We start from the raw sequence: 57,382 nt of genomic DNA on the forward strand, positions 1-57,382 counted from the left end.
GCCAGCGCAGCCCAGGCCGACAGCCTCAGCGCACGGCGCTGCCGTTTTGTGCTGGATGACGCCCCCATGGTGGTGTGCGAGGTGTTCCTGCCCGCCCTGCATTACCGGCAACTGGACAGCAGCCATCCGCTGTATCAGGCCAGCGCAGCCCAGGCCGACAGCCTCAGCGCACGGCGCTGCCGTTTTGTGCTGGATGACGCCCCCATGGTGGTGTGCGAGGTGTTCCTGCCCGCCCTGAAAGACTTTGCCCGATGACACTGCACGCCCTGAAAGACCGCTACACCGTTTACAAGCAGCTGATGCGCATGGACAAGCCCATCGGCACCCTGCTGCTGCTGTGGCCTACCCTGTGGGGGCTGTGGATCGCCGGCAACGGCAAGCCGGACCCGCTGGTGGTGCTGATTTTCGTGGTCGGCACCTTCCTGATGCGCTCGGCTGGCTGCGTCATCAACGACTATGCCGACCGCCACTACGATATGCATGTGGAGCGCACCAGCCAGCGCCCGTTTGCCCGTGGTGCGGTGACCGAGCGCGAAGCGCTGCTGCTGGCCCTGGTGCTGGCCATTCTCTCCTTCCTGCTGATCTTGCCGCTTAACCAGCTGACCTGGCTGATGAGTGTGCCAGCGGTTTTCGTGGCCGCCAGTTACCCCTTTACCAAGCGTTTCTTCCCCATGCCGCAGGCCTATCTGGGCATTGCCTTCTCTTTTGGCATTCCCATGGCCTTTGCCGCGCTCAACAATCACGTTCCCGCACTGGCCTGGCTGCTGCTGCTGGCCAATGCCTTCTGGACCGTGGCTTACGACACCGCCTATGCCATGGCCGACAAACCGGATGACCTGAAAATCGGTATCAAGACCTCGGCCATCACTTTTGGCGATCACGACGTCACCGGCATCATGCTGTGCCACGCCGTGTTCATCAGCATGATGACCGGTATCGGCCTGCACCTGAGCCTGGGCTGGCCCTTCTTTGCCGCGCTGATCATCAGCCTGGGCTTGATTGCCAAGCAGTATCTGGAAATCCGCACCCGTGACCGGGGGCTGTGTTTCAAGGCTTTTCTGGACAATAACCGCGTCGGTGCGGTGCTGATGGCAGGTATCGTGCTGAGCTATCTGTTGAAGTGAAGGTGTAGCCGCATGGTGGGCGGTCAAAGTTAAAACAGGTTTTGCATCCGCTTACGCGGATGAGGGTTTTGAGTGCCGCTTCCGCGCGGCGGACGGGAAAGGGATCTTTGCTTGGCCAAAGATCCCCACTACAGGAAAAGTTAGCCGCATCGTATGGCCTGCGGCTGCCCGACAGGACTGCATCGGTGCGGTGGTTCTCTGATCAAGAACACCTGTCGGAGCCACCCCGTCCCGTCAGCGCGAGCCGACACAGATGTGCCGCTCAGGGTCTTAAGCGGTCGGCTGTTCGCAGCGGCGCGACGTTAGCGCGTCGCAAGTTCCGGCCGCGCCCTGAGCGGTGCGGCTGGGGCGGGAATTCGACGCGCTGCGGGTCGCCTTTTCTTTGGGTACTTTCTTTTGGCGAAGCAAAAGCAAAGTACCTCGACGGCGGGGCGAGACCCGCGAAGTTGTTTTTTGTTTTGATCTTGATGGCGATAACCCAGTGTGGGAATCCGCTCACGCGGATGATGATTTAAGTGCCGCTTCCGCACGGCAGACGGGAAGGAGGGCTTGCCTGGCCAAGCCCTCCTTCACCTCCAAGGCCACCCCAACAAGCATGGCCTGCGGCTGCCCTCCGGGACCTGACACTGCTGCGGCACGGCTGGAACTCGCGATTGGCTAACGTCCAATTGCTCAAACAGCCAGCCGCTTAAAACCGCAGCAGCGCCACCCGTCGGCATGCTTGACGGGGCCCGTGGGCGCGTCGGTGCGGTGGTTTTCCAGCTGGGAAAATGGATTTACTCGGGAGGATTTCACGGTGGATCGCCCCTTCGGGGCATCCACCCTACAGGCCACTCCCGTCAACAACCTGCTATTTACCCTCACCTTCAGCCAGTTTCCGCCCTACTCCCCCATCGCTACAGTGTGCCGCTGGTGCTCAACACACCCCCAACACGGCTGCCGCATCCGTTTGTCTTGCGGCATTTTTACGTCCATCGGTTTTGTCATTGTCGGTTTTTGTGGACAATGCGCAGCTTATGGTCGGGTAGCGTGCAGCCATGCAATACCTGGGCAACCGGGAAAAACTGTGGGCCGTGTTGGCGGTGTTGAAGTGCCCGACCACCCTCTCAACAAGGGTGATTTCAACGATCCAACATCAAGGCAAGTACCATGACCCAGCACACCCCTTCACAATCCGAACATCCCCCTCCCCTTTGCTTTTACTACCACGGTAAACCGCTGCATGTGCTGCACCACAACGACCAATGGTGGCTGCACAGCAGCGATGTACTGGCCGTCATCGGACGGCGGCTGGGACGCCGCATCCAGCAATTACTGAGTGCCGACCCCAATACTGGCATCTCCCCGTTTGGCGAAGAACAACCGGAGTGCTGGCTCGCCACCGCCCTGCTGCGCGTCTTGCGTCGTAGCGGCAAGCCGCTGGCGCGGCAACTGCGAAACTGGTTGAACAGCGAGCTGCTGCCCGCACTGGCGCAGTTACCACCCGCAGCCCCACGTTGGGAGCAGGCTCTGGCACTGGCGACGGAGGCCGGGGTCCAGGTGAGCCATGCGGTGTTGCAAGCGGTGCTGAACCAAGGCATGCGTTGGCAGCATTCGCACTGGTTGCTGACGCTGGATTACACGCCTGACCACCCCTTGCGCCATGCGCATGGCCGTTTGCTGGGGCTGAACAGCAAGGTAACGCCCTTGCAGGCGCTGGCGCAGCAGATTGCCACTGCGCAGGGGATTGCCGCGGATAATGGTGAATTGCTGGTGCTGGCGTCAGCGTGTCATCAGCAACTGCGTGGCCGTTTACAGCGGCAGGCCCGGCGGGTGATGCAGGCGGGTTGAGTGGGCATCCGCTGCGCGGATGATGATTTAAGTGCCGCTTCCGCGCGGCGGACAGGCAAGAGATCTTTGCTTGGCCCTCAACAAAAAAGGCCCCGCCCGGAGCCTTTGCGTGCTGAACGATACCGGCGCTACTGCGCCTGGAACGGCAGGCTGTAAGCCTTCTCCCCCAGATGCAGGGTGGCAATCCAGTGACGGCTACCCGTGGCACATACCGGCAAGGTGATGCGGGCTTGCCAGTTGGCGCCATCCGCCACAAAGCGGTAGCGATTGAACCCCATGTCCATGTCTGCCATGGCGAACTCCACGCTGGGTTCGCTGGCAGTCACCCCTTCCAGGCGCATGACAAAAGGCTTGCCATTTTGCGGAGGCGTGACAAAACGCAGGCTGCCACCGTCCGGCAGGCTGCACGCCCCCTGTGTGACATTGCAGGCCAGCGACTCCGGCACAGCGGCTTGTTGCTTGTGCTGGAAATACCACCAGATGAGGCCGCCCTTGAGTGCCGCCAGCAATATCAGGGCAACGCCAATCAACAGCAGTTTTTTCTGCTTGAGATTCATCGTCATTGCCATGCCCCCCGCATCAGCGCCACCCCGTGCGCACCATGCTGGCGGGCTCGTGGCAGATCCTGCTGCTGCAAACCACCCAACGCATACACCGGCAGCGGGATGCCATCTGCCAATACCGCCGTAAAGCCTTGCCAGCCCAGTGGCGTGACGCCGGGGTGGCTGGCCGTGGGCTGGACGTGTCCAAGCAAGGCGTAATCCAGGCCGAGCGCTGCCGCCTGTTGTAATTCCTCAGCCGAATGCACTGAAGCCCCCACCCAGTCAAAATCCGGCCGCAGTGCCAGATGCCGCAGACGGGTGCCATTCAGATGCACACCATCCACCGGCCAGCCGACCAGCCAGTCCGGCTCGGCATTCACCACCACCTTGCCGCCGCGCGCATGTACGATGGCAGCCACGTCGGAGACAAAGGCCTGCAACTGCTGCCGGTTCATGTCCGGTTCACGCACCTGTACCAGCCCGTATGCAGGGCCAGCGGCCAAGGCTTGCAACTGGGCGGCCACGCCAATTTCATGCGCGCAAGTGATGGCATAGACGGCAGGCAGTTGCAGGGATTTGAGGATAGGCCCGTTAGCCGGCAGCATGGGCTCGACACTGGTCTGGTCTGGCGCTTGCCAGGCAAACTGCTGGCCTTCCTGTGGCTGCGGCTCACCCTGCCAGTCCCATACCCGGAAGAAGTGCAAGCGTACCGATGCATGTTCGTAGTGATGCACCCGGGTCAGCCAGGGCGTGGCATGGGTCACCGTGATGGCCATTTCTTCTTGCAGCTCGCGCACCAGCGCCTGCATGGCGCTTTCTCCCGGCTCCACCTTGCCGCCGGGAAACTCCCAGTAACCGGCATAGGGCTTGCCTTCCGGCCGGCTGCCCAGCATGAAGCTGCCATCCGGTCGCATCAGTGCGCCCGCCACCACTTCGATGATTTTCTTGTCGGAATGCATGTTGATTATTGTTTGCCTTAATGTTTCTCGCGGGCCACCACCACGCCGCTGGCGATGATGAGTGCACCGCCCAGCCAGGTGGTGATGCCGGGCATTTCACCAAAAAACAGATAGCCCAGTGCGGCTGCCCATAGCAGGATGCTGTATTCCAGCGGTGCCACCGCCGACAGCTGCACATAGCGCAGTGACAGTGCGTTGACGAAATTGGCCAACCCGCCGCTCAGGCCCAGCAACAGCAGTACCAGCCAGTCGCCCCAGCCGGGCAGCTGCCAGTCGCTGCCGGCAGTCAGCGCACTGACTATCAGCATGATCAGCGTTCCCAGCATGGCAATGGTGGCCGGGCTGTCGGTGGCCGACAGCTGGCGCGTCAGCAGCGAGGCCAGGGCATAAGACAAGGCAGAACCCACCGCCAGCAGGCTGTAGACATTGAACTGCAGGCCGGACCAGCCACACACCACCAGCACACCCAGCAAGCCCAGTACCACCGCCAGCCATTGCCGCCTCCCAACGCGCTCGCCCAGCCACACCAGGCTGAGCAAGAGCATGAACACCGGGTTGGACAGGGTGATCACCGTCACCGTGGCCAGGGGCAGATGGCGCAAGGCAATGAAGAAAGTGACGATGGTGACCAGCACCACCATGCCACGCAGCAAATGCCGCCACGGATGGGCGGTGGCCAGTAGCCTGGCCGGTGCGCTGCTGTGACGCAAGCCCAGCACCAGCAGGATGGGCAGGGCAAACAGCGAGCGGAAGAAGATGATCTCCCCCACCGGATAGCCATGGGTCAGCCATTTGGCGCTGGCATCCATCACCGCCAGCAAAAAGATGGCCAGACTGTACAGCAGGATGCCGCGCGCCTTGTGCTGCGACGGCATGCTGGCGGCGGCCGTCACGCTCACTTGCCCAGCTCCGCCTTGCGTTCCTTGGCGCTACGCCCGGCCCAGTCATTGGCAAACTGCCAGGCTACCCGGCCGGAACGGCTGGCGCGCAGCTGGCTCCATTGCAGGGCAGCGCGTTCGGCTTCGCTGTCCATGGGCAGCTGGAAATGCTCCAGCCAGGTTTTGACCGCGGCGAGGTAAGCGTCCTGATCAAACGGATAAAACGACAGCCACAGGCCGAAGCGGTCCGACAGCGACACTTTTTCTTCGATGGCTTCGCCCGGATGGATTTCGCCATCGCTGACCCAGCCTTCGCGGTTTTCGCTGTGTTTTTCCGGCATCAGGTGACGGCGGTTGGAGGTGGCATACACCAGCATGTTTTCCGCCCGGCGGGCCAGGCCGCCATCCAGTGCGGTTTTCAGTGCCTTGTAGGCGTCATCACCATCTTCAAACGACAGGTCGTCACAGAACAGGATGTAACGCTCCTTGCGACCGGCCACCAGTGCCATGATCTGGGCCAGATCGGACAAATGCTCCTTGTCCACCTCGATGATGCGCAGGCCCTTGTCGGCAAACTCCGGCAGCAAGGCTTTTACCAGTGACGATTTGCCGGTGCCACGCGCACCAGTCAGCAGCACATTGTTGGCCGGTTTGCCCTTGACGAACTGGCGGGTGTTGCGCACCAAGAGCTTGAGCTGATTGTCGATATGGGTCAGCCGTGCCAGCGGCAGGGTGTGCGGCTCGTCGACACTCTCCAGCCAGCCGGCCATGCCCTGACGCCGCCAGCGGTAAGCCGCTGCACTCCAGTCCGGCTCGGGCCGGGCCGGAGGCAACAGGGGTTCGAGACGGGCCAGCAGGGCTTCGGCGCGGGCCAGGAATGCTTGCAGTTGCTCCATATCATCTCTCCATACAAAAACAGTCTGGCCGTAGCCAGACTGTCTGAACTATTGATGCGCTATGTCAGCCACGCAGGCTGATGATCGGCCAGCCCTGCTCCTTGGCATGCTGGCGCAGGGTGTCGTCCGGGTCGACTGCCACCGGGTTGCTGACGATGGACAACAAGGGCAGGTCGTTGTGCGAATCGCTATAGAAGAAGCTGCGGCCATAGCTGGCCAGCATCTGGCCACGTTCAGCCAGCCACATTTCCAGCCGGGTAATCTTGCCGGCCTGGAAGCTGGGTACGCCGGTGTGCTTGCCGGTGTAACGACCATCGGCGGTGCGTTCCAGGTCGATGGCGATCAGGTGTTCGTCATCCACGCCCAGTTCGGCCGCGATGGGACCGGTGATGAAGCGGTTGGTGGCGGTGATGATGAGGATTTCATCGCCCTGCTGGCGATGCAGGTTGAGCAGGTCACGCGCGGCTTGCGGAATGATGGGGCGGATATGTTCATCCATATAAGCCGCATGCAGTGCCGCCAGTTCCTGATTGTCGTAGCGGGTGAGCGGTTCCAGCGCAAATTCCAGGTATTCGCCGATATTCAGCGTGCCGGCCTTGTACTGTTCGTAGAAATGGTTGTTGCGGTGGTCGTAGTAAGCCTGATCCACAATGCCGCGCTTGATCAGGAAGCGCGGCCATTCGAAATCGGAGTCGCCGATCAGCAGGGTGTTGTCCAGGTCAAACAGGGCCAGATTGCGTGCTTGGGTCATGTGTCGGAAGAACTCGCGGTTTGCAAAACGTTTTTCACCAGCGGCACGGTGATGGGACGGCGCAGCGCCAGCGAATAGCGGTCCAGCATGTCCAGCATGCCGATCAGGCTGGACAGGTCGCGCCGCCAGTGGGTAAGCAGGTAACGGAATACATCGTCGGCAATCGCCAGCTGGCGGTTGGCGGCATGAGTGCGCAGGGCGGCCAGCTTGTCGTCGTCGGACAGGGCCTTTACTTCCAGCACCAGTCCCCATCCCAGGCGGGTACGCAGGTCGTCACGCACGGCGGCGGCCATCGGCGGCTTGCGCCCGGCCATCAGCAGGCGGCCTTCGCCGCTCTCCTTCAGGGAGTTATAAAAGGAGAACAGGGTGATCTGGTCGTCCGGTGCCAGGTCGTCGACATGGTCTACGGCGATGAAGCTGGCTTCACGGGCAAAGTCCGGCAAATGCTCTTTCTGGCCATCCAGATAAATGGAAGCACGCCCCAGCCGCTCGGCATGGGCAATCCAGGCTTGCAACAGGTGCGTCTTGCCGCTGCCGGGTTCACCCCACAGATAGATGAAACGCTCGCCATCCTCCGCCGTGAGGGCGGTAATCACCTCGCGGTTGCGCTGGGCCAGGAAATTGTCGAAAGCCGGCAGCGGCGTGGGGGTCAGGTCTAGTACTAGCTGGTCCAAGAGTAAGGTCGTGTGGGCCGATTGAAGTCAGGCTGCAATTTTACGCTGAGATGCCTGCTTGGCGAAACCGCTGCATGGCATTTGTTTAGTGCTTGTTGTTGTATAAAATCGCCAGTCTGCATGCTCCCGCCGCGCCTGCGCACCCTGCCAACTGCCGCTCCCCCAGCCTGCCCGGCACACATCCGGACAACACATTGCAAACTTAGCGCAGCTTTCCCGAGGAAATTCAGTTAAAATACAGTGCTTTCGCATCAGCGAAAGCTTGACGTGAAAATACTTCAAGTTAGCAGAAAGCGAGTTTACCTTGAGCACCCAGTCCCTCAGTTACCGTGATGCAGGCGTGGATATCGACGCCGGCGACGCGCTCGTCGAAAACATCAAGCCCTATGCCAAGCGCACCATGCGCCCGGAAGTTCTCGGCGGTATCGGCGGTTTCGGCGCACTGGTGGAAATTTCCAAAAAGTACAAAGAGCCCGTCCTGGTTTCCGGCACCGATGGCGTGGGCACCAAGCTGAAACTCGCCTTTGACTGGAACCGCCACGACACCGTCGGCATCGATCTGGTCGCCATGAGCGTGAACGACATCCTGGTACAGGGCGCCGAGCCGCTGTTCTTCCTGGATTACTTCGCCTGCGGCAAGCTGGACGTACCGCAAGCCACCGACGTGATCAAGGGCATTGCCGCCGGTTGCGAACAAGCCGGTTGTGCACTGATCGGCGGCGAAACGGCTGAAATGCCGGGCATGTACCCGGTGGGCGAATACGACCTGGCCGGCTTTGCCGTCGGCGTAGTGGAAAAAAGCCAGGTGATCACCGGCCGTACCATCGTACCGGGCGATGTTGTCCTGGGCCTGGGTTCCAACGGTGTGCATTCCAACGGCTACAGCCTGGTTCGCAAGATCATCGACCGCGCCCAGCCGGATCTGGACGCCGCCTTTGATGGCGACAAGAGCCTGCGCGACGCCGTGATTGCGCCGACCCGCATCTACGTGAAACCGCTGCTCAAGCTGATGCAGACCCTGCCGGTAAAAGGCATGGCCCACATCACCGGCGGCGGCATCACCGAAAACACGCCGCGCGTACTGCCGGACAATGTTGTCGCCCAACTGGATGCAAACAGCTGGGAGCTGCCCAAGCTGTTCCAGTGGCTGCAAAAAGAAGGCAATGTGGACAGCCAGGAAATGTACCGCACCTTCAACTGTGGCATCGGCATGGTAGTGATTGTGGCCGAAGAGCACGTGGCTGCTGCCACTGCCCTGCTGCAGCAGGAAGGCGAAACCGTACATCGCCTGGGCACTGTGCGCGCCCGCAATGGTGACGAACACCAGACCCAGATTTCCTGAGTCCGGCAGTGACACCGAACGGCGCCGCTAGCACTGCTGGCGGCGCTTGTTTTTTTACCGGCAGGCATTGTGGCTGCCGCAGACATGTTGACCCATGAAGAATATCGTCATCCTGATTTCCGGCCGTGGCTCCAATATGCAGGCCATTGTCGACGCCAATATCGCCGGCGCATGCATTGCGGCGGTGATATCCAATCGCCCTGATGCCGCTGGCCTCGCCTGGGCCGCCGAGCGTGGCATTGCCACGGCCGTGGTGGACCACAAGGCCTATGCCAGCCGCGAGGACTTCGATGCCGCACTGGCCCAGGTCATTGATGGCTTCCAGCCGCAGCTGGTGGTGCTGGCCGGTTTCATGCGCATTCTGACCGCCGGCTTCACCCGTCGTTACGAAGGCCGCATGCTCAACATCCACCCCTCGCTGCTGCCCGCCTTCCCTGGCCTGCATACCCACGCGCGGGCGCTGGAAATGGGCTGCAAGGTGGCAGGTTGTACCGTGCACTTTGTCACGGCCGAACTGGATCACGGCCCCATCGTGTCGCAAGGCGTGGTCAGCCTGCTGCCGGGCGACACCCCGGACAGCGTGGCCGCGCGGGTATTGCAGCTGGAACACCAGCTCTACCCCGATGCCGTACGACGTTTTGTCGCCGATGAACTGAACATTATTGATGGCCGCGTGGCCTCGCCAGACCAGCCGCCCGGCAGCCTGATGGCCCCGGCGCCGTAATTCCGGCATCAGCATGAAGACACCGCTGCGGGTCTTTGCCCTTGCCTTGCTGCTCTCGGTACTGGTGCATCTGACCATGCTGGGCTCGGGCCTGCTGCCCGATGCCGTCATCGAACTGCCGCCCGATCAGGCGCTGCGCAAGATTGACGTCAAGATGCAGGCTCTGGCGCTGGACACACCGGCGCCACCCGCAGTACCCACTGCCCGGCTGCTGCCTGTCGGCCCGGCGGTCGGCTCAGCCCCGCACCAGCCGTCAGCCAGAAAGCACAAGCGCAAACGCGACGCCTCAGGTGCGCAGGCCAGGGCAGACACCGTAGCGGACAAAGCGGCGGAGCATCCTGCCGAGCTGGCAGATGCCAGCCAGCCGGCCACAGAAAACAGCAAGCGTGCCGAGGCCAGCATGCCGGAGGCAGAACAGCCGGCATCAAAGCCGGAAAAACACGCCAAGGCAGCAGAAGCCAGCGCGCCGGCAACCAGCAACAACGACAGGCCGGCCGGTTATCTGACCCCGGCCAGCGCACTGCACCGCTTCCCGGCACGGGCCAAACTTGGCTACCAGACCTTCTATAATGGTGCGATGGTGGGCAGCGGCGGTCTGGATTGGCAGCAGGATGGCCACCGCTACACGCTGGAAATCCGCTTCAATCCGCTGGTGGGCGGAAATCGGCGCTACCTTTCGCAAGGGCAACTGGGCAAACAAGGCCTGCAACCGGATAGCCTGCAAGCCTGGGTAGGTCAGGATGCCAAGGAGTCCGCCCGCTTTGACTGGTCTGCCGGCATGCTGCATTTTGGCGACCAGGGCGACAAGGAAGTCGCCTTGCGCAGCGGGGCGCAGGATGTATTCAGCCTGGCTTTCCAGCTGGGCCTGAAGGGCGGCCAGCTTGGCACTGCCCCGCTACAGATCACCACCGGGAAAAAGGTCTACGACTATCCGATGACCCCCAGTGGCGAAACCGATTACGACACCGGCTCCGGCAAGATCCGGGTGATAGTGTTCCGCGCCAAGGGCGAGGACGACATCACCGAATTCTGGCTGGCTCCGGATTTCTCCAATCTGCCGGTGCGCATTTCGCGCATCGACAAAAGCAAGCGGGTGGAACTGCGCGCCGTGCTGATCAATGTTGACGGCACCGAGCAATGGCGCCTGCCCGCTCGCCCCATGACCCGGAATAACCGTTAATGAATATCAGCCATAGCCAACTGAAACATATCGAAACCGTCATCGGCCAGATGACCCGCTTCGACCGTCCGGCCGATGCCGTGCTGTCCGCCTACTTCCGCGAAAACGTGAAGCTGGGCTCCAACGACCGTCACCTGATTGCCGAAACCGCTTTTGGCTGCCTGCGCCGCCTGATCCAGTTCCGCGCCCTCATCGCCCCGGAAAAAGCCACGCCGCGCCGCCTGGCCATGGTGGCGCTGATGCGTCTGCAAAAGCTCAATATCAAGGAAATGGCTGACTGCACCAGCGCTGGCGAACGCGAATGGCTCGGTGGCGTCAAGGGCAAGACGCTGGAAGACAGCCTGTCCGTGGCGGCCGAACTGCCGGAATGGGTGATCGAGCGTCTGGCAGAAAAAGACCCGAAAGACGTGCTGGCACTGGGCCTGGGCCTGATGGAACCCGCCCCGCTAGACCTGCGCGTCAACACCCTGAAAATGAAGCGTGATGAAGTCATCGACCGTCTGCGCGCCGACGGCATGCCCTGCGAACCCACTCCGTACTCCCCGCTCGGCATCCGCCTGCAAGGCAAGCCCTCGCTGAGCAAGTACGAGCTGTTCAAGTCCGGTGCCATCGAAGTGCAGGATGAAGGCAGCCAGCTCTTGGGCCTGATTACCGGCGCACGTCGTGGTGAAATGGTGGTGGACTTCTGTGCCGGTGCCGGTGGCAAGACCCTGCTGCTGGGCGCGCAAATGGCTTCCAGCGGCCGCCTGTACGCATTTGACGTGTCGGAAAAGCGTCTGGCCAACCTCAAGCCGCGTCTGGCCCGCTCCGGCCTGTCCAATGTGCATCCGCAACTGCTGGCTCACGAGAACGACAGCAAGGTGAAGCGTCTGGCCGGCAAGGCGGATCGCGTGCTGGTGGATGCCCCCTGCTCCGGCCTTGGCACCCTGCGCCGTAACCCGGACCTGAAATTCCGCCAGAGCCCGGAAAGCGTGGCCGAGCTGAACGCCAAGCAAACCGCCATCCTGGCGTCGGCAGCCCGTCTGGTCAAAGTGGGCGGCCGTCTGGTGTATGCCACCTGCAGCCTGCTGCCGCAGGAAAACCGCGACATCGTGGAAGCCTTCCTGGCCGCACATCCGGACTTCAGCCTGCTGCCGATGGATGCCGCACTGGCCGAACAGAAAATTCCGCTGCAAATCGGTGATTATCTGGAACTGAAACCGCATTTGCATAATTCTGACGGTTTCTTTGCCGCGGTTCTGGTCAGGAAAGCAGATTGACCTTATCATTAGAGTATTAGCAGAATCGAAAATACTGTTCAATCCAGAATGATTTGCGTTTCGGCTCTGCTACTCTCTTGATAAACCGATGGAGTTCCCACCCCCATGTCCGACTCCAGAGTCGCCCGGCGCCTGGGCCAGCACGGCCTGCGCGCCAGCCGCCGCCTGAGATACCTGTATTTGTCCGTGGGATTGTGGCGGCGTCGGGCTCCCATCTGGATTGCTGCCATCCTCATCGGCCTGGTGGCCGCCGTGTTTGCCAATGGCAGCCATCTGTCGCACGAGCTGTTCTACGAGATCTACGATCAATCGCCGTTTTGGGCGCTGTTGATCACCCCCGCCGGGCTGGGTTTGTCCGTCTGGCTGCTGCGCACCTTCTTTGAAGGTGCCGGTGGTGGCGGCATTCCGCAAACCATCATTGCCATGCAGCCGGGCATGCATGCGCTGCGCGCGCGCATCCTGACCATGCGGGCTGCCGTGGGCAAGATGGTGCTGACGCTGATCGGCGTGGGCTGTGGCTCCACCATGGGCTATGAAGGCCCCATCGTGCAGGTGGGTGCTGCCATCAAGTATTCCCTCAACCGCGAAGCCGCCTTGCGCCATGAAGGCGTGGCACGCAGTTTCATTCTGGCCGGTGCCGCCGCCGGGGTAGCCGCCGCGTTCAACACCCCGCTGGCCGGCATCGTGTTTGCCATCGAGGAAATGGGCCGCACCTTCGACCAGCGTGCCAGCTCCACCATCCTGCTGTCGGTGATTCTGGCCGGTATCACCGCCATTGCCGTACTGGGTGACTACAACTACTTCGGCGTGGTATCCGTCGCGCTGGAGTTGCGCTCGGGCTGGATGGCCATTCCGGTATGCGGCATCGTCGGCGGCATCATCGGCGGGCTGACTTCACGTGCCATTCTGGCACTGGCCAACCGCCTGCCCGGCCCCTTGCATGACTGGCGCAGCCATTACCCCATCCTGTTTGCCATTGCCTGCGGCTTGCTGCTGGCCGTCATCGGCATTGGCAGCGATGGCATTACCTTTGGCACCGGCTATTTCCGTGCCAAGGAAATCATTGAAGGTGGCGGCAGCAGCATGCAGGAATACGGCATTCTCAAGCTGCTGTCGTTGATCATCACCTATATCAGCGGCGCACCCGGCGGGATGTTTGCCCCTTCCCTCGCCGTCGGGGCGGGCTTTGGCCTGAACATGTCATTGTTGCTGCCTTTCTTGCCCCAAGCCGCCATGGTGCTGCTGGGCATGGTGGCGTTTTTCTCAGGCATGACGCGCGCACCGATGACCGGCTTTGTCATCGTGATGGAAATGACTTCATCTTCGTCCAGCATGATCATCCCGCTGATGGCGACTGCGCTGGTGGCGGCCAATGTGTCGCGCTTCATGAACCGGCATGCCTTGTATGACGGCCAGGCCGAGATATTCCTGCGCCAGCTTCGCGCACGCCATCAGGCAAATTGACCGGGACGGCCCGCTTACGTACAATAACCCATTGATTCAGTCAAGTATTCAGGGTCAGCCCGGCGCCGGCCCTTTCACAGCAAGGAATTCCCCATGGATACCCAGGAAATCATCAAGCAGACCGTTACCGAAAATCCGGTTGTGTTGTTCATGAAAGGTTCGGCCCAGTTCCCGCAGTGCGGCTTTTCCTCGCGCGCAGTGCAAATCCTGAAAGCCTGTGGCGTCGAAACCATCAAGACCGTCGACGTGCTGCAAGACCCGGAAATCCGCCAGGGCATCAAGGAATTCTCCAACTGGCCGACCATTCCGCAGCTGTACGTGAAGGGTGAATTCATTGGCGGTTCGGACATCATGTACGAGATGTACCAGTCCGGCGAACTGCAACAGGTGCTGGAAGGCCTGTAAGCCACGCATTGCAGTCATCCTGAAAACCCGGCCGTGCCGGGTTTTTTGCGGCATTTTGAAGATGAACATATCCACCCGGAATTCCCTGTCTTACAATTCAGCCATGACAGACAGGCAAGGCAGCGCCCTTTTCGTAGCGGATACCTGACAGACATGACCTCCTCCCAAGCTGACGGCTTCTATGCCGCTCCGGACCAAAGTGCCAGCCCGTTGACTGCCAACGGTGGCACGGCCATGCCGATTGATGAAATCTGGAAAGCGCTGGTCAACGACCAGCTGGTGCCATATTTCCAGCCGATTGTGAACATCCAGACCCGCCGCGTGATCGGTGCCGAGGCGCTGGCGCGCTGGCGTCACCCGGCGCTGGGCGTGCTGTCCCCCATCACCTTTGTGCCGGTGATGGAAGAGCGCGGCATGATTCGCGAGCTGACCGAACTGATTCTGGAAAAGTCCCTGTATGCCTGCCGCGACTGGCTGGATCAGGGCTTCGACCTGAATGTATCGATCAACCTGTCGGCCCAGTTGCTGGCCGACCCGCAACTGACCTCCCACCTTACCCAGAAAACACGTCTGGCCGGCTTGACCCCAACCAACCTGACGCTGGAGTTTTCCGAGAGCACCTTGCGCCAGCACTGGACGGTAGCCGACACCCAGCTGGCAACACTGCGCCAGGCCGGTTTTGGCGTGATGGTGGACGAGTTCGGCATTGGCGTGGGGCTGACCGACAAACTCAAGTCCAGTCACTTCAGCGGCCTGAAAACCGACCGGGCCTTTGTCCACGGTGCAGGGGATAACCAGCACTTGCGTGCCATCCTGCAAGAAGCCCTGGAGCTGGGGCAACGTGAAGGCCTGCAGACCATTGGCATGGGCGTGGAAGACGCCGGAGACCTCTCCGTCCTGACGGAACTAGGGTGTACTGCGGTGCAGGGTTATATCTGCTCGGCGCCATTGCCTGCATCAGGGTTAATCCCGTGGATTTCCAGCTGGGAAAAGCGGTAGAATATCGCCCCATACCTCATTCAAAGACCGGCCGCGGCAACAAGGCCGGTTTCGCATATCTGAAACAAGCTGCCATTGCGGTTCACAAGACCGGCATCGGCAGCTTTTTCGCAGGGTTGGGACCAAAAAAATGAATATCCACGTAGTCAACCATCCGCTGGTGCAACATAAACTGGGTCTGCTGCGCGAAGGCGACATCAGCACCATGAAATTCCGCCAGCTCACCCAGGAACTGGCACGCCTGCTGGCTTATGAAGCCACGCGCGACTTCGAACTGGAAGCCACCACCATCGACGGCTGGTGCGGCAAGATCGACGTACAGCAAATCAAGGGCAAGAAAGTCACTGTCGTTCCCATCCTGCGCGCCGGCATCGGCATGCTGGACGGCGTGCTTGATCTGGTGCCTTCCGCCAAGATCAGCGTGGTGGGCCTGGCCCGCAACGAAGAAACACTGGAGCCGGTGTCCTACTTCGAGAAATTCGTCGACAGCCTGGACGAGCGCATTGCCATCATCATCGACCCGATGCTGGCAACCGGTGGCTCCATGGTAGCCACCATCGAACTGCTCAAGCGCAAAGGCTGCAAGCAGATCAAGGCGGTGGTGATGGTCGCAGCGCCGGAAGGCGTGAAGGTGGTCAACGATGCCCATCCGGACGTGCAACTGTACGCGGCATCGCTGGACAGCCATCTGAATGAAAACGGCTACATCATCCCGGGTCTGGGTGATGCCGGTGACAAGATCTTCGGCACCAAGCACATCTGAGTCCTGCCCATGCCTGCAACACGCCGCTCACCTTCAGCCGAAGTAGCGGCGTTTTTTGCAGGCCTTGCAACTCCAGCCCCATGCACAAGGAAGACCTACCGTGTTGAGTCCGCATCAGGCGATTGATCAGGATTTTTTGCTGCGCTTTCCCGACGGCTTGCAGGACGCGGCATGGCAGGCACTGGCCAGAAAGCACCGCAGCGTGGACAGCGTCATCACGCTGTGCAGCCAGGGACTGGCCGCCACGACCATGCAGCAGGCGCTAAACGACGGCAATCTTGCCGCCATCAGCGAAACCTGTCGCCAGATCATCGGCCGCAGCACCACGGTAAGCACCTTCGAGAAGATGGCCTTTCGCAATTACCTGGGCTTTCGCGATGTGCACCTGCCGTTTGCCCAGGCCTTGTATCGCCTGCTGCACCAGTTTGGTCCGGACAGCTTTGCCGACTTTGTCGAGGTACTGCAGTTGTCCCGCAATGACGGCAATGCCAATCCGGCCAAGTGGCCGGTGGTGACCTGCTTTTTGGCCTACAGTCAGCCGGATGTGCATGTGTGCATCAAGCCCACCACCATCAAGAAGGTGGCGGCGCGGCTGGGCGTGGACATTGCCTATCGCCCGCTACCGAACTTTGATACCTACTCACGGGTACAGGCCATGGTGCGGGACTTCAGGCAGCACAGCGAGCTGGCGCGGGAGCAGAACAACATCATTGCCCAGGCCATCATGTATTGCACGGTCTGAGTCAGCGTCAGACCAAGCCCATTTCAATTTCAACAAAAACAGGGAAATCCCATTATGTTCCAACACGTGAAGGTGGCCATCTCCGGCGCCCAGATCCTGTTCGTCGCTTTTGGCGCACTGGTTCTGGTTCCGCTGCTGACTGGCCTCAACCCGGCCATGGCCTTGCTTGGTGCCGGTATTGGCACCTTGCTGTTCCAGCTGTGTACCGGTCGTCAGGTACCCATTTTCCTGGGCAGCTCCTTTGCCTTTATCGGCCCCATCATCTACTCCATGCATACCTGGGGCCAAGGTGCCACCATGTTCGGCCTGTTTGCCGCCGGTTTCATGTACTTCGTGTTTGCCGCCATCGTGCGCTGGCGCGGCATGGCCATGGTCAACAAGCTGCTGCCGCCGGTGGTGATTGGCCCGGTGATCATGATCATCGGTCTGTCGGTAGCCACCGCTGCATCCGGCATGGCCATGGGCCAGGCTGGCGGCAAGCAGATCATGCCTTATGAAACCTCCATGCTGCTGGCTGCGATTTCGCTGGCCACCACCATCATCGTTTCCATTTACGCGCGTGGCATGTTCAAGCTGGTGCCGATTCTGGCCGGCGTCACCGTGGGCTATATCGCTGCTGCCTTCATGGGCGTGGTGGATTTTGCCAAGCTGGCCAATGCACCGTGGTTTGCCGCACCGGTATTCCACAGCCCCGAGGTCAACTGGTCTGCCGCGCTGTTCATGCTGCCGGTGGCCATTGCCCCGTCCATCGAACACATCGGTGGCGTGATGGCCATTGGCGGCGTGACCGGCAAAGACTTCACCAATACGCCGGGCCTGCATCGCACCCTGATGGGTGATGGCCTGGGCGTGTGCGTGGCTGGCCTGATCGGCGGCCCGCCGGTGACTACCTATGCCGAAGTGACCGGCGCAGTGATGATCACCCGCAACTTCAACCCGGTGACCATGACCTGGGCCGCCGTGTTTGCCATCTGCATGGCGTTCTTCGGCAAGTTCAATGCCCTGCTGCAATCCATCCCGATGCCGGTAATGGGCGGCATCATGGTGCTGCTGTTCGGCACCATCGCCTCCATCGGCCTGAAGACGCTGATTGAAGCCAAGGTGGACCTGATGCAGCCGCGCAATCTGGTCATCATCTCGGTAGTGCTGACTGCCGGTATCGGTGGCCTGACACTGAAGCTGGGCGGGCTGGAACTGGCCGGCGTGGGCCTGTGCTCGATTCTGGCCATGGCGCTGAACCTGATTCTGCCCAAATCCTCGGCCAGCCATGACGGCATTGTCGAAGGGCAGGACATCTAAGTACTTGATCAAGGCGATCGGACACGACTGCCTGAGAAAGACAAAAGCGCGGGCTATCCGCGCTTTTTCTTTATATAAATCAGACAGGTCGCAATATTACCGCTTCATGTCCGGATGATGAACGACAGCTTGCCGGGCAGATTGGATAATGTTGACACTCTGTTGAAGTTTCTTCAGGGCTTGCCGTGCATCAGCAAGCCACTGCCGTCAGGGGCAGACAGCAAACTCCTTTGTTGTGTAATTGAAAACGCCATCTGTCGATGGCGTTATTTTTTTGTCCTGCGTCTAGACCGGTCCATGCAAGGGCATGGGGCGCAGTCTTGCCATTTTCAACACATCTTCATAACGCCCGTTGCGCAAGGCATATGCGCGCAAACAGGCCTCTTCGACAAAACCATACTTGCGGTACAAGCCCAGCGCAGCGGCATTGTCGGTGAAAACCGTCAGTTCCACCCGGTGCAGGCCCAGCCAGTTATCGGCCAGGTCCAGCATGGCCTGCAGCAAGGCAGAACCCACGCCCTGTCCCTGCCATTCGCGCTGCACCGCCATGCCCAGGCTGGCACCATGGGCCAGTCTTGGTGCACATTCCCGCCACAGTGAACCATGGGCAATCACCTGGCCTTCGGCCGTTTCCAGCAACAGCGCATGGTGCAGCGGGTCGCTAGCTGCCAGCCGCTGTTGCCATAGCTGCATGGATGGATAAGGAAGCTGCAGGGTATTGCCGTAACAGAGCGGATCGCTCATCAGGGCGCGCAGTGCCGCGGCATCTGCCGGACCGGGTTTGCGAATGCGAAACTGGCTCATGCCTGACCTCCTGCCGGCCAGTGCAGCCGTGCCATCACCACGCTGTCCACATAGCGTCCGTCTTGCAGGATGTCCTGCCGCACCACGCCTTCATGCTGGAAGCCAAAGCGCTCGTACAGCGCAATGGCGCGCTGGTTGTCCTGCTGGGCCATCAGTTGCAGCCGGATCAGCCCCAGCCAGTTGTCGGACAGCTCCAGCAAGGCCTGCATCAGGGCACGCCCCACGCCCTTGCCCTGCCATTCGTCGCGGACCAGCAGGAACAGGTCGGCCACATGGCGGCAACGCGCCTGCGGCAGGATGGTGAGCCCGGCGCTGGCTATCACTTCGTCGGCAGCATCACAGGCCACCAGCCAGTGACAGGATGGGGACAGCTGCAGCAATTTTTGCTGCCAGTCGGCGGCCGACTGATAGGGCTGCTGTGAAGTATGGCGTACCACGCCGGGGGCGGATTGCAAGCGCGCCATGGCGGCGGCGTCTTCCGGCTCGATGCGGCGGATATGAAAACTCATGCGCGATTGCTCCCTTGCAGCCAGTTACAGACAGTCAATCCGCCATCATGACAAACAGCAGCACGATGTTACAAGCCAGCTGATCAAACAAAAGCCCCGTTCCATGATGGAAACGGGGCTGTCGATTGATGACAGGACTGCAGATCAGCGGCTACGGCAGGCCTTGTCCACCAGATACATCAGGCTTTGATAAGGGATGCCGGAGTTGGCAGACAGGCCAATCTCGCAAGTAATGCTATTGGAGAAGCCGCTGCCGCAGTCCTTCACCTGTGCCTTGAGGCCGGTGAGCGCACTGCTGTTGAGTTCCGGATGGCTGAAGCCCTTGTCACCGGCAAAGCCGCAGCAGGTAATGCCCTGCGGCTCGACCACCTTGCTGGCGCAGCGTTTGGCCAGGGCATTGAGCATGGCCGCCTGGCCGGTCTTGCGCATGGAGCACACCACGTGCAGCGCCACGCTTTCTGGCTGCGGGGTGAAGACCAGATATTCGGCGGCCACTTCCTGCACGAAACGGGTAACGTCATACACTTGCAGACGCTTGTCCTGCAGCCCTTCCAGCATGCTGGCGGTACACACGCCATTGTCGACAATCACCGGCCAGCGGCCATTGTCACTGGCCTGCAGCAAGGCCGCTTCCAGCTCGGACAGCTTGCTGGCGGCGGCATCCACTGCTCCCTTTGACTTGAACGGCGTGCCACAGCACAGGCCATCCATCTGCTGCGGGTAGAGAATCTGGTAACCGGCCTTGCCCAGCACCGAGGCCACCACCTCGTTCAGCGGCCGTTGATCCGGCTGCGCCCTGGCCGGGGCAAAGGTACGCGTCAGGCAGGATGGCAGATACACCACCTTGCGCTCGCCCTGCTTGCCGCCATCCAGCCGCAGCTTGCCGGCAGCGCGGGGGAAGTATGGCGTCCAGTACGGAATACGCCGCCCCACTACCCGGCGCAGGCTGCGCATCAGCACGCCGGTGGCGGCATTGCCGGCCACGCTTTGCACGGTTTGCAGCGCACGCAAGCCAAGGCGTGCACCCGCGGTGGCGGTGTCATAGTGGCTGGCCAGGGTGTTGGCCAGCGCCCAGCCGGTATCGCTCAGATTCTGCTGGCGCAACTGACTGGTGAGCGCGCCGGTGTTGATGCCCACCGGACAGGCGGATTCACACAAGCCACAGGTGGTACAGGTTTCATCCCCGGCAAACTGGTAGCGCTCGCGCAGCTCATCCAGCCGGGACGGGTCCTTGCCGCTTTGCTCCAGCGCAGCCATTTCGCGGTTGGCCACAATGCGCTGGCGCGGCGACAGGGTGATGGCGCGGCTGGGACACATCACTTCGCAGAAGCCGCACTCGATGCACTTGTCGATCAGCGCATTGGCGGTGGGAATCGGCTTCAGGTTGCGGATATGCAGCAGCTTGTCGTGGGTGATGATCACATCCGGGTTCAGGATGCCATCCGGGTCGAACAGGGCTTTGAGTTCCTGCATGATGCGATAAGCCGCCGGGCCCCATTCCATCTCGACAAACGGTGCCATATTGCGGCCGGTGCCGTGCTCGGCCTTGACCGCACCTTCGTATTCCACCGCCACCAGCTTGCACACGTCCTCGATAAAGGCTTCGTAGCGCTTGATTTCGGCTTCGCCGGAGAAATTGGGCGTGAACACGAAGTGCAGGTTACCTTCCAGCGCATGGCCGAAGATGATGGCTTCGTCGTAATGGTACTGGCGGAACAAGGCCTGCAGCTTGAGCGTGCCTTCAGCCAGGTGCTCGATGGGGAACACCACGTCTTCGATGATGACGGTGGTTTCCGCCGCACGCATGGCACCCACACTGGGGAACATGCCCTTGCGGATATTCCACAAGCGGGTGTATTCCTCGGCCACATCGGTAAAGCGGATGCCGGACAGATTGGGAATGGTCGCGATATAGCCGCAAATGGCATCAATCTGTGCGGTCAGTGACACGGCATCACGGGCACGGGTTTCAATCAGGATGGCCGCAGCCTCATCGCCCAGCGTCTTCAGTTCGGCCGGCACCCCGGCCTTGTTTTCCACCGAACGCAGGCTGGCGCGGTCCAGCAGCTCGGCCGAGGACACCACGTCCTTGTGCTGGGCCAGCAACTGGATGGCATCGCAGGCGTCCTTGATGGTGGGGTACAGCACCAACGCCGATGCCTTGCTGGGCAGCTCTTCCACCGTGTGGTAAGTCGCCTCGGACACAAAAGCCAGCGTGCCTTCGCTGCCGACAATCAGATGCAGCAGCATGTCCAGCGGATCGGCAAAATCCACCAGCGCATTCAGGCTGTAGCCGGTGGTGTTCTTCATCTTGTACTTGCGGCGGATACGCGCTTCCAGCTCGCCATCGGCACGGATACGTGCGGCCAGAGCCCCCAGTCCGGCCAGCAGGCCGGCATGGGACTGGCGGAAAGCCGCCACGCTGGCGGCATCGCCGGTATCCAGCACCGTGCCGTCAGCCAGCACCAGCCGCAGGCTCTTGATGGTCTGGTAAGTGTTTTGCGCCGTACCGCAGCACATGCCGCTGGAGTTGTTGCTGACAATGCCGCCTATCATCGCCGAGTTGATGGTGGCCGGGTCCGGACCGATCTTGCGGCCAAACGGCAACAGTGCCGCATTGGCGGCCGCGCCGATCACCCCCGGCTGCAGGCGGATGGCACGTCCTTCATCCAGGACTTGCAGGTCTTTCCAGCCATGATTGGCCACCACCAGAATGGAATCGCTCACCGCCTGGCCGGACAGCGAAGTACCTGCCGCACGGAAGGTGACCGGCAATTTCAATGCCGCAGCCTGTGCCAGCACTGCCTGCACTTCGGCCTCGGAGTGTGTCTGGATGACAAGTTTGGGCACCAGCCGGTAACAGGACGCATCCGTCCCGTAGGCCAGGGTGGACAGCGGGTCGCTAAATACCCGCCTGGGGTCGATCACTTCGACAATGGCTTGGTGAAACAGCCGGTAAGCACCTTGCAGCATGAACTCTCTCCGCGGCGCGGGCAGCTGCTCTGTGTCGGCTTGCCACGCCAGGTTGCGCACGTCACCCGCTTGCAGAACTGCAATGGCAGGTGAACGGTCCCAAGAATGTTGAAGCGGCATAGTGCCACATCTGGCATTTCTGCCCATCAAGGGATTACCCTGTCAGCCGGAAGGCTTACCGATGAAAAAGCACAGAAAGGGGCAGCGACATGTTGATGCAGATTGATCAAGCCACATTGCTGGTAGTGGATATCCAGGACAAGCTGTTACCGGCGGTGGACCAGGCCGACGCCATGCTGGCAGCCAGCCTGTGGCTGGTGGGTGTGGCACACGACACCGGCCTGCCCATTGTGTTTTCCGAACAATATCCACGCGGCCTGGGCCACACCGAAGCCAGCCTGCTGGCACTGGCACCGCAAGCCGCCGTCGTGGAAAAGCTGCATTTTTCCTGCGTCGCCGCCGACTGCCTGCCAGACAGCCTGCTGGCGCGCAAACAGGTGATTGTCTGCGGCATGGAAACGCATGTCTGTGTCTTGCAGACGGTGCTGCAACTGCTGGCACAGGGCAAACAGGTGTTTGTGGTGGCCGATGCCGTGGCCAGCCGCCGCGACAGCGACAAGCAACTGGGCTTGCAACGCATGCAGGCAGCGGGAGCGGTATTGGTCAGTCGGGAAATGGTGTTGTTCGAAATGCTGGGCGTTGCCGGCAGTGAACTGTTCAAGGCCATGAGCCGCAAATATCTGATGGGCGTTCAACCAGGCTGAAGGCGGGTTGGTCGTCTGGCCGAAGAGTGGTCTCTTCGGCCAGACTGGCCGGTGGCGGCTATGCCGCTCTGTTTTCTCCTTTGCAGACTGGCGCAGGACGGTGATTGCAAGGAGGAGGGAGCAATCACCCGTCGCCAGCTACTGCATCACATATAGCAAATGGCGTGCCAGAAATGACAAGCCTTTGATAATATTGAACATGTCAATTTTCAGTGCCGGATATCGTAAGCCCGCCTACCGGGCAGGCACGATATGCGCACCATTTCAGGGCATGAATCGACCAGAATGGCGCAAGCCCCTACCCTCTGGCGACTGGTGCTCTTGTGCTAGCATCAGCTGACTGAACCCGACAACTCTTTATTCCAAGCAGGAAACCCACCGCATGACCACCACCTTCAAGGATATTCTGGAAACCTTGCCAACCACCGATGGCATCGCCGCCATCGTACTGCTGGATGCTGCCGGCGAAACCCTCACCCGTCTGGAAAACAAGCCGGGCACTGCCGGTTCGGTACGGGTTTACCATGCCCTCATCAAGAAACACAGCCATATCAACCGCGCAGCCGCCCTGGAAGGCTTGCAGCTGTATGCGGAACATACTGCCGATGCGCGCCTGTATCCGGGCAAGCATCCGAATATCGACCGCCTGCTGGCCATTGCCGAAGACGGCGCACCTGGCCTGCGTGCCCGCATCGTACTGGAAAACGACTAGCCACCAGCCTGCGCCTGACCGACCCGGCCTGTGCCAGGTCGGTCAAGCCTTGACTGTCCAAGCAGTAGCAGGCGTTTTGGCTTGCTACCAGCTTTCCGGCAGCACCCCAAACAGCGATACCACCGCATAGACTCCGCTGAGGAAGAAGGTGGCGACAATCAGCCACTGCACACTGCGGTGGGCATACCAGCCACAGACGAACTCGCTGCCAACATCGCCCCGACGCCGTGCGGCATTCAGCAGCAGAACCGGGATGATGCCCATCAGCACACCACCAAATGTGCCGGCGAAGTACAGCGCATTGACGAAGCTGGCAATGCCCGAATACGCCAGCAGGAAAGGCGGCAGTGCAACCACGGCCAGCACCAGCAGGCGTTTGCCTTTTTGCTGTTCGCTTCCCAGGCGGAAGTGGTCGAAGATATTGGTGAACAGGCAGCCACCCAGCCCCCAGTAGGAAGTCAGCATGGCCAGCAAGGCGAAGATGTTGGCGGTGTAATAGGCCCATTGCCCCAGCGCCCGGCCCCAGCTTAGTGTGGCCACCTGGGTCAGGTTGTCGCTGCCGACCAGGGCAATCACCGAAGCCGGAATCAGCGCGACAAAGACAAAGGTCAGCGCCATGCCCGCCATGATGAGACCGGGCAGCTTGCGCGGTGCCGTCAGATTACCGCGCACCAGCTCTGGCACCAGAAACTGCGCGCCGAACACAAATACCGCCAGATTGAACACCGGCACCACATACTGCCAGTGACTGAGCCACAGATTGCTCAACCGTGCATCCTGACTGACGATGGACGCCAGAATCAGTGCCAGGATGATGACAATCATGCTGATGCTGATCAGCTTGTTACCCGCCCCCAGCACTTTCAGGCCCAGATACAGCACGGCTACCGACGGCACGATGAACAGGATGCTACCCAGCTCCCTGCTCATGCCATAAGCACCGAGCAAATCCAGCATGATGCTGCCACTGCCTGCCATATAGGCCGTCAACGCGCCAAAGCTGTTGGCGGCCACCGCCAGAAACAACAGCCAGCCGCCCACTCCGCCCAGATAGCGGCGTGCCAGGCCACTGAGCTGATGATTGCCACGGGTACGCAGCGCAACCTCCGTCAGGTAGAGCATGGTGATGGTGCACAGCACACAGGTGAGTGCCAGGCACAGCAACAGCGGGACATAACCGGTCTTGCGCGCGGCAAAAGCCATGCCCAGTACGCCCGCCCCGATATTGGTGCCAAAAATGATGCCTATGGTTTCCAGCCTGCTGATGGGCTGCACCAGCAAGCCAGAGTCTGCATGGGACGGCTCTGCCGCCAGTTCACTTGAATGCATGGAAGCTCCGTGGAAGTGCAAGAATCAGCCGGTCAGCGTGGCAACCACACTGACGCGGCTGGCGACAGGTTTCACTGCGGATGGGAATACAGCTTGAATGCAATACGCCAGCGCCCCTGGCGCTTGAACAGCGAGACGTAATCGGTAAAAACCTTCCCGGCCAAAGGCGTTTGCAGCTCCGCCATGGCGGCATTGCCGCACAGACGGATTTCGCCAATCTGCAGACCATAGGGCTCGCCCTGGGCATGCGGCGAAACACGGGTTTGCAGCAGGTTGCGGTATTGCGTCTGGTCCAGCCGCGATTCGTTACCGTCAACATCGCCAAGCAAGATGGCATCGGGACGGAATGCTTCTTCCAGTTTTTCCGGCCGGCCGTAATACAAGGCGTGGTAATAGGCAGTGAGTGCCTGGCGGATCTGTTCGATATCCGATGAGCAAGACATGCGGTTCTCCAGATGGGTCTAGCGGGATTGGGATTGGGTATTCTTGGTTGGCGACAGGCCGGCGGGAGCCAGCTTGCTCAATTGCTGCATCAGCCAGGACGGCTGACGGTTTTCGTCGGCAGCCAGATCGACCTGCCCCACCGCATGGCGCACCAGACGGCCACCGATATAGCGTATGGGTTCGGGAGGAAAGTCTCGCTGCAGGCCTTGCACCAGGCCACAGCGCCCCCATTCGTTGTCCTGTCCGAGTGCCAGCGCCGCCAGGATGCGGCCGCCCAGCATGGAGGGGCCAACACCATTGCCGGAATAGCCGATGGCATAGAAGACATTGGCTTGCTGCGGCAGCGCTCCGAAATGCGGCAAGCCGTTATGGGTACGGTCGATGGGGCCGGTCCAGTTGCTGACCACATCGGCGGCCTGCACTCCCGGATAGGCACGGCGCAAATGGGCAGACACCGTGTCGGCGATGCCTGATGGCCCGTCCAGCTTGTCGGCCAGCCGGCTGCCGTATACCAGTTGCTCGCTGCCACCACCTTTGCCAAAAACAATGCAACCATCGGGCGTGGTGCGGTAGTAATGCACCAGCATGCGGCTATCGGAGATGGTCATGCCATTGGTCCAGCCGATAGACTCCAGCAAGCCGGGCAAGGGACGCGTCATCACCACATCGCTGGATACCACGACAAAGGCCTTGCGGATGTCGGCAAACTGCGCAGCCCAGGCATTCATGGCCAGAATCACCTTGCCGGCACGCACGCTGCCCTGTGGACATTGCACCCGAGCCGGGGAGCCTGCCTCCAGCCGCTGCATCGGGGTGGACTCATACACCTTGACCCCAAGCTTGCGGGCATGGCGCAGCAGGCCACGCGCCAGCATGGCCGGCTGAATGGAGGCTGACACCGGCTCGAACACGCCATCCAGATGCAGGGCAGAACCAGCAAGCTGCGCCGCCTGTCCCGCAGCCAGACGCAGGAAGGGAGATTGCCCCAGGCGTTCCAGCTGGCTGGCTGTGCCCTCCCAGCTACCTAGCTGGGCGGTGGTGGTGGCCGCCCACAGCCAGCCATCCAGCCGCAGCTGGGCATCAATGCCATGCTGCTGGCAAAAGGCCTCCAGCTCGAAAATGGCCTGTGATGACAGCTGGCACAGGCGCAGGGCTTCGGCCTCGCCGCACATCTTGGCCAGCGACTGGTATTTGGCCCACAGGCTGAGCACAAAGCCGCCATTACGGCCACTGGCACCACTGCCACACATCCGCGCTTCGACAATCACTACCTCGGTTTCCGGGCTGGCTTCCTTGATACGGATGGCACTCCACAGACCGGTAAATCCACCGCCGACAATGCAGACATCGGCATTGACATGCTGCGTCAAGGGCGTGGGAAGGAGCGGATTTTCCTGTGCCAGCGCGGCGCTCAGCCAGCTACTGAACTGACTGCATCGGGTAATGACAGATGACATGCGGCAATGCTCCTCGACTGCAAATACGGGGCCGTAGCGTGCCGCACAGCCAGTGCATGCTCGGCCCGGAGATGGACAGCAGGGAGCTTATTTGAAAAGACCGGTCAAATTGATGGGAAAAAACTGAAACAGCAAATGGAAAGCAGACGGAAGCAAACCTCAGGCTTCTTGATCCTGACAGTGCAGATCGGGCTTGGGATGGCGCAGGGAAAACCGTCAGCCCATGAAAAAAGCCCGCAAGAGCGGGCTTTTTTCGTGCAGCACAATTCCGGGTAAGGGAATCAGGCTTGGCCGACCACAACAACCTTGATCGGAGCAACCACGTCGTGGTGCAGGGCGATTTCGATGTCGTACTCACCGATGGCCTTGAACGGGCCGTTCGGCAGGCGAACTTCGAAACGCTTGATTTCCACGCCGAATGCGGTCACGGCTTCAGCCACGTCCACATTGGTCACGGAACCGAACAGACGGCCATCAACACCGGCTTTTTGCGCGATGGTGATAACAGCTTCAGCCAGCTTTTCAGCACGAACCTTGGCATCGGCCAGGATTTCAGCTTGCTTGGCTTCCAGTTCGGCGCGACGAGCTTCGAACTCTTTCAGGTTGTTTTCGGTAGCGCGCTTGGCTTTGCCTTGCGGGATCAGGAAGTTACGGGCGTAACCGTTCTTAACCTTTACCACGTCACCCAGTTGACCCAGGTTGGCAACTTTTTCGAGCAGAATGATTTGCATCTTAAGTCCTTTCCCGGCTTAGTGTTGATCGGTGTAAGGCAGGAAAGCCAGGAAGCGAGCACGCTTGATAGCAGTGGTCAGCTGACGCTGGTAGCGAGCCTTGGTACCGGTAATGCGAGCCGGGATGATTTTGCCGTTTTCGGCGATGAAGTCTTTCAGGAGATCAACGGATTTGTAGTCGATTTCCTTGATGCCTTCTGCCGTGAAGCGGCAGAACTTCTTGCGCTTGAAGAGTTGACGAGCCATTTTGACTAACCTTTTACAAATTCAACATATTCGATATTGAGTACCAACCGCGGATTCCTCAGACTGCGCTGGGACAGAAAGCCGGTAAGCGTTACCGTGTTTCCTGCCAGTTTGCCGGCAATACGCCGGGCGTCTTCACCAATCAGCACGGCCTGGATTTCACAGGCCACATCCCGTTCGAACCCGCCAGCAGTCTGTCTTGACTGGTGCCGGACCCACATTTCCACTACCGGAATACCGGCAGGGGTGTAACGCAGGTCTTCTTCGCGTTCGACCGTCGCGGTCAATACCAGACGGTTCTGCAAGTCCTTCACTCCTGCCTATCAGGCAGCAGCTTCGGCCTCGGCTGCCGGCTGGGAATCCAGCAGGTTCTTAGCCTTTTCGTCCTTCATCATCGGGGACGCTTCGGTAATGGCGCGGTCCAGTTTGATGGTCAGGTGACGCAGAACAGCGTCGTTGAACTTGAAGGCGTGCTCGATCTCGGCCAGGGTTTCGGACTGGCACTCAACGTTCATCAGAACGTAGTGGGCTTTGTGCAGCTTCTGGATCGGGTAAGCCAGTTGACGACGGCCCCAGTCTTCCAGACGGTGGATCTTGCCTTCAGCGGCCAGAACCATGCCCTTGTAGCGCTCGATCATGGCCGGAACCTGTTCGCTCTGGTCCGGATGGACGATGAACACGATTTCGTAATGACGCATGTTAACTCCTTATGGCTATTTAGCTTTTTGCCATGCGGTTGCAAAAAGCAAGGTAGTGAAACCGCAGCATTCTACGCACTTAATCAGGCCGGGGCAAACTAAATCGGCTGTATGCCTGGGCCGGATGACAAGCCGCGCAGTCAAAGCGCAACAACTACAGGCGCTTGTTGCGGTGAATATCGCTGACGAGGCCCTGATGCAGGGTGATCACCGTGGTATAGGGCAGGTCGATGTCGCCCAGCCAGAACAGCTCGGTATCGCCACTGCCTGCCGGGTCCGGACGGGTGTAGTCGGGCTTGCCCGCCAGTTGCGCCAGCTCGCTGGCCGGCATGCCGCGGTGCAGGCGCATGAATTGTTCGAACGGGAGCGGATCGGCCATCAGCCAGGGAGACAACAGCAGGCCAGCCAGCGCTGGCAGAAGGATTTTCATGGCGGTGGGTTTCCATGGGCAGGTGGGGAAACCCGAGTATTCCACAAGGCGGAGCAATCGTTGATGAAGCCTGCGTTGATTGGGGCGTTCCGCGCCCTAGCGCACCTTTTTCACCACATCGATCAACTCGGTCACCATGCCGGTTGCATCGCCTTGTTGCAATGCGCGGCTGACACAACCCTTCATGTGGTTTTCCAGCAACTGCATGGCCACGGCGTCCAGTGCCGATTTGACTGCCGCCACCTGGGTCAGCACGTCCACGCAGTAACGGTCGGACTCCACCATGCCGCTGATGCCGCGTACCTGCCCTTCAATTCTGGCCAGCCGCTTGAGCAGGGCCGCCTTGTTGGGCTGGGTCACACTCTTGCCACTGGATTCCGGCTGCCCATGGCAGCAGTCGTCGTTTTTGGGGGCAAGGCTCATGCAGACTCCGCATTCTGGATTGAAAACAGGGCTGCCAGTGTAACACCGGCAGCCCTGCGCTGTTGTGCCTGGCTGCTTTATGTCCGGACATCCAGCATGGCCATCATGCCGGCATCCTCATGCTCCAGAATATGGCAGTGGAACATGCGCAGGCCGGGCATGGTCTGCACAAAGCGCAAGCGCACGGTTTCACCGGCCGGAATATTCACCACATCACGCCAGGCCAGGAAGGGTTCGGTTTGCCATACGCCGTCATCGGTGCGGGCTATCACCTGGAACTGGGTGCCGTGGATGTGGAAGGGGTGGTCCATGTGCGCCTGACTGACGATGTCCCATTCTTCGATCTGGCCGACCTTGCCGGTGAAATCCACCCGGTTCATGTCGAATTTCTTGCCGTTGATCAGGAACATCGCCGCCGGATTGCCCATGTTCTCGCTGAAGTTGACCACCCGCTTTACCGCAGGCTCGCCCAGCGCAGTGATATCGCGCAGTTTGTCCGGCAGCGTGGCGGTGGCCTTGCTGCCTGCCTGGCGGATGGTGGCAAGGGTGAGGGTTTCGCCCTGCTCCGGGCTCATGGCCTTGCCGCGGTTGTAAGGCAAAGACTGCAAGGCGGATGGCTGGCCTGTAGCAAAGCGTCCGGTCACGACGATTTCCGCCCGCTCGCCGGGCGACAGCAGCAGGGTATCGATGTGGCGCGGTGCGCCGATCAGGCCGCCATCAGTACCCACCAGCTGTGCTTCGTGTGCGGGCAAGGCCAGCTTGAGGATGCGGGCACTGCTGGCATTCCAGATGCGCCAGCGCTGCCGCTCGCCCTGAGCCAGCGCAATGACCGGCTGCCAGCCGCCATTGACCAGCACGAACTGGCCTTCGCGGCCATCATGCCGGTCGGCAGCGCTGCTATCCGCAATCTGGCCATGGGCATCCAGCTTCAGGTCGGACAGCACCAGCCACTGCTCCGGCAGATGCGCCAGCGGGTCGTTGCGGCTTTTCACCACGAATACGCCGGCCAGCCCCATATAAGCCTGCTGCGCGGTATGGCCATGTGGATGCGGGTGATACCAGTAGCTGGCTGCGCTGCCCGGCGGCAAACGGAAGCGGTAGGCATGCTGCTGCCCCGGCAGAACCGGGTTGTGCGGATTGCCGTCCTGCTCTGCCGGCACCGGCATGCCATGCCAATGAATGGTGCTGGGCTGCTGCAGCTTATTGGCAAAAGCAATGTCCACTTCGTCCCCTTCCCAGGCCACGATGGCCGGGCCGGGAATCTGGCCGTTATACGCCCAGAAAGTAGTGGCGGGCTTGCCCGGCAACAGCGGCAGGCTGACCGGCGCGGCCTGCAACTGGCCGACAAACTGGCCGCTCCCCCCCTGATTGGCCAGCATGGACAGCGCAGGCAGGGGCAGGCCGCGTGGCAGGCCCAGACTCTCCGCGGCAGGCATGCTGGCACTTGCGCCGTGGTCCATGGCTGCGTGATCCATGCCCGGCATGTCGGCCATGCCTTCTGCCCTGCTCTTGCTTGCCAGCACCGGCATCAGCACCAGCGCGCTGCTCCATTGCAGGAAATGTCTTCTGTCCATGTCTTCACTCCGTCAGTGGGGGCTTCAGCGTGGCAGGCATCATCCGGCCAACTCATCACGCATCTCAAATACCCCCCAAGGGTATAAAACCAGTAGAGCAGAGTATAGCCAGCCTAGTTCCGCAAGTGATCCACGCGATGACAAAAAACTGTCCTGCATCAAAAAAACGACATGCCGTGGCATGGGCAGTCGGCTGACAAAGCCATCTGGTGCGATTGCACCGGACACGGCAAAGCAGGGCCCTCCAACTCACTACCTGATTGTGCAGCCTTGCCATCTTTTCCCCCTCACACTTTCATTACCGCATGTGTGAGGGGGCCAATAAACAGAAACCCCATGCCGTGGCATGGGGTTTCCAGGTGAGCTGTCGTGGGATCAGCGGGCTTTTTCGGCGGCCAGCACACGCTGGCGGCGGCTTTCGGCCAGCACCATGCCGGAGGACACCGACACATTGAGGCTTTCCACCGTGCCACACATCGGAATGGACACCAGCACGTCGCAGTGCTCGCGCGTCAGGCGGCGCATGCCCTCGCCTTCCGAGCCCATCACCCAGGCCAGCGGACCAGCGGCATCCACATGGAACAGGTCGGTATCGGCTTCCATGGTGGTGCCGGCAATCCACACCCCGGCGTCTTTCAGGTCGCGCAGGGTGCGAGCCAGATTGGTAACGGTGATGTAAGGAATGACTTCTGCGGCACCGCAGGCCACTTTGGACACGGTGGCATTCAGCCCGGCCGAGCGGTCCTTGGGGGCAATCACCGCATGGGCACCCATGGCGTCGGCCACGCGCAGGCAGGCACCCAGGTTATGCGGGTCGGTCACGCCGTCCAGAATCAGCAGCAGCGGCGGTTCGTTGAGGTTTTCCAGCACGTCGTCCAGGTCGACATGGTTGCGGCTGGCGTCAATCATCGCCACCACGCCCTGATGGCGGGCATTGCCGCTCATGCTGTCCAGCCTGGCCTTGTCGACAATGTGCAGCTTGATGCTTTCTGTTGCGGCCTTGTCCAGCACGGCCTTGGCACGCTCATCGTGGCGGCCGCCAGCCAGCCAGATTTCGATCAGGCTTTTCGGGTTCTGCCACAAGCGGGCGTTGATGGCATGAAAGCCGTGAATGAGTCGCTTGTTGCTCATGCGCTTGAAGCCTTGTAAACGGGAATGGGCGCTATTGTAGCTGCAAAGGGCGGCGCTTGCTGCCAAACCGCTGCCTGTTGCCCATCACAGACCGCCCTGCCAGTCGGCCAGTATGGCCAGACGGGCCGACTTGGCCAGTTGCTCGGCCAGTTGCGGAAACTCCGTCGCCGGAACCGGCTTGCCAAAGTGATAGCCCTGCAACAGGGTGCAGCCTTTCAGCTCCAGGAAGTCCGCCTGGGCGGCATTTTCCACCCCTTCGGCCACCACCTTGAACTTGAGCTTCTTGGCCATGGCCAGGATGGCTTCGGCAATGGCGGCATTGTCTTCGTCGCCCGGCAGGCCATCCACAAAGGAGCGGTCGATTTTCAGCGTATCCAGCGGGAAGCGCTTGAGATGGGACAGCGAGGAATAACCGGTGCCAAAGTCGTCAATCGACAGCCACACGCCCAGTGCTTTCAGTTCGGCCAACTGGTGCACGGCTTCCACCGGGTTCTGCATGATCATGCTTTCGGTGATTTCCAGTTCCAGCCGGCTGGCATCCAGCCCGGTGGTTTGCAAGGCACGCGCCACATTGTCCACCAGCGTGGTCTGTTCGAACTGACGCGCCGACAGGTTGACCGCCACGCGCGGCACAAACAGTCCGGCATCGTCCCAGGCCTTGATCTGGCGGCAGGCTTCCTGCAGCACCCAGTCGCCAATCGGCTTGATCAGGCCGGTTTCTTCGGCCAGCGGAATGAAGCGCAGCGGCGGAATCAGCCCCAGTTGCGGGTGACGCCAGCGGATCAGCACCTCCACCCCGGACATGTCGCGGCTGGCGGCATTGAGTTGCGGCTGGTAGTGCAGTTCAAATTCGCCCCGCTCCAGCGCCTGGCGCATGCCGTTTTCCAGCAGCAGACGCTCGAAGGTCTGGGTATTCATCTCTGCGTCAAAGAACTGGTAGGTGTTCTTGCCTGCGTCCTTGGCGCGGTACATGGCGACATCGGCGTTTTTCAGCAGGCTGCGCGCATCGGTGCCGTCATTGGGGAACACGCTGATGCCGATACTGCCGGTGACAAACACTTCGTGTTCTTCCAGTCGCAAACCACGGCCCAGCACGGTGAGGATGTCCTCGGCCAGCGCCGCCAGTTCGGCCTGATCGGCAAATTCGGTCAGCAGCAGGGTGAATTCGTCGCCACCTTGCCGCGCCAGCAGGCCGCGCTCGCCCACCGAATTGGACAGCCGAATGGCAATTTCGCGCAGCAGTTCATCACCGGACTGGTGACCGAAGGAGTCGTTGATCAGCTTGAAACGGTCCAGGTCGATGAACATCACCGCCAGCGGGGTCGGCTCGCCGCTCATGTCGACAATGGCCTGTTCCAGCCGGCTGATCAGGCTGCTGCGGTTGGGCAGGCGGGTGAGCGGGTCGTGATTGGCCAGAAATTGCAGGCGCTCTTCGGCCTGCTTGCGCACGGTGATGTCGGAAAACACCGCCACATAGTTGCTGAGGAAGCCGCCGTCATCGCGCACCAGTGAAATGGACAGTTCAGCCGGATACCAGTCGCCATTCTTGCGCCGGTCGCGCATTTCGCCCTGCCAGTGGCCGTGCTGCGCCAGCGCCTCCAGCATTTGCTGGCTGACTGCGTCGTCATTTTCACTGAAGATGCGCGACAGCTTGCCCAGCGCCTCGCTCTCCGGGTAGCCGGTAATGCGGGTGAAGGCGTGGTTGACCGCGATGATGCGGGTATCGGCATCCAGAATCAGGATGCCTTCCGCCGAATTTTCGAACACCTTGCCTGCCAGCTTCAGATTGGTATCGGCGGCAATGCGGTCTGAAATGTCCACCACCACGCCAATCAGCGCGGGCTTGCCGTCGTACTCCACCAGACGGCTGTGCACTTCCAGATCCACCAGATGGCCATCGCGACTGATGGCGCGGGTGGTGTAATGCATTACCTGGATGTTGTCGCGCAGCCGGCGCTTGATCTGCAGCCGGATGCGGCTGGCCTCGCTGGGCGGCAGCAGGCTTTCCAGCGGCATGTCCTGCATGTCTTCCGGACGATAGCCGACAATGTCCGCCAGCTTGGGATTGACGTACACCAGCCGCTCGTCCTGCAGGATGTAGATGCCGACCAGGGTTTGTTCCACCAGCGCCCAGTATTTTTCCTCGGCTTCCTTCTTGGCTTTTTGCTCTTCGCGGGTACGGGTGATGTCGGTATCCACGCTGCCTACCCCGGCCGGGCGGCCCTGGCTGTCGAACAGCGGAAACTTGGTCACCAGCATGGTGAAGGTGCTGCCGCCAGTGGTGAAGCTTTCTTCAAACTGGCGCGGCTCCAGGCAATTGAGTACCACTTCGTCCTGCTGCTGGATGCGCCGGGCATCTTCAGGAGCAAAATAATCGCTCACCAGGCGGCCCACCATGGCGTACTCGGTAACACCCAGCATGCGGCTGTAAGCGCGGTTGGCCAGCAGAAAGCGGCCATCCAGCCCCTTGAGCGACATCATGTTGGGGCTGTTGTTGACCAACGACTCCACCCGCGAGCGGAATTCGTTCAGCTCGTCTTCCTTGCGGCGGTGCACATCACTCAGCGTTGCCACCAGCAAGGAAGCCACGATGAAAGTGAGGCACAGCGCCGTTTCGGTCATCAGCTCGGTGCTGCCGGCATACAGGTAAAGACCGGGGAAAAAACCGGGCAGGGACAATAACAGACACAGCAGGGCACCGGACAGGCAGGCACCCAGCAAGCGGCCGCGGAAGGAAGCCCAGATCATCAGGGGAAAAAACAGTACCGGGCGCGGTATGGGCAAATCCTGTGCATTGCTCACCATGGATGCCCACACCACCAGCATCACCAGCAAGATCACCAGCAACTCCAGCAACCGACGCCGGTCGGGCAGGCTGCTCAGTCGCAACAGCGGCAGGCAGGAGGTCATGGCCAGCATGCAGCAGGCACCGGCCTGCGCCATCCATTGCAATACCTCGGGCAAACTGCCATGCCAGAAGCAATAGACACCGAGCAAGGCAATGGGCGGAGCGGTGAAATAGGCACACACTTCCAGCAGGTTCAGCAACAGGCGGGAGATGGCCGAACCATCGGTTGAAGTGGCCGGTGACGCACGCAACAAATGTGCACCCGGCAACAGCAGCAGCAAGGACAGGCTAAGGGCGGTCGCCCATGGCCATGGCAAATACTGGCCGGTCAGCAGCAGGGCTGCCGGCGGCCAGAACCACACCCGGCGCAAGCCGCGCCATAGCAGGCAGCCGGCAAACAGGCCGTGTGGCAGGAAACCGTACAAAGGAATCTCACCCAGGGCGCTCCTGGGCCATAGCAACAAGCTGGCGGCAAACACGGCAAAAGCCAGCCAGCCGGCAAACATCCCCTTAGTTTTCACTCTCCCAATCCTTTACAGCCACAGTCCGTCCATGCCCGGCAATGCCGGGCGGTGATTATTGGTATGAGGTACGGATATGTGGCGGGTCGCGGGCCTTGTGGCCTCTTGTAAATGGATGGCAAACACACCCATGGCGTGAAATGCCCGCTGGTATAATACTCGCAGATCCACGAATGTGAAGAAGAATGTTGGACACACTGCCTCGCATTGCCCCTGCCGGTCAGAAGACCCGCTGCCCTGCCCTGCCCGATGGCCTGGATGCTGCCGTACTGGCCGGCCTGGCCAAGGCCGGCCACACCCTGCTGGTGCTGACTGCCGATGCCCAGTCCGCGCAACGGCTGAAAGCCGAGTTGCCCTGGTTTGCCCCCGACATCAAGGCGGCCTTGCTACCCGACTGGGAGACGCTGCCTTACGACCATTTCTCGCCGCACGGCGAGCTGGTGAGCGAGCGGCTGGCCACCTTGTGGCAAATCCACCGCGGCGAATGCCAGGTGGTGATTGCACCGGTCAGCACCGCCATGACACGGCTCTCGCCGGTCAGCTACCTGCTGGGCCGCACCTTCTTGTTGCAAAGCAAGCAACAACTGGATGTGGAGCAACTGCGCGCCGACATGGTGATGGCAGGCTACAGCCACGTCACGCAGGTGATGGCACCGGGCGAGTTTTCCATTCGTGGCGGCCTGGTGGACCTGTTCCCCATGGGCAGCACCCTGCCCTACCGTATCGACCTGTTCGACAAGGAAATCGACAGCCTGCGCACCTTCGACCCGGACAGCCAGCGCACGCTGTACCCGGTGCCGGAAATCCGCATGCTACCGGCGCGCGAATATCCGGCGGACGAAAGCGGTGTCACCGCCTTCCGCCAGCATTACCGCGAGCGGGTCGAGGGCGATCCTTCCAAGAGTCGCATCTATAAAGACGTCTCGGCCAATCTGTTCCCTGCCGGTATCGAGTACTACCTGCCGCTGTTCTTCGACGAAACCGCCACCCTGTTCGACTACGTGGGCGAATCCGCCCTGGTGGTGCTGCACCGCGACGTGGCCGGTGCCGCCGACACCTTCTGGAAGGACGTACAGAACCGCTACCACATGGCACAGGGCGACCCGGAACGCCCGGTACTGCCGCCGGCTGATGTGTTCTTGCGTCAGGACGAATTCCTCGGTCGCATCAAGCCTTATTCGCGCATTGAAATCCCGGCTGCTGGCGAAGCGGATGCCACCAGCCTCACCCTGCCCGACCTCGCGGTGGAGCGCCGCGCCGACAACCCGCTGCACAAGCTGGCGCATTATCTGCAGACCAGCGGCCAGCGCGTGCTGCTGACGGCAGAAAGCCTGGGGCGGCGCGAAACCATGGTGCAGTTCCTGCAGGAACATGGCATCAAGCCACAGCTGATCGACAACTGGCAGGAGTTTGCCAACGGCAACATGCCGCTGGCGCTGGTGGTGGCCCCGCTGTATTCCGGCTTTGCCCAGCAGCAACCGCCGCTGTCCATCATCACCGAGAGCGAGCTGTACCAGCACATCGCGCGCAGCCACACCCGCCGCCGCCATGTGAAGATGAGCTCGGACTCCATGCTGCGCGATCTGGCCGAGGTGAAATCCGGCGACCCGGTGGTGCACGAGCAGCACGGCATCGGCCGCTATATCGGCCTGGTGTCAATGGACCTGGGCGAAGGCGAAACCGAGCTGATGCAGCTGGAGTACGCCGACAACGCCACGCTATACGTGCCGGTCAGCCAGCTGCACCTGATTTCGCGCTATGCCGGTGGCCCGTCCGAACAGGCCCCGCTGCACAAGCTGGGCAACCCGGCCTGGGAAAAGGCCAAGAAGAAAGCCGCCGAAAAGGCGCGCGATACCGCCGCCGAGCTGCTTAACCTCTACGCCCAGCGCGCCGCGCGCGAAGGCCACAGTTTCACCCTGTCCCACCACGATTACGACGCCTTTGCCGCCGGTTTCGGTTTTGAAGAAACCATAGACCAGGCCAATGCCATCGAAGCCGTGATCCACGATATGTGCAGCGGCAAGCCGATGGACCGTCTGGTGTGCGGCGATGTGGGCTTCGGCAAGACCGAAGTCGCGCTGCGTGCCGCTTTTGTCGCGGTGATGGGCGGCAAGCAGGTGGCGCTGCTGGTGCCCACCACCTTGCTGGCCGAGCAGCATTTCCAGAACTTCTCCGACCGCTTCAACGACTGGCCGGTGAAGATTGCCGAGCTGTCGCGCTTTCGCAGCGCCAAGGAAAGCAAGGCCGCGCTGGCGGGCCTGGCCGAGGGCACGGTGGACATTGTCATCGGCACCCACAAGCTGGTGCAGCCGGATGTACAGTTCAAGAACCTGGGGCTGGTGATCATCGACGAAGAGCACCGCTTTGGCGTGCGCCAGAAAGAACAGCTCAAGCGCCTGCGCGCCAATGTGGACGTGCTTACCCTCACCGCCACACCGATTCCGCGCACGCTGTCGATGGCGCTGGAAGGACTGCGCGACTTCTCGGTCATCGCCACTGCGCCCAACCGCCGCCTGGCAGTGAAAACCTTCATCAGCCCGGCCAGCAATGGCGTGATCCGCGAGGGCATCCTGCGTGAACTCAAGCGTGGCGGTCAGGTGTTCTTCCTGCACAACGAAGTGGACACCATTGCCAACATGCAGGAAAAACTGGCCGAACTGGTGCCGGAAGCCCGCATCGGCGTGGCCCACGGCCAGTTGCGCGAACGCGAGCTGGAACAGGTAATGCGTGACTTCCTGCAGCAGCGCTTCAACGTGCTGCTGTGCTCCACCATCATCGAAACCGGCATCGACATTCCCAATGCCAACACCATCCTGATCAACCGTGCCGACAAGTTCGGCCTGGCCCAGCTGCACCAGCTGCGTGGCCGGGTGGGCCGCAGCCATCATCAGGCCTATGCCTATCTGCTGACCCCGGACGGCATGACCAAGGACGCCGGCAAGCGGCTGGAAGCCATCCAGCTATCCGGCGAGCTGGGTGCCGGTTTCTATCTGGCGATGCACGATATGGAAATCCGTGGCGCGGGTGAGGTACTGGGCGAAGGCCAGTCGGGCGAAATGCAGGAAGTGGGCTTCTCGCTGTTTACCGAGATGCTCAAACAAGCGGTGCGCGACCTGAAAAAAGGTCGCGAGCCGGACCTGGATGCACCGCTGGGCGTCACCACCGAAATCAATCTGCACAGCCCGGCGCTGCTGCCGGATGCCTACTGCCCGGACGTGCATGAACGGCTGGTGCTGTACAAGCGCCTGGCCACCTGCGAAACCGAGCAGGACATCGATGCCATCCACGAGGAACTGATCGACCGCTTCGGCCTGCCGCCGCAAACGGTGAAGACGCTGATCGAAAGCCACCGCCTGCGCCTGCTGGCCAAGCCGCTGGGCGTGGCCAAGCTGGATGCCAGCGAAGTGGCCATCCAGTTGCAGTTCATCAAGAACCCGCCGATCGACCCGATGAAGATCATCCAGCTGATCCAGAGCAAGAAGAACTACAAGCTGGCCGGGCAGGACAAGCTGCGGGTGGAGTCGAAGATAGAAGAAGTGGGCCTGCGCGTGGTGCGGGTGAAGGAGCTGCTGAAAGAGCTGAGCTAGCACCTGGATCAAAACCACTGAAGTCCGGTCAACGCCGAAACAGTGTTGTGACACTGTTTCGGCGTTTGTCCATCTCAGGCTTGCCAGCCCCCCGTTCGACAGGCCCCGGGGGTCAAAGCAGCCTTGCTGCATTCCGTCTGCTGTTACTGGAGTCATGTCAACATGGCAAGGATACAAAGGTAAGCAACTTCTCATACCGCAAGCCGGACGCACTCACCACCACAGGCTAGCGCCCCTGGTATTGCGGCGTTCGCTTGTCAAAGAAGGCCTGCATGCCTTCCTTCTGGTCCTCCGAGGAAAACAGCATCTGGTAGGCTTTGCGCTCCAGCATCAAGGCCGTTGCCAATGGCGCATCGGCTCCGGCCAAAACCACTTCCTTGATCTGTTGCACCGCCAGCGGCGGCATGGCTGCAATGCTGCGTGCCAGCTCGATGGCGCGTTGCTCAACCGCCTCATCGGCGACCACTTCGCTGACCAAACCCATCGTCAATGCTTGTTGCGCGCCAACCATGCAACCGGTCAGCAGCATCCGCATGGCCTGCGCCTTGCCTACAGCGCGCAGCAGACGTTGCGTGCCTCCAGCCCCAGGCATGATGCCAACCTTGATTTCCGGTTGTGCAAATTGTGCCGACTCCCCCGCCACGATGATGTCGGCATGCATCGCCAATTCGCAGCCGCCACCCAAGGCATAGCCAGACACGGCAGCGATAATCGGTTTCGGGCAATCGGCTACCGCTTGCCATAGTTTGTGTACCTGGCGCTGCATCAGCGCGATGCTGCCGATGTCGGCCAGTTCCTTGAGATCCGCCCCGGCAGCAAAAGCCTGTTCACTACCTGTCAGCACGATGACGCGTATCTCCGGGCGGTCGGACAAGTGTCTGAGTGCATCCGCCAGTGCCTGGCGTAGCGCCATGTTCAGCGCGTTACGGGCTTCAGGGCGGTGCAGGCGCAAACGGGCAATGCCCAGCTCCGGGTAGTCCAGCAGTAATGGTTCGGTCATGGTCACCTCCTTTATATGCGCTCAATCACCATGGCAATGCCCTGGCCGACGCCGATGCACATGGTGCATAGCGCCAGCCGACCGCCGGTGGCCTCCAGCTGCCGTAGCGCGGTCAGCACCAGCCGTGCACCGGAAGCACCAAGCGGGTGCCCCAAGGCAATGGCCCCGCCATTCGGATTCACCTGCGCGGCATCGTCCGGCAGGTTCAATATACGGAGCACCGCCAAACCCTGCGCGGCAAAAGCTTCATTCAGTTCAATCACGTCCAGGTCCTGAATGCGCAGGCCCAGGCGCTGGAGCAGTTTCTGGCTGGCCGGTGCCGGGCCGATGCCCATAATGCGCGGCTCCACTCCCGCGCTCGCCATGCCCAGTATTCTGGCGCGCGGGGTGAGCGCATGACGTGCCACCGCCGCCTGGCTGGCAATCAACAAGGCCACAGCACCATCATTCACACCGGAGGCATTGCCCGCCGTCACCGTGCCGTCGGCGCGCACCACACCGTTCAACCTGGCCAGCATGGCCATGGTGGTATCCGGGCGCGGATGTTCGTCATGCTGGATAAACAAGGTTTCGCCCTTCGGGCGCGGCACCGCTACCGGCACAATTTCGTCCGTGAAAAAGCCATTGGCCAAGGCGGCGGCGTAGCGCTGCTGGCTGCGTAGCGCAAAGGCATCCTGATCGCAGCGATTCACCCGGAAATCAGTAGCGACGTTCTCAGCGGTCTCGGGCATGGAATCGACCCCATACTGTTGCTTCATTATCGGGTTGATGAAGCGCCAGCCTATGGTTGTGTCTTCAACCTTGGCACTGCGCGCAAACGGCTTGTCTGCCTTGCCCAACACAAAGGGTGCGCGCGACATGCTCTCCACGCCACCCGCGATGATCAAGTCGGCCTCGCCCGCCACAATGCTGCGCGCTGCCATACCAATGGCGTCCATGCCGGAACCGCACAGCCGGTTGATGGTCGTGCCGGGCACCGAGACGGGCAGCCGGCCAGCAGGCCGGCCATGCGCGCAATATTGCGGTTGTCCTCCCCTGCCTGATTAGCGCAGCCATAAATCAGTTCGTCGACCAGGCTCCAGTCAAGCGCGGGGTGGCGTTCGCGCAATGCACGAATCGGGATGGTCGCCAAGTCGTCTGTACGAATGGAAGACAGTGCGCCGCCGTAGCGGCCAAAAGGGGTGCGAATGCCATCGCAAATATAAGCGTGGGTCATGATGTTCTCTCGAATGCGCAGTTGGGATTAGCGGTGACGGAAAGCGGGCGGACGTCTTTCGACAAAGGCGTTCATGCCTTCTTTTTGGTCTTGCAGCGCGAAACTGGCGTGAAAGACCCGCCGCTCGAACAGCAGCCCTTCGGACAAGCTGGATTCGAAAGCACGGCCCAGAGATTCCTTGATCATCATCAGCACCGGCAGCGAGTAGCCGGCCATTTGCTGTGCCAGTTCGAAAGCGGTGTCGAGAACGGCTTCGTCGGCCACCACACGGGATACCAGGCCGGCTTTTTCGGCTTCGGCGGCACTATAGAAATTGCCACTCAGGCACCATTCCATCGCCTTGGCTTTGCCGATGGCGCGAGGCAGACGCTGGGTACCGCCCATGCCGGGCAAAGTCCCGATCTTGACTTCGGGCTGGCCGAACTTGGCCGAGACACCAGCCACGACGACATCACACATCATCGCCAGTTCGCAGCCGCCACCAATCGCGTAACCGCAAATCGCGGCGATCAGCGGCTTGCGCAGGGTGCGCGCACTTTCCCAGTGCCGGGTGACATAGTCGGAGAGAAATACATCATGGAAGTCCCATTCGGCCATGCGACCGATGTCGGCACCGGCGGCGAACGCCTTTTCGTTGCCAGACAGGACAATGACACTGATGCCAGGGTCCTGGTCTGCGGCCATCAAGGCCGCCTCCAGCTCCAGCACCAGTTCTTCATTCAGCGCATTGCGCTGGGCGGGACGGTGAATTTCGATATGCGCAACGCGTTCATGCTGCGCCGTCTTCAGGTAGGTGTACTTGCTCATGCGGAGTCTCCTCCTGCCTGGACGGTATATGCGGCAAGCCGGGGCTATACACACCATGCAGGAACATCTGACTGACGATCTCCGCCATTGCTGCTCTATCTATCGGTCCGTCGGCACGAAACCAGGTAAAGGTCCAGTTCATCATGCCGAACAGCGTCATGGCCACCGGCTTGATCTGCACCGCCGTCAACTCCGGACGCAATCTGGCAATCAGCCTGGCAAACCCGTCCACCACCTGGCGCTGCTTCTCGGCCACCTTGCGGTGCGCCTCGTCCTCCAGGAATTTCACGTCCTGCACCAACACGATATGGTAGTGGCGCGACGTGGCATATTCTTCCATGAAACGGACGATAAGCTCGGTCAGGTGCGCTTCGGTATCCAGCCCTTGTCCGGCAACCTCATCCTCAATGGCAACCAGGCGGTCGAGGTAGGTGTCGGCGATATCAAACAAGAGATGCAACTTGTCCCGATAGTAGTGATACAGCAGCGGCTTCGACATGCCACATAACTCAGCCAGTTGGGCTATCGATGCACTGGGGAAACTTTTCTGCGCAAACAAATGCGCAGCATTCTCCAGTATGGAGCTGCGCTGTACTTCGAAATTGGGGGATTTTGTTCTTGCCATATCCGGGGTCTGCTTGATTCGTGGAGCGTCAGACTCGGCTTATGCGAAAACGGCCCCCTTCATTCGGAGTACGGCAGGTCAACGTTCGTCAAAACTGACCACAACGTTTTCGGTAAGCGGATGCGCCTGACAGGTGAGTGCAAAGCCCTGCTCGACTTCAGCCGGTTCGAGGGCGAAATTCTTATCCATGCGCACATGGCCAGCGAGGACCTTGGCACGGCAGGTGCAGCATACCCCACCTTTACACGAATAGGGTAGATCGATCCCGGCGCTGACGGCGGCATCCAGAATGCTTTGTCCTGCCGACAATCCCACCTCACGGGCAAGGCCGTCCATGATGACCGTCACGGTGGCTTGCGCCGCTTCATCGTCCCGCGCCGTACGCGGTGTATCGGCCCCTTGCGGTACGCAAAAGCGCTCGGTATGGATATGCGCGCGCGCCAAACCAGCCTGCTGCAAAGCGCCGATGGCGTCATCGATCATCTCGTTGGGGCCGCACACAAAGGCATCGGAGATGTTGGAGAGCGGCAGCAGGGTGTCGAATATCCGCTGCAGGCGCGCGGCGTCCAACCGGCCATTAAACAGTTCCAGCTCCTGCGCCTCACGCGAGAGGAAGTGATAGACGGCGAAGCGGTCCATGAAGCGGGCTTTCAGTGCGGCCAGGGTGTCGGCAAACAGAATGGTGCCGCGCCGCTGGTTGCCATACAGCAAGGTAAAGCGGCTGTTTGGCTCGACCTCCAGCGTGGTCTTGATGATGGACAACAGCGGCGTGATGCCGCTGCCGGCCACAATCGCCAGGTAATGTTTTTTATTGTCGGCGGCCAGCGGTACAAAAAAACGGCCATCCGGCGGTAATACCTCGATACGCTGCCCTGCACGCAATTCCTTGTTGGCATAGGTGGAGAAGATTCCGTTTGCCACTTGCTTGATGGCAATACGCAGTTCTCCATCGCCAATGCCGCTGCAAATCGAATAGGAGCGGCGCTCGTCCGCGCCTCCGATATTGGCACGCAGGTGAGATGCTGGCCCTGGGTAAAGCGATAGGTTCAGCCAGCGCGGGAGGCACTTCAAAGCGGAGCGAAATCGCTTCTTCGCTCTCTTTGCGCACTTCGGCGATGCGCAGCAAATGAAAATTCGTACTCATGGTGGGGGTCCTTGTTCCGCAGAGTCGTCGCGGAATACTTACGCTTAAATTGGTTTGAAGTACTCGAATGGTTCGCGGCAGTCCTGGCAGCGGTACAGCGCCTTGCAGGCGGTAGCGCCAAACTGGCTCAGGCGCTCGCTGTGCTTGCTGCCGCAGTGCGGACAGGCCGGGTGTAATGGCGTGAAGTGCAGAATCTGCCAGCCGTCCTCGGTCGTTTCCGCCCGATGCTCCGGCGGCGCAATACCGTATTCGCGCAATTTGCGCCGCCCCTCCTCACTGATCCAGTCAGTGGTCCAGGCCGGGCTAAGCTGGGTACTCAGCCGCACTGGGCCGGCCCCGGCAGCTGCCAGCGCATCGCGCACCGAGGCCTCAATCACTTCGGTGGCAGGACAGCCGGAGTAAGTTGGCGTGAGCGTCACCTGCAGGTCATCCCCATTACGGCGGATATCGCGCACGATGCCTAAATCGCATAAGGACAGCACAGGTATTTCAGGGTCGGGTACCTGGTGCAGCACGGCCCAGGCTTGGGCTATGGTTAACATCACGCCACCCCTTTACCAGTTGCCGCCGGGATAGGCGCGCTGCAAAAACTGCATCTCCGCTAATAGCGGACCCAGCGCCTCGCTGTGGATGCCATACTTGCCACGACTCAGATAGCCTGCCACGGTCGGTACTTGCAGCGTTGCTGCGGCGAGCACCGGCAGCACAATGCCTTCCCAGGCGCTGCGCAAGCTATCTGAGGAAGGGACCACACCGGCCAGCCGTGCTTCCACCTCGTCACGGTCGAACAGCTCTGCGGTGAAGGACCACATGTATTCCAGTGCCGCCTGCATGCGGCGGTGCGACTCCTCGGTTCCATCACCCAGTCGCACTATCCAATCGGCACCATAGCGCAGGTGATAGCGGCTTTCCTTGAGGCTCTTTTCGGCAATAGCGGCCAGGCGGGCATCGGTGGAGCGCAGCAATACCTGCCACAACACCACCTGATACGCGGCAAACAACAGCATGCGCAGCACCGTGCGGCCAAAATCGCCGCCCTCCAGCTCGGTGAGCGTCAGATTATGGAATTCCAGCTCGTCACGCAGGAAGGCAAGTGCATCCTCGTCACGGCCACTGCCTTCCAGCTCCCCGGCATAGCTCAATAACTGACGCGCCTGACCAATCAGGTCGAGCGCAGTATTGGTCAGTGCGATGTCTTCTTCGATCGCAGGTGCATGGCCGCACCATTCGGCCAGCCGCTGGCCCAGTACCAGTGTGGAGTCGCCCAGGCGCAGCAGATATTCAATCAGGTCTTTGTTATCAATTTCAGCCATGGCTGGGCTCCTTACATATTGTTGACGGCGGCCGGCAGTTGGTAAAAGGTGGGCAAGCGGTAGGTTTTGTCGGCCATTGCATCGAAAAACGGCCCACTCCACTCGGCCTCGCTGGTCAGTACGGATGCAGAAGGCAACACCCACAGACTGCCTGCCGGATATTGTCCAAAGGCTGTTTCGGCACTGCGTAGCGCTGCCGCAGCATCACAGGCGTCGACACTGCCAATGTGCTTGTGATCCAGCCCCGGCTTCAACCGCAAGAAAACTTCAAACTGTCGTGGGGTGTCGCTCCTGCCGGCGGCAGGCTCTGCACCGTTCTGACTGACATCGCTGGCAGCAACTACCCACAGGCTGTTGCCCTCCTGACGGCGGGTGTAGACATCGCGCGCCAACAGCAGTGCATGTTGGCCATCGGTGGCGTGCAGGCTGCTGAAATGCTTGTGCTCAAGACCGTTACGGCTTTTGATGAAAACCTCATACTGCGGCCATTGATCGTGAAATCCTGTCATCGTCGAGTCCTCCGGATTAGTGAGCCTGCCTGGCGGTTTTTTTCTCGGCGTGCACACGGGCAGCTTCTCGCACCCACGCACCGTCTTCATGCGCCTTGATGCGGGCCGCCATGCGTTCGCGATTACATGGTCCATTACCCTTGACCACCTGCCAGAATTCGTTCCAGTCGATGGCGCCGAAATCGTAGTGACCACGTTCAGCATTCCACTTCAGATCTGGATCGGGCAGTGTCACACCGAGTACCTCGGCCTGCGGAACGGTGGCATCGACGAATTTCTGCCGCAGATCGTCATTGGAAAAGCGCTTGATACCCCACTTCATGCTGGTAGCACCGTGTACCGAATCCTGGTCGTGCGGGCCGAACATCATCAGTACCGGCCACCACCAACGGTCCACCGCTTCCTGCACCATCGCGCGTTGGGCCGCACTGCCCTTCATCATGGCCACCAATAGGTCATAGCCTTGGCGCTGGTGGAAGCTTTCCTCTTTGCACACCCGGACCATCGCGCGGGCATAAGGGCCGTAAGAGCAGCGACACAGCGGCACCTGGTTGGTAATGGCTGCACCATCCACCAGCCAGCCAATGACGCCGATATCAGCCCAGGACAGCGTCGGGTAGTTGAAGATGCTCGAATACTTGGCACTGCCATCCAGCAAGGCAGCCACCATGGTGTCGCGGCTGACACCCAATGTTTCGGCCGCGGCATACAGATACAGACCGTGCCCTCCTTCGTCCTGCACCTTGGCCAGCAAGATGGCCTTGCGTTTTAACGTTGGCGCACGAGTGATCCAGTTACCTTCTGGCAGCATGCCAACAATTTCCGAATGGGCATGCTGGGAAATCTGGCGGATCAGCGTCTTGCGATAGGCATCCGGCATCGGGTCTGATGGCTCGATCTTGATATCGGCTGCCAGCTTCTCGTCGAAGCCGACACAGGGCGCTTCTGTCACTGCGCTGTCGGTCGCTTGTACGCCGGGCAAGTCCAAAGCTTGTGTGTACATCTGCACAACTCCTTGTCGATGAATGGGTAAGAATCGTCGTCATTTCATCCTTCGCCACACCATGACTGCGCTTTACTGCCACAAGGGCAAGGCGTTGTTGATGGCTGACGAATTTAATTAACTTAACGGTCGGTAAATTAAAAAGCAAGAAAAAAAGGGACGGTATGAACCTTCATCCAGCGCACTCAGCGCGGACGCTTGTCGATCACACGCCGCACCTTGCCCACCGAGCGCATGATGGTCATCGGCTCGACCACCTCTACCAGGGTACTGACTCCTACATTGCTCTTGATCATCTGCTGCAATTCCTTGGCCATGCGTACTTTGGCTTCATCAGAGGCATAGCCCGCCGGGTCGCGTTCAACAAAAACGGTCAACACGTCCAGATGGCCATCTTTGTCCACTTCCAGGTAAAAATGCGGGGTAAGCGAATTGACCCGCAGAATCAATTCTTCGATCTGGGTTGGAAAAACGTTCACGCCGCGGATGATCAGCATGTCGTCAGAGCGACCGACAATCTTGTCGATACGCCGCATGGAACGCGACGTGGGGGGCAACAGACGGGTCAGGTCACGCGTGCGGTAACGAATCACCGGAAACGCTTCCTTACTCAAGGATGTCAGCACCAGCTCACCTTCCTCGCCATCCGGCAACACCTCACCGGAGACCGGGTCAATGATTTCCGGATAGAAGTGGTCTTCCCAGATAACCGGCCCATCCTTGCTTTCGATGCACTCGCTGGCTACCCCCGGCCCCATCACTTCGGACAAGCCATAGATGTCCACCGCGTCAATTCCGGCGCGCTTTTCGATTTCAAGACGCATCTGCCCGGTCCAGGGTTCTGCACCGAAAATGCCCACCTTGAGCGAAGATTTGGCCGCATCAAGACCCTGCCGCTCCATCTCGTCGAGAATATTAAGCATGTAGGATGGCGTCACCATGATGATGTCGGGCTGAAAATCACGGATCAGTTGCACCTGTTTTTCGGTTTGGCCACCGGACATCGGCACCACGGTACAACCCAGTCGCTCTGCACCATAATGTGCGCCCATGCCACCGGTAAACAGTCCGTAACCGTAGGCGATATGCACGATGTCACCCTTGCGCCCCCCTGCGGCGTACACCGAACGCGCCACGACAGTCGCCCAGGTATTGATATCGTTCTGGGTATAGCCAACCACGGTGGGACGTCCGGTCGTTCCGCTGGAAGCGTGGATACGCACGACATCCTTGCGCGGTGTCGCAAACAAACCAAACGGGTAGTGTTCGCGCAAGTCAGACTTGGTGGTAAACGGAAACAGTTTCAGGTCCTCCAGCGACTTCGCATCAGCCGGATGCACGCCAATTGCTGCACATTTGGCACGAAATGGTGCCACATTGTCGTAAGTGTGCTTGAGCGACCATCTGAGCCGTTGCAGCTGCAAGGCACTCAGCTCGTCGCGGCTGGCAGTTTCGATCGGCTCCAGTTCGTGGGCCTGGGCTACTTTGCTCACCATGGTGTTTCTCCTCTTGTGTGGATCGGGTCACCCCGTGCTGTGTTCTGATTTTCGCGCGCCAGTCCGGCAAGACCGGCAGCACTAGGCGTGCTCCGCCTTGTGTATAAACAGTGATGTCATGCCAGCCTTCTGCCATGCGGCAACATGCAGGCGAGGGCATATTCCGCATGCAGCAGCACATGGGTGTCAGGCATGCAAGCATCTTCCCGCTGCTGCGCGACGACGAATCAAGGGAGAGATGCGGTAGCGGCTCTCGCCATAATGGCTATGCAGTGCTTCAAGTACCTGTGCCAGGCGGGCAGTACCAAAACCATCTGCCCAGGCCAGAGGACCGACCGGGTAATTGGTGCCGTAGCGCATCGCCAAGTCGACATCTGCCGCGCTGGCGATGCCAAACAGCACGGCATCAGCCGCCTCGTTGGCCAGCATCGCCATCGTGCGCATCACCACCATCCCGGCGATGTCATCAATGGGCAGAATCGTGATTCCCGCCACCTGCAGCAAGCCGGCGGCTTGCTCCAATACACCTGTTGCGGCCTGATCTGCGACGCATAAGGCCAAGTGGCTTGTACTTGCGTAGTCCTGGGCCAGATCAAACAGCACCCAGTTCGGGTGTTCGGTTTCCGCAGCGCGCACCGTGGCAGTCCGGCCATCAGTCAATGCCAGTCGCAGATCGCCAGCCAAGGCCAGGTAGCCCATGCCTTGCGCCGCTTGCCGCTCGACCGCAAGCCCGGCCTGCTGCAATCGATGCACCAGTGGCTCGGCAATACCAAGATCGCCAACCACCCGCACCTTGTGCGGTGCGGCTTGTCGCGCCAGTGCTGGCGGCTCGGCTTGTGATGCCTGCTCGCGATAATCGTAGAACCCCCGGCCAGCCTTGCGTCCCAACCAGCCCGCTGCCACACGCTCCTGCTGTTGCAGCGAAGGTTGAAAACGGCCGTCGTGGTACATGGCGGCAAAAACCGAGCTGGTCACAGCAAAATTGACGTCGTTGCCGATCAGGTCCATCAATTCGAATGGTCCCATCGGAAACCCCCCTGCCCTGCGCAGCAAGGTGTCAATCACCTCGGGCGGGGCCGCTGCTTCGGCCATGATTCGCAGCCCCTCAGCGTAGTAAGGACGGGCCACGCGATTGACAATGAAGCCTGGTGTTGACTGCGCCCGCACCGGCAGCTTGCCCCAGGCGCGGACCATGTCACACAGGATGTCGACCACCGCCGGATCCGTCGCCAAACCGCAGATCACCTCGACCAGCTTCATCTTGGTGGCGGGGTTGAAAAAGTGCAGGCCAATGAGTCGTTCAGGGTGAACAAGGCCACGCGCCAGCAGGGTGATTGAAATCGATGAAGTGTTGGAGGCTAGGATGGCTGACTCGGACAACACGGCTTCCAGCGCCCGGAACAAGGCCTGTTTCGGTTCTGCCAGTTCGACGATGGCCTCGATCACCAGTGCGGAATCAGCCAGTTCTGCCAGCGTGGAAACCGGATGTAGGCGCGCACAGGCAGCATCCAGTTCCGCAGCAGTCCATTTGCCACGATCCACCAGCACCTGCCATTCGGCACTGATCAAAGCAGGTGCCGCCAGGGCGGAGGCAGCATCCATATCGAACAGGTAAACCTCATGACCCGCTCTGGCAGCGACCGCGGCAATACCCCGGCCCATGGCACCGGCTCCCACTACGCCGATACGATCCTTGCTTGTCAGTGCCATCTCATTTCCCCACAAATTGCGGTATGCGCTTGGCCATGAAGGCCGCCACACCTGCGCCATAATCAGCGCTGTAGCCAAGTTCGCGCTGAAAAGTACGCTCCAGTTCAAGCTGCTGCTCCAGCGTATTGCGCTCGGCAGCATGCATGGCCTGCTTGATGCGTGCATAAGCCAGCGTCGGCCCCTCGGCCAACAGGCGGGCGGTACTTGCCACTTCGGCAGCAAAATCAGCATCGTCTACGCATCGCCAGATCAGCCCCCATGCAGCGGCCTGCTCGGCGGGTAACTTGTCCGCCAGCAATGCCAGGCCCATGGCACGTGCATTACCCAACAACCGGGGCAGGAAAAAGCTGCCGCCGGAGTCCGGCATCAGGCCGATCTTGCTGAATGCCTGGATAAAACTGGCCGATCGTGCAGCGATGACAATATCGCAGGCCAGCGCGATATTGGCCCCAGCCCCTGCAGCCACGCCATTGACCGCCGCAATCACTGGTTTTGGCATATTTCGCAAGTGGCGCACCAGTGGAGCGTAATAGCGTTCAATCGACTCTCCCAGATCACGCGGGGTATCCGAAGGAGCGACCGTCCGGTCGGATAAGTCCTGCCCGGCACAAAAGCCCCGCCCGCTACCAGTCAGTACCAGTACACGTACCGCTTCGTCCTGGCTGAGCTGCTCCAGTGCCTCTGCCACTTCACCGTGCATGTCGACATTGAAACTATTCAAGCAGTCGGGTCGGCTGAGTGTCAGGGTGGCGACGCCAGCTTCAATATCGAGGCGAATATGCTGAAAAGGGCTGCGCATGTGGTTCTCCGTACAGTTAGCTGCCCGATAAGCCACTCATAGCCAACAAGCAGTTAAGTCAATGTTTTAAATACATATTTCTCATAACAACAGCGCGATAGCTGTGCCTAATGCCGACCCAATCTATCATTGACCGACCGGTAAATCAATATTAGAGTGATCCAGGTCAAGGAAACTTTTCAGCACCTGTTTCCACGACAGAGTTCCGCAAGCATCAGCCCCTGATCAGGCTCGAAAAACACCATTCGGCCTTTGTATTGAAAGGAATGAAGCGATGGCAAATCCGCTATTTGCACGACATGAAGCCACCTTGCACCAGGCCTTGAACGCCATTCGTGAACGTGGTTACTGGACTCCATATCCGGAGACACCGAGCCCGAAAATTTATGGGGAGGCGGCCGCCGATGAAGGCAGGGCAAGGTTCGAGGCCCTGCTTGGCAGCACATTCGATTTTCCCGGCCAGCCGCCAGCCAGCGGTCTTGTCGGTAGCGAACGTTCGCCCTACAGCGGCGCACTCAATATCCGCTACCCGCGCTTTGAAGTTGAGACCCTGATCGCCGCTTCGAGCGCTGCGCTCGACAACTGGCGCCAGGCCGGGCCGGAAGTCTGGGTGGGAGTGTCGTTGGAGATTCTTGCGCGGCTTAACAAGCACAGTTTCGAGATGGCCCATGCGGTGATGCATACCACCGGCCAGGCCTTCATGATGTCGTTTCAGGCAGGTGGCCCACATGCGCAAGACCGTGGACTGGAGGCTGTCGCCTACGCCTGGCGTGAAATGTCGGCCATTCCGGCTGCAAGCAGCTGGAGCAAGCCGCAGGGCAAGAATGAGCCGGTCGTGCTGCAAAAGAACTGGAAAATCGTGCCGCGCGGCATTGGTCTGGTCATTGGCTGCTGCACCTTCCCCACCTGGAATGGCTATCCGGGACTGTTCGCCAGTCTGGCCACCGGCAACACCGTTATCGTCAAGCCACATGCAGGCGCGGTGCTGCCGATGGCCATCACAGTAAAGATTGCTCGCGAAGTGCTGCAGGAAGCCGGCTTCGACCCGAACGTGGTGCTGCTGGCCGCCAACCAGAGTGGTGAACCGCTGGCCACCAAGCTGGCGGAAAACGCATCAGTCAAACTGATTGACTTCACCGGCAGCCGTAAAAACGGTGAGTGGCTGGAGGCCAACTGTCGGCATGCACAGGTTTACACCGAGAAAGCCGGTGTTAACACCATCGTGATCGACTCGACCCACGACTTCAAAGGACTCAGCCGCAACATTGCCCTGTCACTGGCCTTGTACGGCGGACAAATGTGTACTGCGCCGCAGAATATTTTCATTCCGGCTGATGGCATTGACACTGCAGAAGGACATCTGCCTTACGAGGAAGTGGTGGCTGGCATTGTCTCGGCCATCAATGGCCTGACCGCCGACCCGGCCAAGGCAGTGGAGTTCCTGGGTGCCATCCAGAACCCAGGGGTGCTGTCCCGGCTGGAGGCGGCACAGAAGCTAGGTCAACCCTTGCTCGACAGCCATGCCATCGCACACCCGCTCTATCCCGAAGCCGTCGTGCGCACACCGTTGCTGCGCGCCCTGTCGGTACAAGACCAGGCCATCTACCAGGAAGAGCATTTCGGTCCGATCGCCTTCGTGATCAAGACCGGCAGCAGTGCTGAAAGCCTTGCCATTATTGAAGACACGGTACGCAAACACGGTGCGCTGTCGTTCTCGGTGTACAGCACCGATGCCACCGTACAGCAGCAGGCACAAGCAGTTGCCGAACGTGCCTGCATCTCACTGTCCCTCAACCTCACCGGCAGCGTGCTGGTCAACCAGTCGGCTGCATTCAGCGACTTCCACGGCACTGGAGGCAACCCGGCGGCCAATGCCGCGCTGTCGGACAGCGCCTTCGTAGCCAACCGCTTCCGTGTGGTACAAACCCGCCGTTTCGCCTAAGCCACTTGTCGCCCGGTATTTGCCGGGCGTTTTTCATCTTGTTTGCAGAAAGATCGCACCATGCAGTGCTATGCAATTGACGGAGTGATTCCTGTGGTCAGCCCGGACGCCTTCATCCATCCCTCAGCGACATTGATCGGTGACGTTGTGGTTGGCGCAGGCTGCTATATCGGCCCGGGTGCGGTACTGCGCGGGGACTTTGGCCCTATCCGCATTGCCACAGGCAGCAATATTCAGGACAACTGCGTGCTGCATAGCGGGGTAGATACTCCCTTGATCGTCGAAGAAAACGGTCACGTCGGCCACGGTGCCGTCTTGCACGCCTGCCATCTGGAACGCGGGGTGCTGGTCGGCATGAATGCCGTTGTGATGGATGGCGCACGGCTAGGCAGTCAATGCATCGTCGGCGCGATGGCCTTCATCCCGGCGGGCAGGATTTGCGCTCCTCGCCAGTTGCTGCTGGGCCTGCCAGCCAAAGCGGTGCGCACGCTCAGCGAGGCGGAAATCATTGCCAAGCAGCGCGCGACACAGGCTTATCACCATCTGGCCATACGCTGCCGTCGCAGCCTGGTAGCGGTGCAGCCTTTATCCACCCTCGACGCCAAGCGCCCCAAGCTTGATCTATCCGTATTCACGGCAAGCGCAGCCGAAACCCCCGGCACTGACTGAATGACAAGCAGCGCTATACCAGCCCACGCAGCAGGGCAAGCCCGGCCCCCAGGAGAATATGTGATGAACGACACTAAATTGGAATTAATCCTGCAGCATCCTGATTTCCAGCAATTGATCGACAAGAAGACCCGCCTTAGCTGGTCGCTGAGCGCGGTGATGCTGGTGATTTACTACGGTTTCATTCTGCTGCTGGCATTTTCACCAGGCACATTAGCCCGCCCCATCAGCGATGGCGCGATCACCATCGGCATTCCGGTCGGAGTGGCCATCATCCTGCTGACGTTCGTGCTGACCGGTATCTATGTACGGATAGCCAATCGCGATCTCGATCCACTCAACGAAAAAGTGCTCCGGGGGTTCATGGCATGAAGCGCCTGTCTTATCTGCTTACGCTGTTGGTGTTCGGCCTGAGCAGCCAATCCATTTGCGCCGCAGCAAGCAATCCGATATCCGCCAGTCCCAGGCCGCTGAACTGGAACGCCATCACCATGTTTTTGGTTTTCGTCCTTTTTACACTGGCCATTATCAGGTGGGCGGCCAAACGCACCCGCTCCGCTGCCGACTTTTATACCGCTGGTGGCGGCCTGAGCCCCTTGCAGAACGGCCTGGCGATTGCCGGTGACATGGTATCGGCTGCGTCATTTCTGGGCATTTCAGCCATGATGTTCGACAAGGGCTACGATGGTCTCATCTATGCGCTGGGTGTGCTGGCGGGTTGGCCCATCATCCTGTTTCTGATTGCCGAGCGCTTGCGCAACCTGGGCAAGTTCACCTTTGCCGACGTGGTGTCTTACCGGCTGGCGCAAACGCCAGTGCGGATTACCGCCGCGCTAGGCACACTGACAGTGGCCATCATGTACCTGGTAGCGCAGATGGTTGGGGCCGGTAAATTGATCGAACTGCTATTTGGCACCAGTTACCTGTCCGCCGTCATGCTGGTTGGGGTGCTGATGGTGCTGTACGTCACCTTTGGCGGCATGCTTGCCACTACCTGGGTACAAATCATCAAGGCCGTACTGCTGCTGGCCGGCACCACCTTCATGGCCTTCATGGTGCTGTCGCACTTCGGTTTCAGCCCGGAGGCGCTGTTTGCCGGTGCCGCCACGACGCATGCCAACGGCAAAGCCATCCTGGCACCGGGCGGCCTGGTTTCCGACCCTGTTGACGCCATCTCGCTGGGGCTGGGCATGATGTTCGGCACCGCCGGCCTGCCGCATATCCTGATGCGCTTCTTTACCGTTGCCAATGCCAGGCAAGCACGCAAATCGGTGTTTTACGCCACCGGTTTTATCGCTTATTTCTATCTGCTAATCCTGATCGCTGGCTTTGGAGCCATCGTGATGGTGGGTAGCGAACCCGACTTCCACGATGCAGCGGGCAACATCATCGGCGGCAATAACATGATTGCGGTCCACCTGGCTCAAGCTGTCGGCGGCAACCTGTTTCTTGGTTTCATCTCGGCAGTCGCTTTCGCCACCATTCTGGCCGTGGTCGCTGGGCTGGCCCTATCAGGTGCCTCTGCCATTTCGCACGACCTGTACGCCACGGTCCTTTGCAAAGGGAGTGCCAGCGAACAGAGTGAAATCAGGGTGTCCAAAATAGCCACCTTAGCCATTGGCATCCTCGCCATCGTACTGGGCCTACTGTTTGAAAAGCAGAACATCGCCTTTTTATCCGGCCTGGTCTTGGCAATTGCCGCTTCGGTCAATTTCCCGGTTTTGTTTCTGTCCATGTTCTGGAAAGGACTGACTACCCGTGGAGCCGTAGTTGGCAGCCTTGCCGGGCTGCTATCAGCGATTGTCCTGTTGATACTCGGCCCGACAGTGTGGGTGGGTATCCTGCAGCACCAGACCCCACTATTCCCCTATGCCAATCCGGCTTTGTTCTCCATGAGCATTGCCTTTGGCAGTGCCTGGTTATTATCCGTACTCGATGACTCACCGCGCGCGCAGGAGGAACGCCAGCGCTATCTTGCACAGTACATCCGGTCGATGACCGGTATTGGTGCAGCAAGAGCCAGCCAGAAGCATTGAATGGCACCCTGCAAGCAGGCAGATACAGGCAGCTCTCCTGCTTCTGCTTGGCATAAGCTCAAAATCAGCCAGCTACTCACCGTACACCCACCGCCAGACAGCTTCTGGCGGTGATGGAACCAAAGCAGGATGCAGCGAAATGAAACTGGCCGGTGGGACTGCGGAGGGGCTACACTGACAGTGCAACACGCAGTCTTCCTCATCCTTACAACAACAGGAAAATGCGATGACCCACTCCCGCTACCACGCCCCGCTGCAAGACCGCAGCACTGACGACGACGAAGACGACGATGTGAAACTGCCCGCCTTCCGCCGCTATGAATCACAAGGTGTGATCCGCCAGATTTCCTACTATCTGTCCGGCGAAATTGTCGACCCCATCCAGTACACCGACCTGCTGTACACCCTGCGCACCGCCAGCGCCACAGACCTGATCTTCCTGCACCTCAACACCCCCGGCGGCAATTTCGACACCGGCTTGCAGATCATCAACAACATCGCCGCCAGCGAGGCGCACGTCATCACCATTCTGGAAGCCCGCGCCTTTTCCATGGGAGCGCTGATCTTTCTGGCCGGGGACGAGCTGATCGTGCATGACACCTGCCAGCTGATGTTCCACAACTACTCATCCGCCTCGGTGGGCAAGGGTAACGAACAGGCAGCGCAGGTGATGGCCAGCCGCAAATGGTTCGACAAGGTGATGCGCAATGTCTGCCGCCCCTTCCTGAGTGATCAGGAACTGGAACGCATCAGCAAGGGCGAGGACATCTGGCTGGATACCGACGACATCCGCCGCCGCCTGCTGCATCTGCAAAAAGGAGAACCGGCAGTCAAGCCCAAAGGCACGCGGGCCAAGGTGAAACCGGTACCGGTCAGCGCCAGCGAAACCGACGCCGCCAAACCGGCACGCAGCAGCCGCAAGAGCAAGCCTGCCTGAGGCCACAAAATAGGGTAATGCCCCTGTGGCAAGCAGACACCGCACCGCAGGGGTGTGGCGAGCCGCGCTCAATCCACAATGAACAGCCGCGCCCCGGTCCGGGTTGACGAGCGGTGCGGCTCGGCTTCATCGGCCACCTGATAACTCAGGCCGGGAGTCAGCATGAAGCGGCGGCCATCGGCCAGCTCGGTCAGCAACTCACCTTCCAGACACAGCAGGATATGGCCCTTGCGACACCAGTGGTCGGCCACATAGCCGGGGCTGTACTCCACCATGCGCACGCGGATGTTGCCGAACTGACAGGTACGCCACAGCGCCATGCCGCTTTCGCCGGGATGCTCGGTAGGGGCAATGGCCGACCAGTCGGTCACGCCAAACGGGATAGTGTCGATTTGCATGCTGCGCTCCATCTCGGGCTGATCAAGCAGACAGCTTAACCCAGCACACCCGGCATGGCATGCAGCAGGCAGGAAAAAGCCCGGAGCGCGCTCCGGGCCTGCTGGTTGAAACGCAGCGGATTTATACCGCTTTTTGCTTGCCTTTGGACTTGCGCACCACGGCAACATCGCTGGCGGCATCGCGCAAATGCGCTTCGCACCAGGCCCGGCCATAGTAGCTGTCCAGCAGCAGCTGTTTGAGTTCGCTGATCAAGGGGTAGCGCGGATTGGCCCCGGTGCACTGGTCGTCAAACGCGGCTTCGGCCAACTGGTCGACCCGGGCCAGAAAGTCCGCCTCTTCCACGCCGGCAGCCTGAATCGACATGGGGATGTTGAGCATCTGCTTGAGCTCGTCCACCCACTGCACCAGTTTTTCCACCCGTTCGTGATCGCGTTCGCCTTCCAGCCCCAGGTGACGGGCGATTTCGGCATAGCGCGCCACGCTCTTGGGCCGGTCGTACTGGCTGAACGCGGTTTGCTTGGTCGGAATATCAGCCGCGTTGTAGCGGATGACATTGCTGATCAGCAAGGCATTGGCCAGACCATGCGCCAGGCCGAACTCCGCACCCAGCTTGTGCGCCATGGAGTGGCATACACCCAGGAAGGCATTGGCAAAGGCGATGCCGGCAATGCTGGCGGCGTTATGCACTTGCTCGCGCGCTTTCGGGTCGCGTGCGCCGTTCAGATAGGCCGATGGCAGGTAGTCTTTCAGCAGCTTCAGCGCCTG

The 57,382-nt window shown here is 60.4% G+C and carries 54 protein-coding genes and 2 pseudogenes (1 of these 56 cut by a window edge); 21 read left to right on the top strand and 35 right to left on the bottom strand.

Going from position 1 to position 57,382, the window contains the following annotated elements; all coding sequences use genetic code 11:
• The 3 genes and pseudogenes from AWT75_RS21650 to AWT75_RS05895 form a co-directional block, all read left to right on the top strand.
• Positions 1 to 255 (top strand): annotated as a pseudogene (locus tag AWT75_RS21650) (hypothetical protein); the annotation flags it as partial.
• Complete coding sequence (gene ubiA, locus AWT75_RS05890) at positions 252 to 1,124, top strand: 4-hydroxybenzoate octaprenyltransferase (RefSeq protein WP_062788164.1); 873 nt, start codon at positions 252 to 254, stop codon at positions 1,122 to 1,124. The pseudogene AWT75_RS21650 and the gene ubiA, both read left to right, overlap by 4 nt.
• 1,149 nt (positions 1,125 to 2,273) lie before the next feature.
• Positions 2,274 to 2,954, top strand: coding sequence for a BRO-N domain-containing protein (locus tag AWT75_RS05895; protein ID WP_062788166.1), 681 nt, complete (start codon positions 2,274 to 2,276; stop codon positions 2,952 to 2,954).
• 128 nt (positions 2,955 to 3,082) lie between these two features.
• Here the strand turns inward: AWT75_RS05895 and AWT75_RS05900 are convergent, their stop codons facing one another.
• The 6 genes from AWT75_RS05900 to hda form a co-directional block, all read right to left on the bottom strand.
• Positions 3,083 to 3,511 (bottom strand): flagellar basal body-associated FliL family protein, encoded by a 429-nt coding sequence (locus tag AWT75_RS05900; RefSeq protein WP_062788167.1) that lies wholly within the window; start codon positions 3,509 to 3,511, stop codon positions 3,083 to 3,085.
• Positions 3,512 to 3,513: 2 nt separating this feature from the next.
• Entirely contained in the window at positions 3,514 to 4,455 is a 942-nt protein-coding gene (locus AWT75_RS05905) for a Nudix family hydrolase (protein ID WP_062788168.1), read from the bottom strand.
• 17 nt (positions 4,456 to 4,472) lie between these two features.
• Positions 4,473 to 5,354: a DMT family transporter gene (locus AWT75_RS05910; RefSeq protein WP_062788170.1), complete on the bottom strand. Its 882-nt coding sequence runs from the start codon at positions 5,352 to 5,354 to the stop codon at positions 4,473 to 4,475.
• On the bottom strand, positions 5,351 to 6,229 hold the full coding sequence (locus AWT75_RS05915; protein WP_062788172.1) for an ATP-binding protein: 879 nt from the start codon (positions 6,227 to 6,229) through the stop codon (positions 5,351 to 5,353). Before AWT75_RS05915 ends, AWT75_RS05910 begins: the two co-directional genes overlap by 4 nt.
• Positions 6,230 to 6,293: 64 nt before the next feature.
• Positions 6,294 to 6,980: a histidinol-phosphatase gene (locus AWT75_RS05920; RefSeq protein ID WP_062788174.1), complete on the bottom strand. Its 687-nt coding sequence runs from the start codon at positions 6,978 to 6,980 to the stop codon at positions 6,294 to 6,296.
• Positions 6,977 to 7,654: a DnaA regulatory inactivator Hda gene (gene hda / locus AWT75_RS05925; RefSeq protein ID WP_045847287.1), complete on the bottom strand. Its 678-nt coding sequence runs from the start codon at positions 7,652 to 7,654 to the stop codon at positions 6,977 to 6,979. Before hda ends, AWT75_RS05920 begins: the two co-directional genes overlap by 4 nt.
• 304 nt (positions 7,655 to 7,958) lie before the next feature.
• On the opposite strand from hda, the gene purM reads away from it, so the two are divergent.
• The 10 genes from purM to AWT75_RS05975 all read left to right on the top strand — a co-directional run bounded on the left by purM (position 7,959) and on the right by AWT75_RS05975 (position 17,831).
• Positions 7,959 to 8,996, top strand: coding sequence for a phosphoribosylformylglycinamidine cyclo-ligase (gene purM / locus AWT75_RS05930; RefSeq protein ID WP_062788176.1), 1,038 nt, complete (start codon positions 7,959 to 7,961; stop codon positions 8,994 to 8,996).
• Positions 8,997 to 9,090: 94 nt separating this feature from the next.
• On the top strand, positions 9,091 to 9,720 hold the full coding sequence (gene purN / locus AWT75_RS05935; RefSeq protein ID WP_062788179.1) for a phosphoribosylglycinamide formyltransferase: 630 nt from the start codon (positions 9,091 to 9,093) through the stop codon (positions 9,718 to 9,720).
• Positions 9,721 to 9,733: 13 nt separating this feature from the next.
• Positions 9,734 to 10,900 carry a DUF3108 domain-containing protein gene (locus AWT75_RS05940; protein ID WP_062788182.1) on the top strand — a complete coding sequence of 389 codons (1,167 nt, stop codon included), beginning with the start codon at positions 9,734 to 9,736 and terminating at the stop codon, positions 10,898 to 10,900.
• A gap of 5 nt (positions 10,901 to 10,905) precedes the next feature.
• Entirely contained in the window at positions 10,906 to 12,159 is a 1,254-nt protein-coding gene (locus AWT75_RS05945) for an RsmB/NOP family class I SAM-dependent RNA methyltransferase (protein WP_197077194.1), read from the top strand.
• A 105-nt stretch (positions 12,160 to 12,264) separates the two neighbouring features.
• Entirely contained in the window at positions 12,265 to 13,623 is a 1,359-nt protein-coding gene (locus AWT75_RS05950) for a chloride channel protein (protein WP_062788187.1), read from the top strand.
• 93 nt (positions 13,624 to 13,716) lie between these two features.
• The gene (gene grxD / locus AWT75_RS05955) at positions 13,717 to 14,028 is read left to right on the top strand and encodes a Grx4 family monothiol glutaredoxin (protein WP_045847283.1); all 312 of its coding nucleotides are present in this window, start codon (positions 13,717 to 13,719) and stop codon (positions 14,026 to 14,028) included.
• A gap of 153 nt (positions 14,029 to 14,181) precedes the next feature.
• A complete protein-coding gene (locus AWT75_RS05960; protein WP_082695977.1) occupies positions 14,182 to 15,027 on the top strand; it encodes an EAL domain-containing protein in 846 nt (281 codons plus the stop codon).
• Positions 15,028 to 15,157: 130 nt separating this feature from the next.
• Positions 15,158 to 15,790 carry a uracil phosphoribosyltransferase gene (gene upp / locus AWT75_RS05965; protein WP_045847282.1) on the top strand — a complete coding sequence of 211 codons (633 nt, stop codon included), beginning with the start codon at positions 15,158 to 15,160 and terminating at the stop codon, positions 15,788 to 15,790.
• Positions 15,791 to 15,890: 100 nt separating this feature from the next.
• Positions 15,891 to 16,532: a hypothetical protein gene (locus AWT75_RS05970; protein WP_239689480.1), complete on the top strand. Its 642-nt coding sequence runs from the start codon at positions 15,891 to 15,893 to the stop codon at positions 16,530 to 16,532.
• Positions 16,533 to 16,586: 54 nt separating this feature from the next.
• Positions 16,587 to 17,831: a uracil-xanthine permease family protein gene (locus AWT75_RS05975; protein WP_062788192.1), complete on the top strand. Its 1,245-nt coding sequence runs from the start codon at positions 16,587 to 16,589 to the stop codon at positions 17,829 to 17,831.
• Positions 17,832 to 18,116: 285 nt separating this feature from the next.
• On the opposite strand, the gene AWT75_RS05980 is transcribed toward AWT75_RS05975, so the two are convergent.
• The 3 genes from AWT75_RS05980 to AWT75_RS05990 form a co-directional block, all read right to left on the bottom strand.
• Positions 18,117 to 18,635 (bottom strand): GNAT family N-acetyltransferase, encoded by a 519-nt coding sequence (locus AWT75_RS05980; protein WP_062788194.1) that lies wholly within the window; start codon positions 18,633 to 18,635, stop codon positions 18,117 to 18,119.
• Positions 18,632 to 19,144: a GNAT family N-acetyltransferase gene (locus tag AWT75_RS05985; RefSeq protein WP_062788196.1), complete on the bottom strand. Its 513-nt coding sequence runs from the start codon at positions 19,142 to 19,144 to the stop codon at positions 18,632 to 18,634. The genes AWT75_RS05980 and AWT75_RS05985 overlap by 4 nt, the downstream gene beginning before the upstream one ends.
• A gap of 144 nt (positions 19,145 to 19,288) precedes the next feature.
• On the bottom strand, positions 19,289 to 22,117 hold the full coding sequence (locus AWT75_RS05990; protein WP_062788299.1) for an FAD-binding and (Fe-S)-binding domain-containing protein: 2,829 nt from the start codon (positions 22,115 to 22,117) through the stop codon (positions 19,289 to 19,291).
• 209 nt (positions 22,118 to 22,326) lie between these two features.
• Here AWT75_RS05990 and AWT75_RS05995 point away from each other — a divergent pair, with 209 nt between their 5' ends.
• Together AWT75_RS05995 and AWT75_RS06000 are read left to right on the top strand one after the other, a co-directional pair.
• The gene (locus tag AWT75_RS05995) at positions 22,327 to 22,881 is read left to right on the top strand and encodes a hydrolase (protein ID WP_062788198.1); all 555 of its coding nucleotides are present in this window, start codon (positions 22,327 to 22,329) and stop codon (positions 22,879 to 22,881) included.
• A 382-nt stretch (positions 22,882 to 23,263) separates the two neighbouring features.
• Positions 23,264 to 23,593, top strand: a complete 330-nt coding sequence (locus AWT75_RS06000; protein WP_045847273.1) for a DUF2322 family protein — start codon at positions 23,264 to 23,266, stop codon at positions 23,591 to 23,593.
• A gap of 84 nt (positions 23,594 to 23,677) precedes the next feature.
• On the opposite strand, the gene AWT75_RS06005 is transcribed toward AWT75_RS06000, so the two are convergent.
• The 12 genes from AWT75_RS06005 to AWT75_RS06065 form a co-directional block, all read right to left on the bottom strand.
• Positions 23,678 to 24,922, bottom strand: a complete 1,245-nt coding sequence (locus AWT75_RS06005) for an aromatic amino acid transport family protein (protein WP_062788201.1) — start codon at positions 24,920 to 24,922, stop codon at positions 23,678 to 23,680.
• A gap of 71 nt (positions 24,923 to 24,993) precedes the next feature.
• On the bottom strand, positions 24,994 to 25,365 hold the full coding sequence (locus AWT75_RS06010; RefSeq protein WP_062788203.1) for a nuclear transport factor 2 family protein: 372 nt from the start codon (positions 25,363 to 25,365) through the stop codon (positions 24,994 to 24,996).
• An 18-nt stretch (positions 25,366 to 25,383) separates the two neighbouring features.
• Complete coding sequence (locus tag AWT75_RS06015) at positions 25,384 to 26,823, bottom strand: FAD-dependent oxidoreductase (RefSeq protein ID WP_082695978.1); 1,440 nt, start codon at positions 26,821 to 26,823, stop codon at positions 25,384 to 25,386.
• A gap of 281 nt (positions 26,824 to 27,104) precedes the next feature.
• On the bottom strand, positions 27,105 to 27,554 hold the full coding sequence (rplI, locus tag AWT75_RS06025; protein ID WP_045847268.1) for a 50S ribosomal protein L9: 450 nt from the start codon (positions 27,552 to 27,554) through the stop codon (positions 27,105 to 27,107).
• An 18-nt stretch (positions 27,555 to 27,572) separates the two neighbouring features.
• On the bottom strand, positions 27,573 to 27,800 hold the full coding sequence (rpsR, locus tag AWT75_RS06030) for a 30S ribosomal protein S18 (protein ID WP_011137185.1): 228 nt from the start codon (positions 27,798 to 27,800) through the stop codon (positions 27,573 to 27,575).
• A gap of 5 nt (positions 27,801 to 27,805) precedes the next feature.
• A complete protein-coding gene (gene priB, locus AWT75_RS06035; RefSeq protein ID WP_045847267.1) occupies positions 27,806 to 28,105 on the bottom strand; it encodes a primosomal replication protein N in 300 nt (99 codons plus the stop codon).
• A gap of 18 nt (positions 28,106 to 28,123) precedes the next feature.
• Positions 28,124 to 28,498, bottom strand: a complete 375-nt coding sequence (gene rpsF / locus AWT75_RS06040) for a 30S ribosomal protein S6 (protein WP_045847266.1) — start codon at positions 28,496 to 28,498, stop codon at positions 28,124 to 28,126.
• A 154-nt stretch (positions 28,499 to 28,652) separates the two neighbouring features.
• Complete coding sequence (locus tag AWT75_RS06045; RefSeq protein WP_062788214.1) at positions 28,653 to 28,928, bottom strand: hypothetical protein; 276 nt, start codon at positions 28,926 to 28,928, stop codon at positions 28,653 to 28,655.
• A 96-nt stretch (positions 28,929 to 29,024) separates the two neighbouring features.
• Positions 29,025 to 29,351 (bottom strand): metal-sensitive transcriptional regulator, encoded by a 327-nt coding sequence (locus AWT75_RS06050; RefSeq protein ID WP_045847264.1) that lies wholly within the window; start codon positions 29,349 to 29,351, stop codon positions 29,025 to 29,027.
• A gap of 77 nt (positions 29,352 to 29,428) precedes the next feature.
• A complete protein-coding gene (locus AWT75_RS06055) occupies positions 29,429 to 30,925 on the bottom strand; it encodes a multicopper oxidase family protein (protein WP_062788218.1) in 1,497 nt (498 codons plus the stop codon).
• 375 nt (positions 30,926 to 31,300) lie between these two features.
• Positions 31,301 to 32,056, bottom strand: coding sequence for a 23S rRNA (guanosine(2251)-2'-O)-methyltransferase RlmB (gene rlmB, locus AWT75_RS06060; protein WP_045847262.1), 756 nt, complete (start codon positions 32,054 to 32,056; stop codon positions 31,301 to 31,303).
• A gap of 84 nt (positions 32,057 to 32,140) precedes the next feature.
• Positions 32,141 to 35,425: a sensor domain-containing protein gene (locus tag AWT75_RS06065; RefSeq protein ID WP_239689481.1), complete on the bottom strand. Its 3,285-nt coding sequence runs from the start codon at positions 35,423 to 35,425 to the stop codon at positions 32,141 to 32,143.
• Between the two features lie 185 nt (positions 35,426 to 35,610).
• Between AWT75_RS06065 and mfd the strand changes: the two genes are divergently transcribed.
• Entirely contained in the window at positions 35,611 to 39,012 is a 3,402-nt protein-coding gene (mfd, locus tag AWT75_RS06070; RefSeq protein ID WP_062788224.1) for a transcription-repair coupling factor, read from the top strand.
• 226 nt (positions 39,013 to 39,238) lie between these two features.
• On the opposite strand, the gene AWT75_RS06075 is transcribed toward mfd, so the two are convergent.
• The 12 genes and pseudogenes from AWT75_RS06075 to paaG all read right to left on the bottom strand — a co-directional run bounded on the left by AWT75_RS06075 (position 39,239) and on the right by paaG (position 50,634).
• The gene (locus AWT75_RS06075; protein ID WP_062788227.1) at positions 39,239 to 40,012 is read right to left on the bottom strand and encodes an enoyl-CoA hydratase; all 774 of its coding nucleotides are present in this window, start codon (positions 40,010 to 40,012) and stop codon (positions 39,239 to 39,241) included.
• Between the two features lie 11 nt (positions 40,013 to 40,023).
• Positions 40,024 to 41,228, bottom strand: a pseudogene (gene pcaF, locus AWT75_RS06080) (3-oxoadipyl-CoA thiolase).
• Between the two features lie 27 nt (positions 41,229 to 41,255).
• Positions 41,256 to 42,035, bottom strand: coding sequence for an enoyl-CoA hydratase-related protein (locus AWT75_RS06085; RefSeq protein WP_062788228.1), 780 nt, complete (start codon positions 42,033 to 42,035; stop codon positions 41,256 to 41,258).
• Positions 41,998 to 42,660, bottom strand: a complete 663-nt coding sequence (locus AWT75_RS06090; protein ID WP_062788230.1) for a TetR/AcrR family transcriptional regulator — start codon at positions 42,658 to 42,660, stop codon at positions 41,998 to 42,000. The genes AWT75_RS06085 and AWT75_RS06090 overlap by 38 nt, the downstream gene beginning before the upstream one ends.
• A gap of 78 nt (positions 42,661 to 42,738) precedes the next feature.
• Positions 42,739 to 43,731 (bottom strand): 2Fe-2S iron-sulfur cluster-binding protein, encoded by a 993-nt coding sequence (locus tag AWT75_RS06095; RefSeq protein WP_204376890.1) that lies wholly within the window; start codon positions 43,729 to 43,731, stop codon positions 42,739 to 42,741.
• 117 nt (positions 43,732 to 43,848) lie between these two features.
• Positions 43,849 to 44,346: a 1,2-phenylacetyl-CoA epoxidase subunit PaaD gene (gene paaD / locus AWT75_RS06100; protein WP_062788233.1), complete on the bottom strand. Its 498-nt coding sequence runs from the start codon at positions 44,344 to 44,346 to the stop codon at positions 43,849 to 43,851.
• A 12-nt stretch (positions 44,347 to 44,358) separates the two neighbouring features.
• Complete coding sequence (gene paaC, locus AWT75_RS06105; RefSeq protein ID WP_062788235.1) at positions 44,359 to 45,117, bottom strand: 1,2-phenylacetyl-CoA epoxidase subunit PaaC; 759 nt, start codon at positions 45,115 to 45,117, stop codon at positions 44,359 to 44,361.
• An 11-nt stretch (positions 45,118 to 45,128) separates the two neighbouring features.
• Positions 45,129 to 45,626: a 1,2-phenylacetyl-CoA epoxidase subunit B gene (locus AWT75_RS06110; protein ID WP_204376891.1), complete on the bottom strand. Its 498-nt coding sequence runs from the start codon at positions 45,624 to 45,626 to the stop codon at positions 45,129 to 45,131.
• Positions 45,627 to 45,642: 16 nt separating this feature from the next.
• Positions 45,643 to 46,629 (bottom strand): 1,2-phenylacetyl-CoA epoxidase subunit PaaA, encoded by a 987-nt coding sequence (paaA, locus tag AWT75_RS06115; RefSeq protein ID WP_062788237.1) that lies wholly within the window; start codon positions 46,627 to 46,629, stop codon positions 45,643 to 45,645.
• 185 nt (positions 46,630 to 46,814) lie between these two features.
• Complete coding sequence (paaK, locus tag AWT75_RS06120; RefSeq protein ID WP_062788239.1) at positions 46,815 to 48,125, bottom strand: phenylacetate--CoA ligase PaaK; 1,311 nt, start codon at positions 48,123 to 48,125, stop codon at positions 46,815 to 46,817.
• A gap of 186 nt (positions 48,126 to 48,311) precedes the next feature.
• On the bottom strand, positions 48,312 to 49,835 hold the full coding sequence (paaH, locus tag AWT75_RS06125) for a 3-hydroxyacyl-CoA dehydrogenase PaaH (RefSeq protein ID WP_062788241.1): 1,524 nt from the start codon (positions 49,833 to 49,835) through the stop codon (positions 48,312 to 48,314).
• A 1-nt stretch (position 49,836) separates the two neighbouring features.
• Positions 49,837 to 50,634, bottom strand: coding sequence for a 2-(1,2-epoxy-1,2-dihydrophenyl)acetyl-CoA isomerase PaaG (paaG, locus tag AWT75_RS06130; RefSeq protein WP_062788244.1), 798 nt, complete (start codon positions 50,632 to 50,634; stop codon positions 49,837 to 49,839).
• A gap of 274 nt (positions 50,635 to 50,908) precedes the next feature.
• Here paaG and paaN point away from each other — a divergent pair, with 274 nt between their 5' ends.
• The 5 genes from paaN (at position 50,909) to AWT75_RS06155 (ending at position 56,218) form a co-directional block, all read left to right on the top strand.
• Complete coding sequence (gene paaN / locus AWT75_RS06135; RefSeq protein ID WP_062788247.1) at positions 50,909 to 52,576, top strand: phenylacetic acid degradation protein PaaN; 1,668 nt, start codon at positions 50,909 to 50,911, stop codon at positions 52,574 to 52,576.
• A 60-nt stretch (positions 52,577 to 52,636) separates the two neighbouring features.
• Positions 52,637 to 53,245: a gamma carbonic anhydrase family protein gene (locus AWT75_RS06140; RefSeq protein ID WP_062788249.1), complete on the top strand. Its 609-nt coding sequence runs from the start codon at positions 52,637 to 52,639 to the stop codon at positions 53,243 to 53,245.
• A 63-nt stretch (positions 53,246 to 53,308) separates the two neighbouring features.
• Positions 53,309 to 53,617, top strand: coding sequence for a DUF485 domain-containing protein (locus AWT75_RS06145; protein WP_062788252.1), 309 nt, complete (start codon positions 53,309 to 53,311; stop codon positions 53,615 to 53,617).
• Positions 53,614 to 55,281: a cation acetate symporter gene (locus AWT75_RS06150; RefSeq protein ID WP_062788254.1), complete on the top strand. Its 1,668-nt coding sequence runs from the start codon at positions 53,614 to 53,616 to the stop codon at positions 55,279 to 55,281. The genes AWT75_RS06145 and AWT75_RS06150 overlap by 4 nt, the downstream gene beginning before the upstream one ends.
• Before the next feature lie 226 nt (positions 55,282 to 55,507).
• On the top strand, positions 55,508 to 56,218 hold the full coding sequence (locus tag AWT75_RS06155) for a Clp protease ClpP (RefSeq protein ID WP_082695979.1): 711 nt from the start codon (positions 55,508 to 55,510) through the stop codon (positions 56,216 to 56,218).
• A 68-nt stretch (positions 56,219 to 56,286) separates the two neighbouring features.
• On the opposite strand, the gene AWT75_RS06160 is transcribed toward AWT75_RS06155, so the two are convergent.
• Complete coding sequence (locus AWT75_RS06160; protein ID WP_045847259.1) at positions 56,287 to 56,616, bottom strand: DHCW motif cupin fold protein; 330 nt, start codon at positions 56,614 to 56,616, stop codon at positions 56,287 to 56,289.
• A 121-nt stretch (positions 56,617 to 56,737) separates the two neighbouring features.
• On the bottom strand, positions 56,738 to 57,382 hold the 3' portion of the coding sequence (adhE, locus tag AWT75_RS06165) for a bifunctional acetaldehyde-CoA/alcohol dehydrogenase (protein ID WP_275575692.1). 1,431 nt of this gene lie beyond the right edge of the window; the window shows 645 of its 2,076 coding nt (coding positions 1,432–2,076); the start codon falls outside the window, past its right edge; the stop codon is at positions 56,738 to 56,740.

This window comes from Aquitalea pelogenes (assembly GCF_001515305.1).
Lineage (GTDB): Bacteria > Pseudomonadota > Gammaproteobacteria > Burkholderiales > Chromobacteriaceae > Aquitalea > Aquitalea pelogenes.

Coding starts and splice junctions, on each gene's coding strand:
- AWT75_RS05950 (WP_062788187.1), top strand. CDS start 12,265: ATGTCCGACTCCAGAGTCGCCCGGCGCCTGGGCCAGCACGGCCTGCGC.
- AWT75_RS05920 (WP_062788174.1), bottom strand. CDS start 6,980: ATGACCCAAGCACGCAATCTGGCCCTGTTTGACCTGGACAACACCCTG.
- AWT75_RS06140 (WP_062788249.1), top strand. CDS start 52,637: ATGCAGTGCTATGCAATTGACGGAGTGATTCCTGTGGTCAGCCCGGAC.
- paaN (WP_062788247.1), top strand. CDS start 50,909: ATGGCAAATCCGCTATTTGCACGACATGAAGCCACCTTGCACCAGGCC.
- rlmB (WP_045847262.1), bottom strand. CDS start 32,056: ATGAGCAACAAGCGACTCATTCACGGCTTTCATGCCATCAACGCCCGC.
- AWT75_RS06155 (WP_082695979.1), top strand. CDS start 55,508: ATGACCCACTCCCGCTACCACGCCCCGCTGCAAGACCGCAGCACTGAC.
- AWT75_RS06090 (WP_062788230.1), bottom strand. CDS start 42,660: ATGGCAAGAACAAAATCCCCCAATTTCGAAGTACAGCGCAGCTCCATA.
- AWT75_RS05915 (WP_062788172.1), bottom strand. CDS start 6,229: ATGGAGCAACTGCAAGCATTCCTGGCCCGCGCCGAAGCCCTGCTGGCC.
- paaD (WP_062788233.1), bottom strand. CDS start 44,346: ATGTTAACCATAGCCCAAGCCTGGGCCGTGCTGCACCAGGTACCCGAC.
- paaC (WP_062788235.1), bottom strand. CDS start 45,117: ATGGCTGAAATTGATAACAAAGACCTGATTGAATATCTGCTGCGCCTG.
- AWT75_RS05995 (WP_062788198.1), top strand. CDS start 22,327: ATGTTGATGCAGATTGATCAAGCCACATTGCTGGTAGTGGATATCCAG.
- rplI (WP_045847268.1), bottom strand. CDS start 27,554: ATGCAAATCATTCTGCTCGAAAAAGTTGCCAACCTGGGTCAACTGGGT.
- upp (WP_045847282.1), top strand. CDS start 15,158: ATGAATATCCACGTAGTCAACCATCCGCTGGTGCAACATAAACTGGGT.
- AWT75_RS05980 (WP_062788194.1), bottom strand. CDS start 18,635: ATGAGCCAGTTTCGCATTCGCAAACCCGGTCCGGCAGATGCCGCGGCA.
- AWT75_RS06000 (WP_045847273.1), top strand. CDS start 23,264: ATGACCACCACCTTCAAGGATATTCTGGAAACCTTGCCAACCACCGAT.
- paaA (WP_062788237.1), bottom strand. CDS start 46,629: ATGTACACACAAGCTTTGGACTTGCCCGGCGTACAAGCGACCGACAGC.
- paaG (WP_062788244.1), bottom strand. CDS start 50,634: ATGCGCAGCCCTTTTCAGCATATTCGCCTCGATATTGAAGCTGGCGTC.
- AWT75_RS05895 (WP_062788166.1), top strand. CDS start 2,274: ATGACCCAGCACACCCCTTCACAATCCGAACATCCCCCTCCCCTTTGC.
- rpsR (WP_011137185.1), bottom strand. CDS start 27,800: ATGGCTCGTCAACTCTTCAAGCGCAAGAAGTTCTGCCGCTTCACGGCA.
- AWT75_RS06005 (WP_062788201.1), bottom strand. CDS start 24,922: ATGCATTCAAGTGAACTGGCGGCAGAGCCGTCCCATGCAGACTCTGGC.
- AWT75_RS06145 (WP_062788252.1), top strand. CDS start 53,309: ATGAACGACACTAAATTGGAATTAATCCTGCAGCATCCTGATTTCCAG.
- AWT75_RS06160 (WP_045847259.1), bottom strand. CDS start 56,616: ATGCAAATCGACACTATCCCGTTTGGCGTGACCGACTGGTCGGCCATT.
- AWT75_RS05900 (WP_062788167.1), bottom strand. CDS start 3,511: ATGAATCTCAAGCAGAAAAAACTGCTGTTGATTGGCGTTGCCCTGATA.
- rpsF (WP_045847266.1), bottom strand. CDS start 28,498: ATGCGTCATTACGAAATCGTGTTCATCGTCCATCCGGACCAGAGCGAA.
- AWT75_RS05985 (WP_062788196.1), bottom strand. CDS start 19,144: ATGAGTTTTCATATCCGCCGCATCGAGCCGGAAGACGCCGCCGCCATG.
- AWT75_RS05975 (WP_062788192.1), top strand. CDS start 16,587: ATGTTCCAACACGTGAAGGTGGCCATCTCCGGCGCCCAGATCCTGTTC.
- purN (WP_062788179.1), top strand. CDS start 9,091: ATGAAGAATATCGTCATCCTGATTTCCGGCCGTGGCTCCAATATGCAG.
- AWT75_RS06050 (WP_045847264.1), bottom strand. CDS start 29,351: ATGAGCCTTGCCCCCAAAAACGACGACTGCTGCCATGGGCAGCCGGAA.
- AWT75_RS06015 (WP_082695978.1), bottom strand. CDS start 26,823: ATGTCATCTGTCATTACCCGATGCAGTCAGTTCAGTAGCTGGCTGAGC.
- AWT75_RS06150 (WP_062788254.1), top strand. CDS start 53,614: ATGAAGCGCCTGTCTTATCTGCTTACGCTGTTGGTGTTCGGCCTGAGC.
- grxD (WP_045847283.1), top strand. CDS start 13,717: ATGGATACCCAGGAAATCATCAAGCAGACCGTTACCGAAAATCCGGTT.
- paaK (WP_062788239.1), bottom strand. CDS start 48,125: ATGGTGAGCAAAGTAGCCCAGGCCCACGAACTGGAGCCGATCGAAACT.
- AWT75_RS06045 (WP_062788214.1), bottom strand. CDS start 28,928: ATGAAAATCCTTCTGCCAGCGCTGGCTGGCCTGCTGTTGTCTCCCTGG.
- paaH (WP_062788241.1), bottom strand. CDS start 49,835: ATGGCACTGACAAGCAAGGATCGTATCGGCGTAGTGGGAGCCGGTGCC.
- AWT75_RS06085 (WP_062788228.1), bottom strand. CDS start 42,035: ATGAGCAAGTACACCTACCTGAAGACGGCGCAGCATGAACGCGTTGCG.
- AWT75_RS06055 (WP_062788218.1), bottom strand. CDS start 30,925: ATGGACAGAAGACATTTCCTGCAATGGAGCAGCGCGCTGGTGCTGATG.
- AWT75_RS06110 (WP_204376891.1), bottom strand. CDS start 45,626: ATGACAGGATTTCACGATCAATGGCCGCAGTATGAGGTTTTCATCAAA.
- AWT75_RS06075 (WP_062788227.1), bottom strand. CDS start 40,012: ATGACCGAACCATTACTGCTGGACTACCCGGAGCTGGGCATTGCCCGT.
- AWT75_RS06010 (WP_062788203.1), bottom strand. CDS start 25,365: ATGTCTTGCTCATCGGATATCGAACAGATCCGCCAGGCACTCACTGCC.
- AWT75_RS05990 (WP_062788299.1), bottom strand. CDS start 22,117: ATGCTGCAAGGTGCTTACCGGCTGTTTCACCAAGCCATTGTCGAAGTG.
- AWT75_RS05905 (WP_062788168.1), bottom strand. CDS start 4,455: ATGCATTCCGACAAGAAAATCATCGAAGTGGTGGCGGGCGCACTGATG.
- ubiA (WP_062788164.1), top strand. CDS start 252: ATGACACTGCACGCCCTGAAAGACCGCTACACCGTTTACAAGCAGCTG.
- mfd (WP_062788224.1), top strand. CDS start 35,611: ATGTTGGACACACTGCCTCGCATTGCCCCTGCCGGTCAGAAGACCCGC.
- AWT75_RS05940 (WP_062788182.1), top strand. CDS start 9,734: ATGAAGACACCGCTGCGGGTCTTTGCCCTTGCCTTGCTGCTCTCGGTA.
- AWT75_RS05960 (WP_082695977.1), top strand. CDS start 14,182: ATGACCTCCTCCCAAGCTGACGGCTTCTATGCCGCTCCGGACCAAAGT.